The organism is Cellulophaga sp. 3_MG-2023 (genome assembly GCF_030546975.1).
Taxonomy (GTDB): Bacteria; Bacteroidota; Bacteroidia; order Flavobacteriales; family Flavobacteriaceae; genus Cellulophaga.
Map to the genome: position 1 here is coordinate 288,358 of NZ_JAUOPS010000003.1, position 57,671 is coordinate 346,028.

At 32.5% G+C, this 57,671-nt stretch carries 52 protein-coding genes (2 of these 52 only partly in view); 14 read left to right on the forward strand and 38 right to left on the reverse strand.

The window, feature by feature from the left end; translation table 11 throughout:
* The 5 genes from Q4487_RS10945 to Q4487_RS10965 form a co-directional block, all read right to left on the reverse strand.
* Positions 1-307 carry the start of an OmpA family protein gene (locus Q4487_RS10945; protein ID WP_303542024.1) on the reverse strand. Its footprint begins 611 nt before the window's first position, so the window shows 307 of its 918 coding nt (coding positions 1-307); its start codon is at positions 305-307; its stop codon lies beyond the left edge, outside the window.
* Between the two features lie 389 nt (positions 308-696).
* Positions 697-2,250 (reverse strand): aldehyde dehydrogenase family protein, encoded by a 1,554-nt coding sequence (locus tag Q4487_RS10950; RefSeq protein ID WP_303542022.1) that lies wholly within the window; start codon positions 2,248-2,250, stop codon positions 697-699.
* 115 nt (positions 2,251-2,365) lie between these two features.
* On the reverse strand, positions 2,366-2,908 hold the full coding sequence (locus Q4487_RS10955; protein WP_100894588.1) for a 3-hydroxyanthranilate 3,4-dioxygenase: 543 nt from the start codon (positions 2,906-2,908) through the stop codon (positions 2,366-2,368).
* Between the two features lie 65 nt (positions 2,909-2,973).
* Entirely contained in the window at positions 2,974-3,441 is a 468-nt protein-coding gene (locus Q4487_RS10960) for a CAP domain-containing protein (protein ID WP_303542020.1), read from the reverse strand.
* Between the two features lie 206 nt (positions 3,442-3,647).
* A complete protein-coding gene (locus Q4487_RS10965; protein WP_303542018.1) occupies positions 3,648-4,115 on the reverse strand; it encodes a CAP domain-containing protein in 468 nt (155 codons plus the stop codon).
* A 183-nt stretch (positions 4,116-4,298) separates the two neighbouring features.
* Here Q4487_RS10965 and Q4487_RS10970 point away from each other — a divergent pair, with 183 nt between their 5' ends.
* Together Q4487_RS10970 and Q4487_RS10975 are read left to right on the forward strand one after the other, a co-directional pair.
* Positions 4,299-9,800 carry an alpha-2-macroglobulin gene (locus Q4487_RS10970; RefSeq protein ID WP_303542017.1) on the forward strand — a complete coding sequence of 1,834 codons (5,502 nt, stop codon included), beginning with the start codon at positions 4,299-4,301 and terminating at the stop codon, positions 9,798-9,800.
* Between the two features lie 70 nt (positions 9,801-9,870).
* Positions 9,871-10,380: a DUF5004 domain-containing protein gene (locus Q4487_RS10975; protein ID WP_303542014.1), complete on the forward strand. Its 510-nt coding sequence runs from the start codon at positions 9,871-9,873 to the stop codon at positions 10,378-10,380.
* Between the two features lie 71 nt (positions 10,381-10,451).
* Here Q4487_RS10975 and Q4487_RS10980 read toward each other — a convergent pair whose 3' ends face one another.
* Entirely contained in the window at positions 10,452-10,967 is a 516-nt protein-coding gene (locus Q4487_RS10980; protein ID WP_303542012.1) for a CvpA family protein, read from the reverse strand.
* 93 nt (positions 10,968-11,060) lie between these two features.
* On the opposite strand from Q4487_RS10980, the gene Q4487_RS10985 reads away from it, so the two are divergent.
* The 3 genes from Q4487_RS10985 to pbpC are packed head-to-tail and all read left to right on the forward strand — an operon-like array spanning position 11,061 to position 14,120.
* On the forward strand, positions 11,061-11,417 hold the full coding sequence (locus tag Q4487_RS10985; protein WP_100894594.1) for a hypothetical protein: 357 nt from the start codon (positions 11,061-11,063) through the stop codon (positions 11,415-11,417).
* A gap of 38 nt (positions 11,418-11,455) precedes the next feature.
* Positions 11,456-11,764: an antibiotic biosynthesis monooxygenase gene (locus Q4487_RS10990; protein ID WP_100894595.1), complete on the forward strand. Its 309-nt coding sequence runs from the start codon at positions 11,456-11,458 to the stop codon at positions 11,762-11,764.
* A complete protein-coding gene (gene pbpC / locus Q4487_RS10995) occupies positions 11,748-14,120 on the forward strand; it encodes a penicillin-binding protein 1C (RefSeq protein WP_100894596.1) in 2,373 nt (790 codons plus the stop codon). Before Q4487_RS10990 ends, pbpC begins: the two co-directional genes overlap by 17 nt.
* A gap of 28 nt (positions 14,121-14,148) precedes the next feature.
* On the opposite strand, the gene Q4487_RS11000 is transcribed toward pbpC, so the two are convergent.
* From Q4487_RS11000 to Q4487_RS11065, 14 genes are all read right to left on the reverse strand, one after another.
* Positions 14,149-14,997: a hypothetical protein gene (locus Q4487_RS11000; RefSeq protein WP_303542010.1), complete on the reverse strand. Its 849-nt coding sequence runs from the start codon at positions 14,995-14,997 to the stop codon at positions 14,149-14,151.
* Positions 14,998-15,009: 12 nt separating this feature from the next.
* Entirely contained in the window at positions 15,010-15,678 is a 669-nt protein-coding gene (locus Q4487_RS11005) for a hypothetical protein (RefSeq protein WP_303542009.1), read from the reverse strand.
* A gap of 132 nt (positions 15,679-15,810) precedes the next feature.
* Positions 15,811-16,185, reverse strand: a complete 375-nt coding sequence (locus Q4487_RS11010; protein ID WP_100894599.1) for a nuclear transport factor 2 family protein — start codon at positions 16,183-16,185, stop codon at positions 15,811-15,813.
* Positions 16,186-16,291: 106 nt separating this feature from the next.
* Positions 16,292-16,948 carry a hypothetical protein gene (locus Q4487_RS11015; RefSeq protein WP_303542008.1) on the reverse strand — a complete coding sequence of 219 codons (657 nt, stop codon included), beginning with the start codon at positions 16,946-16,948 and terminating at the stop codon, positions 16,292-16,294.
* Between the two features lie 46 nt (positions 16,949-16,994).
* Positions 16,995-17,453 carry a hypothetical protein gene (locus tag Q4487_RS11020; protein WP_303542007.1) on the reverse strand — a complete coding sequence of 153 codons (459 nt, stop codon included), beginning with the start codon at positions 17,451-17,453 and terminating at the stop codon, positions 16,995-16,997.
* A 111-nt stretch (positions 17,454-17,564) separates the two neighbouring features.
* A complete protein-coding gene (locus tag Q4487_RS11025; protein WP_303542006.1) occupies positions 17,565-18,023 on the reverse strand; it encodes a hypothetical protein in 459 nt (152 codons plus the stop codon).
* Positions 18,024-18,066: 43 nt separating this feature from the next.
* Positions 18,067-18,663, reverse strand: a complete 597-nt coding sequence (locus Q4487_RS11030; RefSeq protein WP_303542004.1) for a hypothetical protein — start codon at positions 18,661-18,663, stop codon at positions 18,067-18,069.
* Positions 18,664-18,918: 255 nt separating this feature from the next.
* The gene (locus Q4487_RS11035; RefSeq protein WP_303542002.1) at positions 18,919-19,488 is read right to left on the reverse strand and encodes a hypothetical protein; all 570 of its coding nucleotides are present in this window, start codon (positions 19,486-19,488) and stop codon (positions 18,919-18,921) included.
* 27 nt (positions 19,489-19,515) lie between these two features.
* Positions 19,516-19,899, reverse strand: coding sequence for a DUF3037 domain-containing protein (locus Q4487_RS11040; protein WP_100894605.1), 384 nt, complete (start codon positions 19,897-19,899; stop codon positions 19,516-19,518).
* Positions 19,889-20,668, reverse strand: coding sequence for a HipA family kinase (locus tag Q4487_RS11045; protein ID WP_303542000.1), 780 nt, complete (start codon positions 20,666-20,668; stop codon positions 19,889-19,891). The genes Q4487_RS11040 and Q4487_RS11045 overlap by 11 nt, the downstream gene beginning before the upstream one ends.
* A 37-nt stretch (positions 20,669-20,705) precedes the next feature.
* Entirely contained in the window at positions 20,706-21,287 is a 582-nt protein-coding gene (locus Q4487_RS11050) for a hypothetical protein (protein WP_100894607.1), read from the reverse strand.
* A gap of 9 nt (positions 21,288-21,296) precedes the next feature.
* The gene (locus Q4487_RS11055) at positions 21,297-21,803 is read right to left on the reverse strand and encodes a DUF2314 domain-containing protein (RefSeq protein ID WP_100894608.1); all 507 of its coding nucleotides are present in this window, start codon (positions 21,801-21,803) and stop codon (positions 21,297-21,299) included.
* Positions 21,804-21,815: 12 nt separating this feature from the next.
* The gene (locus Q4487_RS11060; protein ID WP_100894609.1) at positions 21,816-22,232 is read right to left on the reverse strand and encodes an MFS transporter; all 417 of its coding nucleotides are present in this window, start codon (positions 22,230-22,232) and stop codon (positions 21,816-21,818) included.
* A gap of 174 nt (positions 22,233-22,406) precedes the next feature.
* The gene (locus tag Q4487_RS11065; RefSeq protein ID WP_303541998.1) at positions 22,407-23,408 is read right to left on the reverse strand and encodes an NAD(P)H-dependent glycerol-3-phosphate dehydrogenase; all 1,002 of its coding nucleotides are present in this window, start codon (positions 23,406-23,408) and stop codon (positions 22,407-22,409) included.
* A gap of 262 nt (positions 23,409-23,670) precedes the next feature.
* Between Q4487_RS11065 and Q4487_RS11070 the strand changes: the two genes are divergently transcribed.
* Complete coding sequence (locus tag Q4487_RS11070) at positions 23,671-24,591, forward strand: nicotinic acid mononucleotide adenyltransferase (RefSeq protein WP_303541997.1); 921 nt, start codon at positions 23,671-23,673, stop codon at positions 24,589-24,591.
* A 75-nt stretch (positions 24,592-24,666) separates the two neighbouring features.
* Here Q4487_RS11070 and mqo read toward each other — a convergent pair whose 3' ends face one another.
* Positions 24,667-26,148, reverse strand: coding sequence for a malate dehydrogenase (quinone) (gene mqo, locus Q4487_RS11075; RefSeq protein WP_303541996.1), 1,482 nt, complete (start codon positions 26,146-26,148; stop codon positions 24,667-24,669).
* A 154-nt stretch (positions 26,149-26,302) separates the two neighbouring features.
* On the opposite strand from mqo, the gene Q4487_RS11080 reads away from it, so the two are divergent.
* Complete coding sequence (locus Q4487_RS11080; RefSeq protein ID WP_303541995.1) at positions 26,303-27,871, forward strand: SulP family inorganic anion transporter; 1,569 nt, start codon at positions 26,303-26,305, stop codon at positions 27,869-27,871.
* Between the two features lie 4 nt (positions 27,872-27,875).
* Here Q4487_RS11080 and Q4487_RS11085 read toward each other — a convergent pair whose 3' ends face one another.
* Both Q4487_RS11085 and Q4487_RS11090 read right to left on the reverse strand, forming a co-directional pair.
* Entirely contained in the window at positions 27,876-28,934 is a 1,059-nt protein-coding gene (locus Q4487_RS11085) for an aldose epimerase family protein (protein ID WP_303541994.1), read from the reverse strand.
* Between the two features lie 21 nt (positions 28,935-28,955).
* Positions 28,956-29,720, reverse strand: coding sequence for an exodeoxyribonuclease III (locus tag Q4487_RS11090; RefSeq protein ID WP_303541993.1), 765 nt, complete (start codon positions 29,718-29,720; stop codon positions 28,956-28,958).
* 125 nt (positions 29,721-29,845) lie between these two features.
* Between Q4487_RS11090 and Q4487_RS11095 the strand changes: the two genes are divergently transcribed.
* On the forward strand, positions 29,846-30,364 hold the full coding sequence (locus Q4487_RS11095) for a hypothetical protein (protein ID WP_303541992.1): 519 nt from the start codon (positions 29,846-29,848) through the stop codon (positions 30,362-30,364).
* Positions 30,365-30,443: 79 nt separating this feature from the next.
* On the opposite strand, the gene Q4487_RS11100 is transcribed toward Q4487_RS11095, so the two are convergent.
* Complete coding sequence (locus Q4487_RS11100; RefSeq protein WP_303541991.1) at positions 30,444-31,985, reverse strand: glycine--tRNA ligase; 1,542 nt, start codon at positions 31,983-31,985, stop codon at positions 30,444-30,446.
* A gap of 36 nt (positions 31,986-32,021) precedes the next feature.
* The gene (locus tag Q4487_RS11105) at positions 32,022-32,918 is read right to left on the reverse strand and encodes a hypothetical protein (RefSeq protein WP_100894620.1); all 897 of its coding nucleotides are present in this window, start codon (positions 32,916-32,918) and stop codon (positions 32,022-32,024) included.
* A gap of 85 nt (positions 32,919-33,003) precedes the next feature.
* Between Q4487_RS11105 and Q4487_RS11110 the strand changes: the two genes are divergently transcribed.
* Positions 33,004-33,648, forward strand: coding sequence for a ComF family protein (locus tag Q4487_RS11110; RefSeq protein WP_100894621.1), 645 nt, complete (start codon positions 33,004-33,006; stop codon positions 33,646-33,648).
* A 47-nt stretch (positions 33,649-33,695) separates the two neighbouring features.
* Positions 33,696-35,306, forward strand: a complete 1,611-nt coding sequence (locus tag Q4487_RS11115) for an Ig-like domain-containing protein (protein ID WP_303541990.1) — start codon at positions 33,696-33,698, stop codon at positions 35,304-35,306.
* Here the strand turns inward: Q4487_RS11115 and Q4487_RS11120 are convergent.
* Positions 35,284-36,072 carry a nitrilase family protein gene (locus Q4487_RS11120; protein WP_303541989.1) on the reverse strand — a complete coding sequence of 263 codons (789 nt, stop codon included), beginning with the start codon at positions 36,070-36,072 and terminating at the stop codon, positions 35,284-35,286. The genes Q4487_RS11115 and Q4487_RS11120 overlap by 23 nt on opposite strands.
* Before the next feature lie 144 nt (positions 36,073-36,216).
* Between Q4487_RS11120 and Q4487_RS11125 the strand changes: the two genes are divergently transcribed.
* The 3 genes from Q4487_RS11125 (at position 36,217) to Q4487_RS11135 (ending at position 39,626) form a co-directional block, all read left to right on the forward strand.
* A complete protein-coding gene (locus Q4487_RS11125) occupies positions 36,217-36,822 on the forward strand; it encodes a DinB family protein (protein ID WP_303541988.1) in 606 nt (201 codons plus the stop codon).
* A 195-nt stretch (positions 36,823-37,017) separates the two neighbouring features.
* On the forward strand, positions 37,018-39,216 hold the full coding sequence (locus Q4487_RS11130) for a PAS domain S-box protein (protein ID WP_303541987.1): 2,199 nt from the start codon (positions 37,018-37,020) through the stop codon (positions 39,214-39,216).
* Positions 39,217-39,221: 5 nt separating this feature from the next.
* Complete coding sequence (locus Q4487_RS11135; RefSeq protein WP_303541986.1) at positions 39,222-39,626, forward strand: response regulator; 405 nt, start codon at positions 39,222-39,224, stop codon at positions 39,624-39,626.
* Here the strand turns inward: Q4487_RS11135 and Q4487_RS11140 are convergent.
* Both Q4487_RS11140 and Q4487_RS11145 read right to left on the reverse strand, forming a co-directional pair.
* Positions 39,623-40,975 carry a DUF5689 domain-containing protein gene (locus Q4487_RS11140; protein WP_303541985.1) on the reverse strand — a complete coding sequence of 451 codons (1,353 nt, stop codon included), beginning with the start codon at positions 40,973-40,975 and terminating at the stop codon, positions 39,623-39,625. The genes Q4487_RS11135 and Q4487_RS11140 overlap by 4 nt on opposite strands.
* Position 40,976: 1 nt before the next feature.
* Positions 40,977-43,709 carry a TonB-dependent receptor gene (locus Q4487_RS11145; protein ID WP_303541984.1) on the reverse strand — a complete coding sequence of 911 codons (2,733 nt, stop codon included), beginning with the start codon at positions 43,707-43,709 and terminating at the stop codon, positions 40,977-40,979.
* Between the two features lie 112 nt (positions 43,710-43,821).
* Between Q4487_RS11145 and Q4487_RS11150 the strand changes: the two genes are divergently transcribed.
* Entirely contained in the window at positions 43,822-44,847 is a 1,026-nt protein-coding gene (locus tag Q4487_RS11150; protein WP_100894628.1) for an endonuclease/exonuclease/phosphatase family protein, read from the forward strand.
* A gap of 166 nt (positions 44,848-45,013) precedes the next feature.
* Here the strand turns inward: Q4487_RS11150 and Q4487_RS11155 are convergent, their stop codons facing one another.
* From Q4487_RS11155 to Q4487_RS11200, 10 genes are all read right to left on the reverse strand, one after another.
* Complete coding sequence (locus Q4487_RS11155) at positions 45,014-45,451, reverse strand: hypothetical protein (protein ID WP_303541983.1); 438 nt, start codon at positions 45,449-45,451, stop codon at positions 45,014-45,016.
* Between the two features lie 59 nt (positions 45,452-45,510).
* Complete coding sequence (locus Q4487_RS11160) at positions 45,511-46,884, reverse strand: endonuclease (RefSeq protein WP_303571888.1); 1,374 nt, start codon at positions 46,882-46,884, stop codon at positions 45,511-45,513.
* A 147-nt stretch (positions 46,885-47,031) separates the two neighbouring features.
* Positions 47,032-48,165, reverse strand: a complete 1,134-nt coding sequence (locus Q4487_RS11165) for a hypothetical protein (RefSeq protein ID WP_303541981.1) — start codon at positions 48,163-48,165, stop codon at positions 47,032-47,034.
* A 19-nt stretch (positions 48,166-48,184) separates the two neighbouring features.
* Positions 48,185-50,719 (reverse strand): TonB-dependent receptor, encoded by a 2,535-nt coding sequence (locus Q4487_RS11170; RefSeq protein WP_303541980.1) that lies wholly within the window; start codon positions 50,717-50,719, stop codon positions 48,185-48,187.
* A 175-nt stretch (positions 50,720-50,894) separates the two neighbouring features.
* Complete coding sequence (pgi, locus tag Q4487_RS11175) at positions 50,895-52,541, reverse strand: glucose-6-phosphate isomerase (RefSeq protein ID WP_303541979.1); 1,647 nt, start codon at positions 52,539-52,541, stop codon at positions 50,895-50,897.
* A 2-nt stretch (positions 52,542-52,543) separates the two neighbouring features.
* Entirely contained in the window at positions 52,544-53,833 is a 1,290-nt protein-coding gene (locus Q4487_RS11180) for a peptidoglycan DD-metalloendopeptidase family protein (RefSeq protein ID WP_303541978.1), read from the reverse strand.
* Positions 53,833-54,798, reverse strand: a complete 966-nt coding sequence (locus Q4487_RS11185; RefSeq protein ID WP_100894635.1) for a tryptophan 2,3-dioxygenase family protein — start codon at positions 54,796-54,798, stop codon at positions 53,833-53,835. The genes Q4487_RS11180 and Q4487_RS11185 overlap by 1 nt, the downstream gene beginning before the upstream one ends.
* A 6-nt stretch (positions 54,799-54,804) precedes the next feature.
* Positions 54,805-55,584 carry a DUF3108 domain-containing protein gene (locus Q4487_RS11190; RefSeq protein WP_303541977.1) on the reverse strand — a complete coding sequence of 260 codons (780 nt, stop codon included), beginning with the start codon at positions 55,582-55,584 and terminating at the stop codon, positions 54,805-54,807.
* Between the two features lie 314 nt (positions 55,585-55,898).
* The gene (gene hppD, locus Q4487_RS11195; RefSeq protein ID WP_303541976.1) at positions 55,899-57,041 is read right to left on the reverse strand and encodes a 4-hydroxyphenylpyruvate dioxygenase; all 1,143 of its coding nucleotides are present in this window, start codon (positions 57,039-57,041) and stop codon (positions 55,899-55,901) included.
* A gap of 212 nt (positions 57,042-57,253) precedes the next feature.
* On the reverse strand, positions 57,254-57,671 hold the end of the coding sequence (locus tag Q4487_RS11200; protein ID WP_303541974.1) for a patatin-like phospholipase family protein. The gene runs 1,844 nt beyond the window's last position; 418 of the gene's 2,262 nt are visible here — the last part of the coding sequence; its start codon lies off the right edge, out of view — the gene reads right to left on this strand; the stop codon is at positions 57,254-57,256.

A 57,671-nucleotide genomic window follows, 5' to 3' on the forward strand; every position in this document is an offset into this window, starting at 1 on the left:
CTAAATACTGTTGTAGCGCTGCAACACCTTTATTTACATTTTCTGATAAAGGTTCTTGGTACTTAAATTCTGAAGTTTTAAAATTAAAATTGTCATTGTTAGAGAATTCAAAGCCATTACCTTTTAAAGAGAAGGGATATGAGGTGGCTTCTGGTTCAACTGGAGTTTTTGTTTCTTCATTTGTGCTGCTTACAGAATTTGTGTCTGAGGTTGGTAATCCGCAACATGAACAACATTTCATAAAAAAGTATGATCCTACCAGAATAGTGATAATAATTCCGAGGAGATACATTAGTTTTTTTGTCATAATGGTCTGGTTTTTTTGTGTTTACGCTACAATTTAGAAAAAAAATATGTAAAATGTTAAAAATGTTAAAGAAATACACATTCTTAAGTTTTTTTTAATGATTTTTTTACTTTTTGTAATGCTCATATACCGTTTATGTACTAAAACCTACCAGATATACATTCTTTACTGGTAAATATATAATTGTATGAAAATCACAACCAGAATAGTTTTACTTTTATGGTATCATAGTAGGAAAAAAACCCTGTTCTCCCGCAAAAGGCGGCATTGAATTTGGGTTTTTTTTATTACGATTATTAGTTAGTTAGCTAAAGTTATTTAGTAGGTACAATAAAGCCGCTGTATACATAATGTATGCAGCGGCTTTTTATAAGGGGTAGTACACTTCCTTATAAGTTAAACTTTATTCCTTGTGCTAACGGTAATTCTGTTGTGTAGTTAATAGTGTTAGTTTGTCTTCTCATATATACCTTCCAAGCATCAGAGCCAGACTCACGACCACCACCTGTTTCTTTTTCACCACCAAAGGCGCCTCCAATTTCTGCACCAGAAGTTCCTATGTTCACATTTGCAATTCCGCAGTCAGATCCTTGTACAGATAAAAAGTGTTCGGCTTCACGTAAGTTGTTGGTCATAATAGCAGAAGATAAACCTTGGGCAACGCCATTTTGTATATCTAATGCATTTTCTACATCACCAGAATATTTAAGTAAATATAAAATTGGAGCAAAGGTTTCATGTTGTACAATTTCAAAAGAATTTTTGGCTTCTGCAATTGCAGGTTTTACATAGCAACCGCTTTCGTAACCTTCGCCTTCTAAAACACCACCTTCAACAACAATGTTACCTCCTTCTTTAACTACTTTTTCTAAAGCATCTTGATACATTTTTACTGCATCTTTATCTATAATTGGTCCTACGTGGTTATTTTCATCAAGTGGGTTACCAATACGTAATTGTTTGTATGCACTAACAACTGCATCTTTAACCTTATCATACATAGATTCGTGTATAATTAATCTACGAGTAGAAGTACAACGTTGACCAGCAGTACCAACAGCACCAAATACAGCGCCAATAACCGTCATTTTTACATCTGCATCTGGAGTAACAATAATTGCGTTGTTACCACCTAATTCTAGTAAAGATTTACCTAAACGACCAGCAACCTCTTTAGCAACAATTTTTCCCATTCTTGTAGATCCTGTAGCAGAAACTAAAGGTACACGGGTATCTTTTGTCATCATTTCACCAACATTATAATCGCCATTTATTAGGTTGCAAATTCCTTCAGGTAAATTATTAGCAGCAAAAACCTCTGCCGCTATATTTTGACAAGCAACACCGCACATAGGTGTTTTTTCGCTAGGTTTCCAAACACATACGTCTCCGCAAATCCAAGCCAAGGCAGTATTCCAAGCCCAAACAGCAACAGGAAAATTAAAAGCAGATATAATGCCAACTACGCCAAGTGGGTGGTATTGCTCATACATTCTGTGTCCAGGACGTTCAGAGTGCATAGTTAAACCGTGTAATTGCCTAGATAGTCCAACTGCAAAATCACAGATATCTATCATCTCTTGTACTTCTCCTAAACCTTCTTGGTAACTTTTACCCATTTCATAAGAAACAAGTTTTCCAAGAGCTTCTTTTTTTTCTCTTAATTTTTCTCCAAACTGGCGTACAATTTCTCCACGTTGTGGAGCTGGCATTGTTCTCCATGTTTTAAATGCAGATGTTGCAGCTTGCATAACTTTGCTGTAATCTTCTTTTGTTGTAGCTTTTACTTTACCAATAAGTTTACCGTCTACAGGGGAGTAACTTTCTATAATATCTCCACTAGAGAAATTGGTAGAACCAGTAGAAGTTCCTTCATTAATATCCTTAAGGCCTAATTCTTTCAAGGCGCTTTCTATTCCAAAAGATGCTGCTATTTTTGACATTTTTATAACTTTTATATTAAAAATTGTTATGTTTCTCACAAAGTTACAAATAAATGCTCTTTGTTTAACAAAATTAAAGTAATGGTTTGTGCTGTCTATTTATTAATGAAAATGACTAATCTTCATCTGCTGTAAACCTACTGTCTACAGGCATTACTGTACCACAATTATTGCAAGTACGGTGGTCTTTAGATCCATAAAATGTTTTAAAATGACCTAAAAAGTCTTTTTCTATATCATTTAATGTAAAATAGGCTTCATATAACTTATGGTTGCAATTGTCACAAAACCATAGAAGGCCATCATCTACACCAAGGTTGTTTCTTTTGCGTTCTATTACCAAGCCAATAGAGTCTTTGTGGCGTACTGGTGAATGAGGAACTTTTGCAGGGTGCAAATACATGTCTCCAGGTCCAAGTTGCATTGTTCTCTTTTTTCCGTCTTCTTGTATGTGTACTTCTATTGTGCCTTCTAATTGGTAAAAAAGCTCTTCGGTTTCGTTATAATGGTAATCTTTTCTGGCATTTGGGCCAGCAACAATCATAACTATATAATCGCCTGCATCTTTATATAAATTTTTATTACCAACAGGTGGTTTAAGTGAGTCTCTATTTTCAGAGATCCATTTGTTTAAATTAAAGGGTGCTTTTATAGACATAATTCTTTTCTTTTTTACGTAAAATGCTTATCAAATTTAAGAAAAGAAAACAGTTTAACCGCGTCTTATTTGTATAACATTTGAGTTACATAGTACTCACCTTGTGTATTACTTAATATAGATATGCCAGTATATTTAAAGTCGGTTTCTATATTATTCTTATGATTTTCACTTTTTAACCATGCATCTAAAATTTGTGATGCTGTATGGTACTTATTTGCTACATTTTCTGCAACAAGAGTTGCACTAGTTTCAGAAGATAAACCCTCTGCTCTTTTTATAAAATTATCATGGTTTATATCATTAACTTGTATCATATACACATTATGCTCTTTGGCATACCTATAGGCATTGTTACTTGTTTGTAATTTTTTTAAACCAATTGTAGTTCTGTGGTTGTTAATTAATGTAACTAATTCGGCTTCCATTTCTGTTACCGCAACTTCTTTATATAATTCGTCTACACTGTCTGTGGTACAGCTTAAAAATAAAATTATAACAAAGTAAATTAAGGGGGATTTTATCTTTTTCATACTAATCAATCGTCATTTAAAAATTTGGGTTATAACAAATGTAAGTGTATAAACGTCTGTATTAGTGTTAAATACTACGTAAGACAAAATAAAATCGGTAATATGTTTCTTTCTAGATAAACTACATAGTTATGCAGATTTAGCAAAAAGAAATAAGAAATAACTTGTTTTAAAACTTAAAAACGGACTATTATTTAAAGTAATATTTATTTGTAAAAAAGTTGTGTGTAGTAGTAATCGCCATCTTGTTCATACATAACACTTATGCCAGTATGTGTATAATCACCTTCTAGGTTTGCTTTATGGCCATCACTTTGTAACCAGCTAGTTATGGTTTCTTGAGCAGATTTATAACTATTTGCTATGTTTTCTGAAATGTAGTTTGCGCCAGTTTTTTCAGAAATTGCTTTTGCTCTTTCTTCAAAATTAGCGTGACTCAAATCTTTAGTAGTTGCCATATATATACAATGCTTTTCTGCATACTGTTTAGCTATGGTACTTTTTAATAATGGTTGCTTACCAATAGATTCTCTGTGTTTGTTTACTTGTGCAAACAATTCGTTTTCTAGTTCTGCACTACTTTTAGTGCTAAGCTCACTATCTAAGTTGTCTTTAGAACAACTTGTTAAAGCAAAAGAAAAAATTAAAACTAAGTAAGGTATTTTTTTTAACATGGTTAGTGTAAAAGTGGTTATTTATTGGTTGGTTTAATTTATGGTTAAGATATGCAAAATGTTGCAACAAAAGGATAAATAATTACGTTCTATTACAATAAAATGCTTTTAACAGGATATTACCCAGTTTTCAGGGAGTATTCTACGTATTATAATCTGTACTTTTACCAAAACTAATTTTTTATGAAAACCAAGTCAATCTTTTTTGTTTTAATACTAGCCCTGTTTTTTGGGTGTAAAAAAAAGGCAACCGTTGTAGATGCTGAGTCTGCAGCTAAGTATGTAGAATATGTAGCCGGATATACAGATGGTATTATATCTACAAAAGCACCTGTGCAAATTATTTTAGCTCAACCTGTAGAGGCTTGGGAAAACGGTAAGGATTTAGATTCTGGTATACTAAAAGTGTCTCCTAATGTAGCAGGTACCTTAAAAGCTGTAAATAGTAAAACTATTGTTTTTACTCCTAAAGATGCTTTTAAACAAGATACTCAGTATACGTTTGAATTAAATATAAAAGAAATTTTTAAAGATGTTCCAGAGGATCTTGAAGAATTTGCGTTTTCTGTAAATACAATTAAACAAGAGTTTAGTGTAACGCTAAGTCCAATGCAGGCATACTCTAAAGAGTATCAATATATAGATATACAACTTAGGTCTGCAGATGATTTATCTTTAGAAACGGTAAAAAAATTAACAAAAGCCACTTATAAAGGTAAAGAGTTAGCTTTTAAATATAACAACCAACCAAAAAGCGGAACTCAGTTTCAGTTTAAGTTAGATAGTATTAGAAGGTATGCAGAGGATGAAAATTTAGTATTAACATACAACGGTAAATCTTTTGATATAGATACAGAAGGTAAAATTGATATTGTAATACCAGGTAAAAATAATTTTTCAGTATTAAACGTAGACGTAAGACAAACAGGAAGTCCTGTTGTAAGAATCAATTTTTCTGATCCATTAAAAAAAGGTCAAAATTTAAAAGGTTTAGTGGTTATAGAGAATGATGCTAATCCTAAGTTTTCTATTAAGGGTAATACTTTATATGTATACCCGTCTACATCGCATTCTGGTTCTGTTTTATTAGAGATTTTTGATGGAATACAAAGAAATGATGGTCAGAAATTAAAAAAGAAGTTTACAGAGCGTATTGCTTTTGAGGAGATTAAGCCACAAGTTAGAGTATTGTCTAACGGATCTATTTTACCAACATCTACAAACTTAAAAGTAAATTTTGAAGCTGTAAACTTAAGCGCTGTAGATGTAAAAGTTTTTCGTATTTATGAAAACAATGTCCTACAGTTTTTACAAGTATCAGAATTAAATGGAAACAACCAGTTAAGAAGAGTTGCAAGACCAATTGCAGGTAAAAAATTAGAGTTAATAAATGAGCTTACCGTGAATAATGGTAAGTGGCAAGCGCACGCGTTAGATTTAACAAGCTTAATTACGCCAGAGAAAGGCGCTATTTATAGAGTAGAGTTTTCATTTAAACCACAATATAGTTTATACTCTTGTGATGATACTAATTTTTCTGATGAAGAAGAAAAAGAGGAGTCTTTTGATGAGGAAACAGAAAGTAGTTATTGGGATAATGCAGAAAGCTATTACGACAATAGTTATAGTTGGAGCGAGAGAGAAAATCCTTGTCATACATCATACTACGTAAATAAAAAAGTAGGTGTAAATATATTAGCAACAGATATTGGTGTTACCGTTAAAAAAGGATTAAACAAAAATTATTTTGTAGCTGTAGCAGATTTAATTACAACCAAACCAATCTCTGGAGCAAAAGTTACATTTTACAATTACCAACAACAAGAGTTAGGCTCTGTAACTACTAATGCAGAAGGAGTTTCTTTTTATGATGCAGATCATCTTGCATTTTTTGCAGTAGCAGATTTTAAAGGTCAAAAAACATACGTAAAACTTAATGATGGTAATGCACTATCTGTAAGTAAGTTTAAAGTAAACGGAGTAAAATTACAAAAAGGAATAAAAGGATATATTTTTGGAGAACGTGGTGTTTGGCGTCCAGGAGATATGTTGCACTTGTCATTTGTTTTAAATGATAATGCTAATAAGTTACCTGCTAATCATCCTGTAAAATTAGAATTGTTAGATCCTTACGGTAAAATAGTACACAGAGAAATTAAAACATCTGGTGTAAATAACTTTTATAATTTTCCAATACAAACAGATGAAGAAGCACCAACAGGAGACTGGTTGGCAAGAGTGTCTGTAGGTGGGGCTCAGTTTACAAAAACTATAAAAATTGAAACAATAAAACCAAATCGTTTAAAAATTAAGAACGATTTTGGAGCTGGTATTCTTAAAGGAGGCAATCCTATAAGCGGAACAATGGAAGTTAAATGGTTGCACGGTGCAGTTGCAAAAAATTTAAATACAGATATTGCAGCTAAGTTTAATACCAAAGTAACTACTTTTAAAAACTACCCAGGGTTTATTTTTGATGACCCAAGTAGAGCATTTTCTGCAGAAGAACAAGTTGTTTACAATGGTAAAATAAATGAAGAGGGTAAAGCAAAATTCTCTATAAATCCGCAGTTAGAAAGTAACCCTCCAGGAATGTTACAGGCAGCTTTTGTAACTAAGGTATATGAAAACGGGGGAGATTTTAGTACCGATGTTTTCACAAAAGAATATTCTCCTTACCAAACATATATTGGTCTTAATGTACCAAAAGGTGATAAGTCTAAGGGGATGTTACTAACAGATGTAAAACATAATTTTGAGGTTGTTTCTGTAGACCAAGATGGTAAACCAAAAGCAGCTAAAAACTTAAAAGTAGCCATATACAAAATACAATGGCGTTGGTGGTGGGAGACTTCAGAGGACAACCTTACACACTACGGAAATAGTGGTTATAGGAATAAAGTATATGAAACTACAATTAGCACAAACTCTAAAGGAAAAGGTAATTTTGAGTTTGAATTAAAATACCCAGACTGGGGTAGATATTTAGTAAGAGTTGAAGATGAAAATGGCGGGCACGCAACAGGTAAAGCTGTTTATATAGATTGGCCAGGTTGGGCAGGTAAGTCTAAAAAGAACGATCCGTCTGCGGCTACAATGTTATTATTTTCATCAGATAAAGAAAAATACAACGTTGGCGAAACAGCAACCTTTACTTTTCCTAGTTCAGAAAATGGTAGAGCGTTAGTAACAGTAGAAAATGGTAGCGAGGTGTTAGAATCTCTTTGGGTAGAAACTCAAAAAGGAGAAACTAAATTTACTATACCTATGACCAAAGAGTACACGCCAAACGTGTTTATTCATATTTCATTATTGCAACCACACGCATCTACACAAAATGATTTACCTATACGTATGTATGGTGTAATTCCAATTTCTGTAGAAAATAAAGAAACAAAGCTAGAGCCAGAAATTGATATGCCAGATGTGCTTAGGCCAGAGGAAACAATTAGTGTTGAGGTAAGCGAAAAAGAAGGCAAGGCAATGACGTATACTATTGCTATTGTAGATGAAGGTTTATTAGATTTAACTAGGTTTAAAACACCAAACCCTTGGGGAACTTTTTATGCCAATGAAGCATTGGGAGTAAAAACTTGGGATATTTATGATGATGTTATTGGTGCTTTTGGTGGTAGAATAAATCAGGTATTTGCAATTGGTGGTGATGATGAATTAGCAGGTGCTAAAAATAAAAAAGCAAATAGGTTTGAGCCTATGGTTGTGCATTTAGGTCCGTTTAAATTAGAAAAAGGAGAAACTAAAGCGCATAAAATTAAAATACCTAAATATGTAGGTTCTGTTAGGACTATGGTTGTTGCAGCAGATGCAGAGAAAGAAGCATACGGTAGCCAAGAGAAAACTACGCCTGTACGTAAACCATTAATGATTTTAGCATCATTACCACGCAAAATGACACCTGGTGAATCTGTAATATTACCAGTTACTGTTTTTGCTATGGAGAAAAAGGTTAAAAACGTAAAAATAAAAATTAAAGAAAATAAGGCATTTACTATTGAGGCCGGTAATAGCAAATCGTTAAGGTTTGATACTCCGGATGAGAAAATGGCATACTTTGTCCTAAAAGTATCAGACTTTAAGGGCATAGGTAAGGTGGTTGTAGAGGCTTCAGGTAATGGAGAAAAAGCATCTTTTGAGATTCCAATAGATGTTGTAAATCCTAATCCTGTTACGGCAGACGCATCAAACTATATAATAGACCCTAACAGTAGAAAAACTATTAATTTAGAGACATTTGGTGTTGCTGGTACAAATACAGCGTCAATAGAACTATCTACATTGCCACCAATGAATTTTAATGGTAGAATGCAATACTTAATTCGTTACCCACACGGTTGCGTAGAGCAAACTACATCTGGTGCTTTCCCTCAGTTATTTTTAGCAGATATTTTTGATATGCCTAAAGCTAAAAAACAACAAGTACAGAAAAATGTAGAAATGGCTATAAACCGTTTAGCAGGTTTTCAAACGTCTAACGGAGGCTTGTCTTATTGGCCAGGTCAGTCTAGAGCTAATGATTGGGGAACAACCTACGCTGGTCACTTTATGTTAGAGGCTGAAAAAAGAGGTTTTGTATTACCAATAGGTTTTAAATCTAAATGGATTACATACCAGAAAAACGTAGCTAAGCAGTACAGAAGTAGTGGTAGGTATACATTGTTGCCACAAGCATACCGTTTGTATACACTAGCTTTAGCTGGTAGTGCAGATGTTGCGTCTATGAACAGGTTACAAGAAACAAAAGACTTGTCTAACCAATCTAAATTAAGACTAGCAGCAGCGTACGCACTTATTGGTCAGAAAGCAGTAGCTGTAAAATTAATGAACAGTGCAACATTAGACTTTAATAATAGCAAGCATAATTATAATACGTATGGTTCTGCCGAGCGTAACAAAGCAATGGCGTTAGAAACTATGGTTGTTATGCAAAATAAGCAAACGTCTCAGCAGTTGGCTAAAGAAGTTGCAGAAGCTTTAAATAGTGATGCATATATGAGCACACAGAGTACAGCGTACAGCTTACTTGCAATAGCTAAATTTGCAGATTTAGTTGGCGGTAAAGGCATAAAAGCAACTATAAAAGTAAATGGTAAAAGCGATAAAGTTAGCACAAGCAAAACGTTAGCAAATAGAGCGCTTTCTATTAAAAACGGAAGCAATACTATAGATATTAAAAATAATGAAGGTAATACGCTTTATGTAACTTTAGTTAATAGCGGTAAGTTGCCAGTAGGCGAAGAAAAAACGGTACAAAATAACTTAAATGTAACTGTAGTTTACAAGTCTAGAAACGGTAGTGTTATAGATGCATCACAAATACAACAAGGAACAGATTTTGTAGCTGAGGTTGTACTTAAAAATACAACAAATACTAAAATTGAAGATGTAGCATTAACAGAAATTTTTCCTAGTGGATGGGAAATTGTAAATACTCGTTTTACAGACTTTGGGAACTTTGCAGAAAATAATGTTACTTATACAGATTTGCGTGATGATAGAGCTAATTTCTATTTTGATTTAAAAGATAATCAAACAAAAAGCTTTAGAATATTATTAAACGCATCTTACTTAGGAACGTATTATTTACCAGGAGTACAGGCAGAGGCAATGTATGATAGTGATTATGTAGTACGCACAAAAGGACGTTGGGTAGAGGTTGTAAAATAAGTACAACTTCTACGCAACCTTTTTAAGATTTTAGGTTCTAATTAGTATATAATAATTTAAAATTAGAACTATGAAATTAAAATTAGCTTGTGTTAGTTTGCTTGGTATTTTATTCTTGAATTGCTCGTCTGATGATAATGGAGCAACTTGTGCTAGTGATTATACAGGAGAGTTAAATGAAGATGAAACTGTTTTGCAAGGTGCTTGGGTGTTAACAGCAGTAGAGTCTAGCGAAGCGGTAGACTTAACAGATGATGAAGAGGACAACCCTTTACAAGATATTTTTGTGCAAAGTTCTGACTGTTTAAATGATGCTAAATATAATTTTAATACAGATAGAAGTTTTACTTTTAAGCAAGGGTTAACCGAAACAGATTGTGAGCAGCAAAGTGATATATCAGGTACGTGGCAGTTGCTAGGTAATGTGTTGAGTTTCTCTAGTGTGTGCACTATTTTTAGTTCACAAATAGAACTAGATGATGATGCTACAAATTTTACAATAACAAGTAGGGCAAACCTTAGAGATGTAAACAATAAAATTGTAGAAGCAGAGGTGACTTATATGTACACTAAAAATTAATAAAAGTCAATAAAACTTAGAGCGTCTAAGTACAACTTAGGCGCTTTTTTTATGTCTAAAAAGTAAATTATTTAAAGTGTTTCTGTAGTAGATTCCTCGGTTTGGGTTTCTTCTAAAACAAAAGCAAATACCAGTTCACCAATAGTTTTTATAGGTGTATACAGCGTAGAGCTCTCTATAGTTTCTTCTTTTACAATTTGTAAATTTTGGTTGGCCTTATCTAAAAAAAGAAGTAGACCACCAATAATAACAGCAACTTTTAAAGCCCCAAATAGTCCGCCTGCTATACTGTTTAAAGATCCAAGCATAACGGCATTTGCTACTTTGGTAAGTAATTTGCCCACTAAATTAATAATAAGTACAACAACAATAAACGTTAAAATAGAAGAAGAAATATGAATAGTACTTTGGTTCCATTCCCATTTTTCAGTAAGGTAGTTGCCAATAATATAAGAGAAATGAATAGCAGCATAAATACCAGCAATTAAAGCAATAAGGGAAGCTAACTCTACTAAAAGTCCGTTTTTAACGCCTTTGTAAAGTCCCCAAATTAGTAGTATTCCTAGTATAATGTCTAAAAAATTCATTTTCAAGTGTTTTTACAAATATAGGATATTGATTTGTACCTTTACATCTTTATAAAAAACAGAAGAAAATAGAATCAATTTGTAACTATAACAATGTCAAGAGATACAGAACTAAAAGAGAGATGGACAGTTTTAGTAGAAAAACTATCTGCGCAATTTGCAGACGGTGATGTTCTAGAGCTAGATGCAATTATATACTTGGTTGGCATACAAGAATTAGGAAAACCACACGCTAAATATAAAAAGGACGAGAAAATAAATTTAATGCATATTGCCATCTGTAGGTTGTTAGAACCTTATGGGTATTATGAATTTGAAATGTTTGATGAAGACGGATGGCCACACTATACAATAAAAGAAGAGCTACCAACATTAAAAGCAGGTGAGCAAAGTGTTTTAATGAAAGAAGCACTAGTAAACTACTTTATAGAAAAACAATATATAGAATAAGTTTTTAGGTTGATGTTGCTAAAGTAATTTTAATAATAATGATGAATACTACACCCTATTACGCAGTAATTTTTACATCAACCAAAATAGAAGAAGATAGCGGCTATAACCAAATGGCGACTCAAATGGAAGAACTGGCTAAAGAGCAAGCTGGTTTTATAGGTATAGAAAGCGCTAGAGAATCTGTAGGTATTACCGTAAGTTATTGGAGCAGTTTAGAAGCTATTGCCAACTGGAAAAAACAAACAGACCATAAATTAGCACAAGAGAAGGGGCGTAAAGAATGGTATACTTGGTTTAAAGTACGAATTTGTAAAGTAGAGCGCGAGTATGAGTTTTTTAAATAAACTAAAACATACGCGTGTTGGTAGGTTTTTAGCTAAGCATCCTAAAAAAAGTATAGTTGTAACAGTACTGCTTATTGCCTATTATTTTTGCTTGCCCAAGCAACTTTTTAAAGCGCCAACAGCAACCGTTGTAGAAAGTGCAGAAGGGGTGCTTTTAGGGGCGCAAATAGCTAGTGATGGTCAATGGCGTTTTCCGGAGGTAGATAGTATTCCAAAAAAGTTTGAGCATTGTTTACTACAGTTTGAAGATGCACATTTTTACAACCACATTGGGTTTAATCCGGTTTCTATAGTAAAAGCTGTTGGGCAAAATATAAAAGCTGGTAAAACAGTACGTGGCGGTAGTACCATTACACAGCAAGTTATACGTTTAGCACGTAAAGGAAAGAGCAGGTCTTATGCAGAAAAACTGGTAGAACTTATTTGGGCTACTCGGTTGGAGTTTAGAGAAAGCAAAGAAGAAATATTAAAAATGTATGCTAGCAACGCACCTTACGGAGGTAATGTGGTTGGGTTAGAAGTAGCTTCATGGCGTTATTTTGGATTAAAATCTCATCAATTATCATGGGCAGAAACGGCAACTTTAGCTGTTTTACCCAATGCACCTAGTTTAATATACCCTGGTAAAAATCAGCAACGTTTATTAGTAAAAAGAAACAAATTACTACGTAAACTTTTAGATAAGGATATAATTGATGAAACAACATACAATTTAGCCTTATTAGAAGAGTTGCCTCAAAAACCATATGCTTTGCCACAAACTGCTCAGCATTTGGTAACACACATATCAAAAAAACATAAAGGAGAACGTATAGTAAGTAGTATTAATGCGCCTTTGCAAACAAGTGTAAATGCTGTAGTTCAAAAACATTATTCGCACTTAAAACAGAATCAGGTTTTTAATGCAGCGGTTTTAGTTTTAGACGTGCATACGCGTAAAGTTATGGCATATGTAGGCAATACTAAAACAGATAAAAATCACCAAAAAGATGTAGATATGGTACAAGCTACACGTAGTACAGGTAGTACCATAAAACCATTATTATATACTGCAATGTTAGATGCCGGTGAGTTGTTACCAGATATGTTAGTTGCAGATGTGCCTACACAAATAGCAGGGTATTCGCCGCAAAATTTTAATGAAGATTTTAGTGGTGCTGTAGAGGCTAAAAAAGCATTGGCAAGGTCTTTAAATATACCTGCGGTTAGGTTGTTACAATCTTACGGATTACAGAAATTTAGAGACCAGTTAGATCTGTTTAATTTAAAAGGAATAAACAAATCTGCAGATCATTATGGGTTAACATTAATTTTAGGAGGCGCAGAAAGTAGCTTGTGGGATTTATGTAAAACCTATGCATCTATGGCATCTACGGTAAATCATTTTAATGCAACCTCTAGTGAGTATTTTACAAAAGAATTTGCAGAACCTATTTTAAAGGCTAATGCAAAAGTAGATTTTGGAGAAAAATCTAACCAAAAAACAATTTTTGATGCAGCAAGTATGTACCTCACTTTTGAAGCAATGAAAGAGGTAAACAGACCAGAAGGACAAGAATCCTGGGAGTTTTATGACTCATCTAAGCAAATAGCTTGGAAAACCGGTACTAGTTTTGGAAACAAAGATGCTTGGGCAATTGGCGTTACAAAAGACCAAGTAGTTGGTGTTTGGGTTGGTAATGCAGATGGTGAGGGAAGACCAAATATAACAGGAGTTTCTAGTGCAGCACCTATTTTGTTTGATGTTTTTAACGTGTTACCCAAAACAAATTGGTTTTTGCAGCCTTTAGATGAGTTTACAGAGGTAGATGTTTGTGCTAATAGTGGTTATTTAGCAACACCCAATTGTCCGGCTAAAAAAATAAACATACCTGCTAAGCAAAACTATGTAAAAGCTTGTCCGTACCATAAGCTAGTACATTTAGATGCTAAGCAACAGTTTCAGGTAAATACGTCTTGTGAGTTAGTAGAAAATATGGTTACAAAGCCTTGGTTTGTTTTGCCTCCGTTGCAAGAGTTTTATTATAAAAAAACCAATGTAACCTATAAAACGTTACCAGATTTTAGAGTAGATTGTAAAACGGAAAACGCCAAGGTAATGGAGTTTATTTATCCTAAAAGTGGCGCAAAAATAACCTTGCCTAAAAATTTTGAAGGAGAAACTAATGAGCTTGTTTTAAAATTAGCACATGCAAAATCTAAGACTAAAGTTTTTTGGTATTTAGATGATAGGTTTGTAAAGCAAACGACAACATTTCATGAAATAGCTATTTTGCCAAAACCAGGAGTACACAAAATTACTGTTGTAGATGAGGTTGGTAATGATGCTGTTATTTGGGTAACAATACTAGAGTAGTTGTAATTACTCTAGTATTGTAGTGAGTTTATGGTAACAAAACACTTGTAATTTTAAATTTTAGTTCTTTTAAAGCCTGTTCGCTTTCTACTAAAATTTCTATAGTCCAATTAGGCTGTGCTTCTTCTTTTAAGCTAATACTAAGCTTATGTGAGCCATACTTACTACTGCCGTAATTCATTTTTTCACCATCAGCATTGTAAATTAAAATTTCAACAATTTTCTCGTCAGGATCTTCTACATAGAAAGACAATGCGTTTTCATTTCCAAAGCTTCCAAAACCATCAAAAAACTGTTTAAAAGCATCAACAGTTTCTGCCATACCTTCTGCTATTACTCCAGACTCTTTTAACTCTTCAAGCTTTTTTTGGTACTCTTTTTCATCTTTTTCTTTAAGTTTTTCTAAAGCAGCTTTGTCTACTAAGGTAACTTTAACGTCTTTGTATTTTTTACTAAGTAAATTTTTATTGTAGTAGTTAAGCGGATTTTTAACTACTACTTTCCCTCCATTAGCTTCTGTAGGACTAAAATATTTTAAAACACCTTCTATATTAACCAAATTAGTGGCTTTACGCGTTGGTGCTTCAAGCTTAAAATCTAGTTCGTTATTATTGCTATAGTCATCTCCAAAAAAGCTTTCCTTTTTTTGTAACGTGCTACCATCATCTGCAGATGCGCTAGTGATAGATTTTATTTTTACTTGGTTAAACTCATCAACCTTAATACCTTTAATTAAAGCGGTAAGTTCTACAAAACTTTTATCAGACTCTAAATGTCTTTCCTCTTTAATATCATTTACAAACAAATTTACATCTTGTGCTAATGTTAGCTTAGAGCATAATCCTAGGGCAATACAGATAAGAACTTTTTTTGTCATTTGTTGTTGTTTTTAAAATTGAATGGTAGAAAAATAAATGGTCTTTTTGTAACCCGCTGTATATAGTTTATTTCGTATTTTTTTATACTGCTGTACGTGTGTTGGTGTGTAAATAAAGTATGTAGGAATCTCTTGGCTATCTACTGTTAAAAACAAAGGTATTAATGCTTCAGTTTTGTTTTCTAATGGTAATTTATGCATTACCTTATATTCGCATTTTATACCTTTGGCTTCGTACTCCTTTGTTATTTCACTAATGGCAATAATAGCATCAACTCTAAGTTTACCAGACACATTAACTGCTGGCATATTTATATTTAGTTCATGGTTAATGTTGGTTTTAAAGGTAAGGTTTTCTTGTACTTGGTAAGCTTCTTGATACTGAAAAAATAAACCTTCGTCTAATAAATTATTTACTTTTTTGGTTCCTATTGCGCTTCTAATTAAAATAATTGGAGTAATAATTATAAAAATGATGATTGCTAAAATAAGACCTATTAAAGACGATATAATTGCTCGTCCGCTAAAGCAGCTTTTAAAAATTAGATCCCAATAATTGGCAATGGAGTTTGTTTGAAAACAGTATTTAACTATTTTAATAATGTTTCCAGAATTGATAAAAAAATTAATAAGTAAAATAATGACACCTGCTACTAATAAGAGTACTCTTAGTCCGTCCATAAGGTTATAAATTTGGTTAAGGTTATTTGTTTTAAGCCTATACTTAAAACTGGTTAAAATTTATAACGGAGCTATTTTTGTAAAAGTACTTTTGTGTAGTTTTTTTAGCTAATACGCATAAAATTAGGAGTATTAGTACATTGTATTTGGGTTTTTAGATGCTTTGGGTATTTGCTGTATAGCATCCCAGTGCTCTACAATTTTGCCGTTCTGGTCAAATCTAAAAAAATCCATAGTAACGTATTGGTCGTTACCGGGCCACGTTTGGTGCGTGTGTAAAGCTACAAGGTTACCCTCTGTAATGGCTCTAACAAACTCAATGCTTTTGTCTGGGTATTCTGTCTGCATACGCTCAAAATACGCTATAAAACCAGCGGTACCATTTTCTACGTCTGGGTTGTGTTGTATATACTGGTCACCAACATATAATTCTACCGCTTTTTTAGGGTTGCCCAAATATGCAGTTTTGTAAAATGCAATTGCTTTTTCTTTTAAGTTAAGGCTCATAGTTGCTTTTTATTTTAAAGGTACTAATTTTTAGTAGTAGTGCCTTTAACAATTATATGAGTGTTGCTTAAGAGTGATGTTTTACCGTGTGCTATACTAAAATATTCTAGTTATTTATTTCTTGTGGCTTGCTAGAGTTTAGTATTAATTTTAGCGCATTTTTATATTTACTTTCTATACCAATTAAACCGTATGTTGTTTCTCCTTTTTTAAGTACAGTTCCGTTTATGCTGTAAGTTAACAGATCTTGTTTAAATTTTTTGTTAGCAGAACTTGCGGCAATCATATTGCCACCTGCAAGACCAGGCCCTATAGCTAAACCAATAGGAATAGAATTAGTGTTTTCTCGGGTATAGCCATTTCTAGTTGTTTCTGTACTAGTGGTGTACAAATTTAATGGGGTTAAAAATAAATACCACAAATAAGAAGCCGGACTCTGTTTTAGAGATTCGTAAACATACTCGTTGTCCATAACATAAATCTCAGTGCCATTTGCCTGGGTTAATTTAACGTCTTCTCCAAAGACTAAATCTTTACTTGAATTGTTGGTAATTTTTACTGCTATAACTTTAATCCCTTTTTTTATTTCTTTTTTAGCATATTTCTTACTTAGTAAATTATATCTGTAATCAAATTTTATACTATCAGTTACATTTGTACCTAAGTATCTCATAGAATTTAGCTCCAATGTTTTATAGCCAGAAGCACAACTTTCTAATAAAATAATTGATAATATTATTAGGAGTGTTTTAAAGAAATTCATTTTTTTTTGGTTGTAATTTTGGTTAGTTTTTTTTAAGGGTAAGGTCTTATTTTACTCTGGTATATTTTATAGTGTAATTTTCTATTTGGTCATTACCGTTGGAATCTTGGTATGTTTCAGAAAATGAAGCAGTGTGTATGTTGTTTTCCATAGAAAAAACAATGGTTCTTACTTCGTTAATATCTCCGTCATCAGATATAACTCTATATTCAGAATCTTTAATTTTTTCCCAACTTCCAGAGTTGTCTTCAAACTGTTTACAGCCACTAGTGCTTTGTTGGTCTGGCTCCGAGTATAATTTTATTAGGTTTCCGTCTTGTAAGTACTCATCTGTATCTAAAGACTCACAAGAAGATAGTGTTACTTTAGTACCGTTTACAGACTTCTCTGTAATTTGCCATTTTCCTATTAAAAGCTCTATGTCTTTTTCGCTGTTAGTATCGTCGTCATTAGAACAGCCTATTATTGTAACTAAAGCAAATAGGTAAACAAAATTTTTTATCATAAGTCTTTACTACAAATACCTGTTTTAAGGTTTGTTATTTTGCAGGCGAATATAAGAAAAGACTTACTATTAATAAAAATATAATTGCAAGTATAATTAAGGTGATTTTTATTACTTACTACGCATTGCCATATTTCTAAGATCTATAAGAGTTTGCTCTGCATCTTTACTCTCAAAAGAAAGTAGCGACCTATTATTCATTATTAGGTATTTCTCTTGACTTTTGTCTTCGTTTTGCATTTCTACCGTAGTGTATTTAGATCTTTTTAAATGAAAAGACTTTGGGTATCCTATTTTATCAAACGAATAATGTTTAGCAGCTCTAAATTTCTTTTTTAACACTAGTTTATCTCCAATAACACGTGCATCACAGATATACATAAATTGGTATACAATAAAACCAATAAGCGCTATAAAAACAGCAGCAGCTATAATCATCCCCATATGAAACTCTTGCTCTTGGGTAACATTTGCTAATACCGGAATCATTATTAGTACTACAATTGTGCCTAAGTACAAGCCAAGGTTGGTCCAGTTAGATGATAATTTAATTTCTGTGTTACTCGCCATTTTTTTCTTTTAAAGATAAGAAAATTTGGGATGGGTGCAATTTCTAGTGCTGGTAGCAGTGCCCTCCTCCTTTTACTTTTCTTTTACAATAACCACCAGATTTAGTGAGAGCGCCACAAGTAGATATTACACTACTTCTAGATGAATTGAATCCTTTATTGTATGAAGACTTACTTTGTGAAGAAGGAGTACTCGGGTTCGTTGAGGGCTTTTTTTTTAGCGCTTTAATTGCTTTGCTATGTATAATGTCTGATTCTTTTATATAGCCAATTTTATTATTGTAAATTACTTTGTAATACTCACCATACTCATAATATTCAATTAGATAAAGTTGTTCTTTTTGGTTTATAGGTTCCAGTATCTTTGTTTTTACACTTGGAAGTTCGTAAAGATTAGAATTTCTTTTTAATGAGGTTTTTATTGCGTTAGTTTTTAGTTCTTGAATCGCAATTTTGTCTTCAATGATAAGTATGTTGTTAGTAATTGAATCTATTTGATATTCAATAGTTCTTTTTTTAATAAGTAAAGCATCTTTTTCTTCAATTAAACCTTCTTTCTCTTTTGATAATTCTTCTATATCTTGAGAATTGGAAAGAGTAGATATTAAGATGAATATAATAAATGTAATTATCTTTTTCATATTGCTAACTTTGGTATATTGTATTTGCTTAATCTTCCTCAGCGATATATGAATTTACTCCCTTCTTTTTTACCAAAAAAACGGATTTCCGTAATTGGTGTTGAATATTGTATAGTTTGTAGTTTTTTAAGGGTAATTGGTAAGTGTGTATTTATGTATGGCAATGTAACTAGCTCTATTGCAAACAAAAACCTTTACTTTTTAGAGGTTTGTCTAAATAGTAAAGGCTTAATTTTTATGGTAAATTGGTAAAAGTTATTCTGTTTCTTCTACTTCTTTTAAAGAATAAATAATTTTAGACATATTATCCTTGTGTCTATCTTTTCTGTCTGCTAGTGTCCAAGAGAATATTTGGTAATAATCTTCTTTGCCTTGGTACAAACCTATGGCGTATACAATATCTAAACCGTCTATTTGCCCATTTATAAAAGCTGTTTTAGCAGGCATATTGTTTACTATAGTATCTGTTACTTTAGAGACTTGGGGGTTTACTATGGCCTCCTTAAAATTATCTGAAATTAGTTTGTAGTACCCGTTAATATCATTTTTGTACTCGCCTGTTACGTCTTCGTCAATTACCGGTTGTACGTCTATTATTGGCTCATGAATAGCTATAACATAAAACTCTCTTATTGCGTTTTGGTATTGTAAAGATGCATCATCATTTAAGTCTCTAGTTTTAGATAAAAAAGAAGGCAGTGTAAGCTCAAACTTATTTTCTACGGTTACTGTTTCATAACTGTCTTTTGCGCCACAAGAATATAGTAATAACGCTGTTACTGCTAGTACTAACGTCTGTTTTAGGCTGTTTTTTGTGTAAATCATAATATATGGTTTTGTTATTTAATGGTGTTATAAAACATAGGTGGCAAATAGTTTTTCTAAGGTTTCTTCTGGGTTATTGCATAAACCAGGGTGTGTTTTAGAGCTTTGTATAACGGTGCTCCTAGAGGCGGCTAACCACCTAAACCTGTCAGATAGCTCTAACTTACCAATTGGTCCGCCAGCGGGTTCACCTTTACAAACCAGTTCCCAGGCTTTAAGGTAATCTTGTAGCAGATTATAGTCTAGATCCTTACAAAAAGCCTCTAGTTTGTTGCGGTCTATATGGTATTTTACACCTAAAAACTTTTTTCGTTTGCTAAATAAAATAACACCAATATTAAAAAACTCTTCGCGTTCTACTTTGGGTACAATGCGTATAACGGCATATTCAAACGTAACTTTATCTTGCATCTTTAGCTTCTTTTATAAGCGCGTCTACCATACCAAGTTTTGCATTTAAATACTTGGTGTAAGCAGCTCTCATTTGCGCAGGAGTTAAAGAATCGGTTTGGTTTATAAGCCAGTCTTCTGGTATATTATTGGTAATATCTTCTATAATTTGTGGTGTAATTTTGCTTGTAATTTCTTGTTTTGCGTAGTCTAGCTCTGTAGCTTGTGGCAATAATACGTGGTCTTTTATTAACGGAAAAGTCCTAGTTAGGTGGTTCTCCCACAAAGGCCAGTTGTGATGAAAATAAAAACTTGCACCATTGTCTATTACCCAAAGCTCTTGGTTCCAAATAAGTAAATTGGTGTTTTTTGCCGTACGGTCTATATTGCTAATAATACTGTCTAGTAGCACCACTTTAGAAGCGGTTTTTGCATCTACGGTAGTTACTAACGGATCAAAAGTTATAGCGCTAGATAAATAGTGTAATCCTAGGTTTAAACCAACGCTAAATTTTAGTAAATCCTGAATTTCTTCGTCTGGTTCTGTTTTGCTAAAAGAGTCGTCTAGGTTAGCAAATACCAATTCTGGTACTTTTAATCCAATAGCACGTGCAAGCTCGCCGCCAATAAACTCGGCAATAAGTGCTTTTGTGCCTTGGCCTGCGCCTCTAAATTTTAAAACATAAAGGAAATCGTCATCTGCCTTAACAATAGCAGGTAAAGAGCCACCTTCTCGTAAAGGTTGTACATATTGCACAACGTTTACGGTTCTAATGTCTAATTTGTTCATACATCTAAGGTACTAAAATTTACAAGTTGTACAGTTGTTATTTGCTTAGCAAACGTACTAATTGCGGTCTGTATAGATTGTCTTTTTCGTTTAAACCAATGGTGTTTAGTAAAAAATTAAAGTTTACAAAAAGCTCTGCATTTTCTTCATTATCCTCTAAAAATATTTTAAATCTGCTACTACCACTTTTGTAATCTACATCATCTTGATTAAGGTTAGCGCAAGTAAAAATTTGTTCTTGTTTTAAAGCATATTCTTTAGCGGGTAAATTGTATTTTTTACGCATAAAGTTTAATAATCTGTTGCTTTGCTCTCCAATAGAAGTAAATTTAATGCCATTATCTATAAACATATTTTTTGGCTCGCCATTTACAAAACCTGCTTTAATCTCTTTTTTTAAAGACACAAGCATACCAATGGTATCATTATCTACGGTAGCCTTAATGGTGTATTGGTAATAGTCTTTATCTTCTTTAGTGTTTGTAATAGTAAACGGAAAATCTATAAAACCATCTACCGCGTATAGGTTAGATAAATTGCTTACTTTTTGCTTTTCGTCTGTTTTACAACTTGCAATGGTTAGTAAAATAAGGGTTGTAATGGCTAGTATTTTTTTCATATTTTTTATTTATTCAAATTGCATTCCACTTTGTATGTCAAACTCTTTTTGTTCTTCAGTAGACATTTGGTCACGTAGCACCCTAATAGTGTATGCGCCTTTGGTAATATTTTGGTCAAAGTACATCCAGTCACTAATGTTAGACTCGTCTACATTAATAGTATCTCCTAATTTTACATTAATTTCATATAATGGTGTGTTACCAACAATACCTTTAAATTTTGAGCCGTCATAAGTTACATCTTGTATCCAAATATGTTCTGCACTACCATCTGAATCACTAAATTTTTGCTTTAGTGTAAAGCCATAGTAGTTTTTATTATTGCTTTGAATAGCTGTTTTAAAGATAGATAGAGTTTTGTTTGCTTTGGCAATAGCTTGGTTCATTGCAATGTTTTCATCTGCTATGTTAATTACGTCTGGCTCACCTTCACGTTCTATTTTAGAGGTTGAAGTTTCTTTGCAAGAACTAATTAAAAGTGTAAGAACAGCTGTAATAGTTAATATTTTTTTCATATTTAGTTTAAATTATTTTATACGTACGCTTTCAAAATCGTTTTTTATTTTGTCTAAAGTAGGACTTAAAAATACCATATACAGTATAATTAAAAGTCCAAAAAGCATAAAGTCTGGTTTAAGAAATAGGATGATAAAAGCAGCCCCCTCTAAAATTGCCCATCTTATAATTGATGCAGTTTGGTACACACCAAATTTGTCTTTAAGCTCTTTAATGTCCTTGGCTTGTTTTAGTGTGTTTTTAAACACAAAATTACTAGCAAAAACGGCAATTAGCGGTAGTGCTAAAAATACGACTGAATAGGCATCTAAAGCAGGAACTTTAAAACTTTTTAAAGCGGTAATATCTCCTAAAGTAAAATAAATAAGAACTACCCCAAAGGTAATAGCTAAGTGAATAATTTTTAATGTTTTTATTTTCTGATCCATAATTTTTAGTTGGTCTTTGGTTATTTGTTTTGGTCTTTTCTCTTTAAAAAAAACCGAAATAATTTCTTACAATTTATATAGTTTTTAGAAACGGACAAATAAAAAAGCTTGTTTTTGTAGTAATTACAAAGAATTACTATAAAAACAAGCTTTGTAGAATTTAGCTAATGTTAACTAGTCTAGCTTATCTGTTAAGCCACTAAAAACTTTTTTAGGGTTTTTGCCATCGTATAAAATAGCATAAACCGCATCTATAATAGGAGTCTTAGATTTTTTGCTGTGTTTTTCATTAATCAGGTGTGCACTTTTAGTAGCGTAGTAACCTTCGGCAACCATACTCATTTCCATCATAGCACTTTTAACCGTGTACCCTTTGCCAATCATATTACCAAACATTCTGTTTCTACTAAAAACAGAATAGCCAGTAACTAGTAAATCACCAAGGTAGGCAGAGTTGTTAATGTTGCGTTTCATATGGTGTACACGTTTAATAAAACGTTTCATTTCTCTAATAGCATTACTCATAAGTACACTCTGAAAATTGTCTCCGTAACCCAAACCGTGAGCCATACCGGCAGCAATAGCATAAATATTTTTAAGAACGGCTGCATACTCGGTTCCAATAATATCGTCAGATGTTTTTGTTTTTATGTAATAGCTACTTAGGTTTTTAGCAACCAATTTAGCTTTTTTCTCATCTGCGCATGCAATTGTTAGGTAAGACAAACGCTCTAAGGCAACTTCCTCTGCATGGCAAGGACCAGCAATAACACCAATATTTTCTAGTGGTACATTATACGTTTGGTTAAAATGCTCACCAACAATTAAACCTGTTTCTGGCACAATACCTTTTATTGCAGAAAATACAATTTTCTCATCTAAGGAAACCGTTAGTTTTTCTAATTCTGTTACTAAAAAAGCAGAAGGTATTGCAAAAATTACAACATCTGCATTAGTAATAGCGGTATTAATATCTGCGGTTAGTGCTAATTGTTGTGGGTTAAATTCAACGGCACTTATATAATTAGGGTTGTGATTGTGTTCTTTTATATGCGCTATAGCATCTGTATTGCGCATATACCAATTTACTGTGCTAACATTTTCAGTAAGCATTTTTACAATTGCAGTAGCCCAGCTACCACCACCCAAAACAGCAAACTTTGTAGTATTCTTCATAAAATAAATTTAGTAGATCAAAAGTAGATAAAATTTAATTGAAAGCAGAAATTTTAAAGCCAGTATAGCATCAATTTAATAAAAAAATATAGCCCTGTTATTGTTGTAATTAAGGTAGGTGTACTACTTTTTTTTGCCATATTATTTATTTCATTAATCTAAAAGCACAAAAAATTAAATTCATTAACTGTTGTATGTCAGTTATTTAAAAATTTTGGCACGCCCTTTGTTTTAAGCTAAACAGAACCAATACATTTTTATTATGAAAACGAAATTATTATTAGGACTACTGCTATTGGGAACCTTAGTTTCTTCATGTTATTCAGAAATTATAATTGAAGATGAGTTTTTAGAACCAGGATTTTCTGTAGAACACGCAATTCATAAATACGATTTGTGGTATGTAGATATTAATGCTACACAAGGAAACGGAGAAGTGCCTTTTTTGCAACGTGCATTTACTATTACATTTAATAATGGCCGTTTGTATGCAAATAATAACATTGTCGGTATTGGTAAAACTGGTGGTGGTTACGGTATAGATGTTGGTAATTACGATGTTTTTAACGATGGTATACGTGTAAACCATAGTGTAGATGGTAGGTGGCCTTTAGAGGTGTATGTAGTAAATAACAATACTTTAGAGTTGTTAGATGTTAGTACAAACACATCATACTACTTAAGGGGATATAGACAAAGTACGTTTGATTATGATTATGTTTTTTATGATAATTTAAAATACTTTTTACAAGAGTACAACGCTTGGGAAAAAACATATACAAGTAAAGAAGGGGCTATAAATGATTTTGATGCAGAGAATTTTTTACAATTTTTTGCAGATGGAAATGCCGATGTTTTTAGGTCTTCTATAGACAATAATGGTACTAGACCAAGAAACTTACAGTGGGATTATGAAGGGGTGTATACAGTGTTTGATGTTGATGGTGATGAAACCTTAAAGTTACTAGAGTTAGACTATGATTTTATGGGTGATGATTATTTTGAGTTTTATGTGATTAACGATAGTACAATAGAGTTATATCATCCAGATTCTGGCACGGTTTATGAGTTTACAGGAGTAGGTTATACAGAGTATTTAAAAGGAGATGCATCTGTAACAGATAAAAAAAGAACGAAGTCTACAAACAGTGTAAAAACAGTGAAGAGACAACGCAAAAGATAGAAGAATTTTTAGGTTGGTTATTAGTTGTAAAACCGTCTTAAACAGTGGTATGTTTAAGGCGGTTTTTTTGTGTTTTTAATTGTCTTCTAATTTTAAAATTGAAGTAGTATAATTTCTTGTACTAATACACAGTTTTTCATCTGTAATTAAGGAGTGCCCTAAAGACGGAATCATTTCTGTTAATTTTTGTTGCCAAGCTTTGGATTTTACCTGCATAGGAAAACATTGGTTTAATACAGATAACATAATAGACACAGAGGTAGATGCACCAGGTGAGGCTCCAAGCAAAGCAGCTAATGTGTTGTTTTTGTTGGTTACAATCTCGGTTCCAAATTTAAGTACGCCACCTTCTTTAGCATCCTTTTTTATAATTTGTACACGTTGCCCAGCTGTAATAAGTTCCCAGTCTTCAATTTTAGCATTTGGATAGTATTTTTCTAATGCTTTAAAACGTTCTTCTGGCGACTGTACAACTTGTTCTATTAAGTATTTAGTAAGCGATATATTGTGTAAGCCTGCCCTAAGCATAGGAAAAATATTGTGTGCGTCTATAGACAGTGGCAAATCAAAATAAGAACCATTTTTTAAAAATTTAGTAGAAAAACCAGCATACGGACCAAAAAGTAACGAGCGCTCCCCGTTTAACATTCTAGTATCTAAATGCGGAACAGACATTGGTGGCGCACCAACTTCTGCCATACCATAAACTTTGGCTTCGTGTTGTAAAATAACTTCAGGGTTGTTACACTTTAAAAACTGTCCGCTTACAGGAAAACCACCATAACCATCTGCTTCTGGAATATCAGATTTCTCTAGTAATTTTAAAGCGCCACCACCAGCACCTATAAACACAAAATTACTCTCTATAGTTTTTTCTTTATCTGTATGTAAATCTTTAACCTCTATTTCCCAAGTGCCATCTTTTTTATCATCTATATCTTCTACTTGGTGACCTAAAAACACTTCTACACCATCGCAAGACTGCAAATAGGCAATCATACCTCTAGTAATAGTTCCAAAATTTACATCTGTACCAATAGGCATTCTTGTGGCACCAATAGTTTGGTCTTTATTGCGCCCTGTCATCATTAACGGAACCCATTCTTTAATTTGGTCGTAATTTTCAGAATGTAACATATCTTTAAAAATAGGATATGCTGTAAGTGCTTTGTGTCTTTTTCTTAAGAAGTTTAAATTTTCATCACCCCAAACAAAACTCATATGGTCAATGTCATTAATAAAAGGATCTTCTGCAGGTAGTAAATTGTTTTTTACTAAATATGCCCAAAGTTGTTTAGATACTTCAAAGGATTCACTAATTTTTAATGCTTTAGAAATATCTATATCGCCTTGCTCATTTTCTGGTGTGTAGTTTAACTCGCAAAAAGCAGAGTGTCCTGTGCCTGCATTGTTCCAAGCATCAGAGCTTTCTGCGCCTACTTTATCTAAACGTTCATAAATAGCTATTTTTGCATCTGGTATTAGTTGTTTTAATAAAACGCCAAGCGTAGCGCTCATTATACCAGCTCCTATAAGTGTAAAGTCTTGTTTTGCCATTATATAGATGTGTTTACTACAAAGCTAAGAAACGTTTTGTTAGCGTGTAGTGTTAGATTTTTATAATTTTAAGATGTGTTTTTTAGTTTTATATAGTTTATTTCTCTAAAAGCTCAATAAAGACTATTTTTGCGCCCTTAATTTATAAGCTAAAATGAAAAAGTATTTAAATTTATTCGATTTCCAGCAGAAGGTAGATTATAAAAATGAAATTTTAGCAGGATTAACGGTGGCAATGACAATGATTCCAGAATCATTAATGTTTGCTATTCTTGCAGGATTTTCACCTTTAGTAGGTTTGTATGGTGCTTTTATTATGGGACTGGTTACAGCAATATTTGGCGGTAGACCAGGATTAATTTCTGGAGGAGCTGGTGCAACAGTAGTAGTTCTTATGGCATTAATGAACTCGCACGGTTTAGAATATGTTTTTGCGGCAGTTGCTATGGCAGGTGTTTTTCAGCTAATAGTTGGTCTTTTAAAACTTGGTAAATTTATACGTTTGGTGCCTCAACCCGTAATGTTTGGGTTTGTAAACGGTTTGGCTATTATTATTTTTATGGCACAAATGGACCAATTTAAAATTGGTGTTGGTGATGCTGCAGTTTGGTTAACAGGCGAAACATTGTATACTATGGTAGGCTTGGTACTGTTTACAATTGCAATAATTGTTTTTGTTCCTAAACTTACTAAAGCAGTTCCGGCTTCTTTAATAGGAATTATTGTTGTTTTTTTAGTTGTGTATTTTTTAAATATAGAAACAAAGCAAGTCGTAGATATTATTAATCAAGATACTTTACCGGGAGAACCATTAAAGTCGCTTAGTGGTACATTACCTTCTTTTCATATACCAACTATTCCGTTTACATTAGAAGCCTTTAAAATTATTTTACCATACGGATTAATAATGGCTGCTGTAGGTTTAACAGAAGGCTTACTTACGTTAAACTTAGTAGATGAAATTACAGGTACAAAAGGAAATAGTAATAGAGAGTGCGTAGCACAAGGAGGCGCAAATATTTTAAATGGCTTTTTTGGTGGTATGGGTGGTTGTCCAATGATTGCTCAAACCTTGGTTAACCTATCTGCAGGTTCAAGAGCAAGATTATCTGGTATAATTGCCGCGTTAACTATATTGGTAATTATATTGTTTGGAGCACCAGTAATAGAACTTGTACCTATAGCTGCATTGGTAGGTGTTATGGTAATGGTTGCAGTTGGTACTTTTGAGTGGGCAAGTTTTAGAGCCTTAAAAAGAATGCCTAAACCAGATATTTTTGTAATGATACTGGTTACTTTAATTACTGTGGTTTTACACAACTTAGCATTAGCCGTATTAATAGGTGTTATTATTTCTGCATTGGTATTTGCTTGGGAAAGTGCTAAAAGAATTAGGGCTAGAAAATATGTAGATGAAGCAGGGGTAAAACACTATGAGATTTACGGACCTTTATTTTTTGGCTCTGTAACTGCTTTTAATGAAAAGTTTGATGTAGCAAACGATCCAGAAGAAGTAATTATTGACTTTAAAGAAAGTAAAGTTTCAGATATGTCTGCAATTGAAGCTTTAAACAAAATTACCGAACGCTATGCCAAAGTAGGTAAAAAGGTGCACTTAAAACACCTTAGTAAGGATTGTAGAGTGTTGTTAAATAATGCAGATAAAATAATTGAAGTTAACGTATTAGAAGATCCTACATACAAAGTAGTAGGAAACAAATAAGTTTTTATTCTGTAGTAAATTTATACAAAGTTACACTGTGGTATTCTTCTTTTGGATGTAGTATCACAGTTGGAAACTGTGGTTTATTAGGGCTATCTGGATAATGTTGTGTCTCTAAACAAAAAGCAGCTCGTGGATGGTATTTTTTCCCGGATTTGCCTACTAAATCATCACCAATAAAGTTGCCTGTATACAATTGCACTCCTGGTTCTGTAGTGTACACATCCATAGTAATACCAGTTGTAGCTTCTTTTGCCGTTGCAGCCAAATTTAAAGTTGTGTTTTGGTCTATAACATAATTGTGATCATAACCATTGCCAATAATTAGTTGCTCATGATCTTCATTAATATCTTTGCCAATAGCTTTTTCTTTTCTAAAATCTAAAGGAGTATCATAAACAGATGTTAGCTCGCCAGTAGGTATACAAGTCTTGTCTATACTTGTAAAAGAAGATGCATTAATTTGTAGTGTATGGTCTAAAATATCACCATTACCTTCACCTTTTAAATTAAAATAAGAGTGGTTTGTTAAGTTAACTACAGTGGTTTTATCTGTAATAGCCCAATATTTGATTTTTAAAGCATTTTTATCTGTTAAGTGATATTGCACTTTTACGGCTAAAGTACCAGGGAAACCTTCTTCCATGTCTGCAGAAACATAGGTTAGTTCTAGTGTATCTTCAGTAGGTTGTTTTGCATCCCAAACAACAGCGTCAAAACCGGTTGTGCCACCGTGTAAATGATTTTCGCCGTTATTAACAGCTAAATTGTATATTTTGTTATCTAAAGTAAAGCTCCCTTTAGCAATTCTGTTTGCATACCTGCCAACAATACTACCAAAGTAGGCATTTGGATTGGTTTGGTACTCGTGCAAAGATTTATATCCTAAAACAACATCTTTAAAATTACTGTTTTTGTCTTTTACCCATAACGAGACTAAAGTGCCACCATAATTTGTTATTTGAGCAATAGAACCTTGTGTGTTTTTTAGCGTAAAAAGCGATACTCTTTTTCCGTTAATTAAAGATTCAAAATCTTTTGGGTTTAGGAGTTGTGGTGTCATTAGTAAATTGGTTTTTAGTGTTTATTTATTTAGCTCTACTAAAATTGGACAATGGTCACTGTGTTTAGCTTCCTTTAAAATAACAGCTCTTTTTAAGCGATTTTCAAGGGTTTTACTCACCATAGCATAATCTAGTCGCCAACCTTTGTTATTATTTCTTGCGTTAGCTCTATAGCTCCACCAAGAGTAGTTGTGTGGCTCTTTATTAAAATGCCTAAAACTATCTATAAATCCGCTCTCCATAAAATTCCCAATCCACTCGCGTTCTACAGGTAAAAATCCAGATACGTTTTTGTTGCGCACAGGATCGTGTATGTCTATTGCCTCATGGCATATATTATAATCTCCTAATACAATAATATTAGGTTTGTCTTTTTTTAAGTCATTAATATAGGTCTGAAAATCGTCCATATATTTTAACTTAAAATCTAAGCGAGCTAAGTTAGTACCAGATGGTAAATACATACTCATTATAGAAACGTCTCCAAAATCTGCTCTAATATTACGTCCTTCAAAATCCATATAATCTATTCCTGTACCGTACTCTATATGGTTTGGCTCTGTTTTAGATAATATTGCAACACCGCTATAGCCTTTTTTTTGAGCACTATACCAGTAATTGTAGCTATAACCAGCTTCTTCAAATAAAGACAAATCTAACTGTTCTTTTAAGGCTTTTATTTCCTGAAGGCATATAACGTCTGGGTCTGTAGTGGTAAGCCAATCTATAAAACCTTTATTAATTGCTGCGCGAATACCATTAACGTTATAGGATACTATTTTCATTATATAGAATTAAAAAGTTAAAAATAGAAAAAACAAAGGGTTCTATGAAAAATGAATGAGAGAGATTCTTACAAAAAGTTCTATTTTTGCAAATTGAAAAATGAGAATTAGAAAACACTAACATTATGAAAAAAGGATTATTAGTAGTATTATTTTTATTGGGAGCCAAAATGGTATCTGCCCAAGCTTACTCTAATTTTGATAAAAACCAAGAAGTTAAATTTAATATAGGAATGTTTTTAGCAACAACTTCTGCAGAGTTTGGATACGAGTATTTTTTAGGAGATGATACAAGTGTTGGTGCAATTCTTCATTTTGATGGTGACGGTGAAGATTATAACGGTAGCTTTGGATTTGGACCTAATTTTAGGGCTTACTTTGGAGATATGCCAAGAAGTGGTGCATTTGCAGAAGCTTTTGGATTATATATAAAGGGAGAAAAAAAGTATAATGAAATGGGATCTAGAATTATTGGCGATTATAGTAATGTTGCCCTAGGTCTTGGTGGAGGTTATAAATGGGTTACGCGTAGTGAGCGTTTTACACTAGAACTTAATGGTGGTTTTGGTAGAAACATTAACCCTAAAGATTTTCAGGACGATTTTATTTTTAGAGCAGGGTTATCTGTAGGTTTTAGATTTTAGCAATTACAATTTATTATAAAAAAAAGAGCTCACTACTGGCAAATGCTATAGTGAGCTCTTTTTATTATCAACTTAAAAATTATATTTTTTTAAGCCATCCTTTCATAGATACCTCTGCGTCTATAATAGATTTTAAGTCTGTAATGGCAACACGTTTTTGCTCCATAGTATCTCTATGGCGTATAGTTACAGTTTTGTCTTCTAAAGTTTGGTGATCTACAGTAATACAAAAAGGAGTACCATTAGCATCTTGTCTTCTGTAACGACGACCAACAGCATCTTTTTCATCATAAATTACTTTAAAATCCCATTTTAAGTCTTCTATAATTTCTTTAGCTACATCTGGTAAGCCATCTTTTTTAACAAGTGGTAAAATAGCAGCTTTGGTAGGTGCTAACACTGCAGGTAATTTAAGAACAGTTCTAGTAGATCCGTTTTCTAATTCTTCCTCTACTAAAGAGTTAGAGAAAACTGCTAAAAACATACGATCTAAGCCAATAGAGGTTTCTACAACATATGGTACGTAACTTTCGTTAATTTCGTGATCAAAATATTGTAATTTTTTACCAGAATGCTTCTCGTGACTACTTAAATCAAAATCTGTTCTAGAGTGTATACCTTCTAGCTCTTTAAATCCAAAAGGGAATTTAAACTCTATATCTGCTGCTGCATCTGCATAATGAGCTAGTTTGTCATGATCATGAAAACGGTAGTTTTCTTCACCTAAGCCTAAAGATAAATGCCATTTAATACGGTTTTGTTTCCAAGCCTCGTACCATTCTTTTTGTGTGCCAGGGCGTACAAAAAATTGCATTTCCATTTGTTCAAACTCACGCTGACGAAAAATAAATTGTCTTGCAACAATCTCGTTTCTAAATGCTTTTCCTATTTGGGCAATACCAAAAGGAATCTTCATACGTCCAGTTTTTTGTACGTTTAAGAAGTTTACAAATATACCTTGTGCTGTTTCTGGTCTTAAGTAAAGGTCCATTGCACTGTCTGCAGAAGCCCCCAATTTTGTACCAAACATTAAGTTAAACTGCTTAACGTCTGTCCAGTTTTTAGATCCAGATACAGGGCAAACAATATCTAACTCTTCTATTAAACTTTTTACGTCTGCTAAATCTTCATTTTCTAAAGATTTACCCATTCTAGATAAAATAGTATCTATTTTTTCTTGGTAACCAACAACACGTGGGTTAGTAGTAATAAATTCTTGCTTGTTAAAAGCATCACCAAAACGTTTAGCAGCTTTGGTAACTTCTTTATTTATTTTGTTTTCTATTTTAGCGCAGTAGTCTTCAATTAAAACATCTGCTCTATATCTTTTTTTAGAATCTTTGTTGTCTATTAACGGGTCATTAAATGCATCTACGTGTCCAGATGCTTTCCAAACCGTTGGGTGCATAAAAATAGCAGAGTCTATACCAACAATGTTATCGTGCAATTGCACCATTGCTTTCCACCAGTATTGTTTAATGTTATTTTTTAATTCTGCTCCGTTTTGTGCGTAGTCATATACAGCACTTAAACCATCATATATTTCACTAGATTGAAACACGTAACCGTACTCCTTTGCGTGAGATATAACCTTTTTAAATTTGTCTTCTTGATTTGCCATATGGCAAAAATAGAACTTTAGTGTTAATAGATTGAATTATTTTAATTCAAATTCTATAGAAGAAAGTAATTTTTGTTCTTCAAAAACATTTAAAGTATATATACCTGGCTTTAAAGAACCAGACGGTAATTTAATATGCTCACAAATTTCTTCGTTTATACCAGTGTAAATAATATCTACAGCTTTACTATACTCGTTTCCGTCTACGTTTATAATATTTGCGTTATTAGAAATTACTTTTTTGTTAGGATCTAAAAACTGTAGGTATAGTCTTTTTTCTATATTAATGTCATTAGGGTTGCCACTAATAGTTGTACAGGCTCTAAGTTTAGATATTAGGTTTGCTTTGTTTGTATTAATATCTCTTCCATTACGCACTCTAAAAGCTAAAGACTCTGTGCTTCTTATTTTTAAATAGGTCTTATTTTTAAGCTCTTTATTTAATTTGTTGTTAGCATCTTTTAGGTCTTCTTCATTTTGTGATGCAGCAAGAGCTTGTGCTTTGTATTGGTCTGCTCTTTTTTTAGCATTCTGCACACTTTCGCTTAAAACAACGTTATTGTATTTTAAAGAATTATACTTAATATTTAAACTGTCATATTTAAGTTGCCATCTACGTAATTCTCTTTTGTTTTGATCGTACTTATTACTGTCAAAATTTAGCTGTCCAATAGAGTCTAATAATCTAGATACATCACTATTTGCAACATCTAAATCTATCTTGTTAACTTCTACTTCAGAAGATAAACTTTCTATATTAGCTTGCATATTGGCAAGCTTATCTGTAAGCATTTTTTTCTCTCGCTCTAAATAGCTTATGTTGCTGTTGGACTGTGCATTGCTATAGTAAAAAGCAATTAAGATACCCAGTATCACGGCCGCAAGCGCAGCTATAATCACTTTGTATTTTAAATTGTTATCTTGTGAGTCCATTGGAAGTTGGAGGTAATTTTAAGTAGGGTTAAATTTGGGGCATTACAAGTTGTCAAATATACTAAATCATATCAATAAAATACTAATGCCCTTAGGGTGTTTTGGATGTAATACACCTTTGCGTAAAGGTGAACGATTAATTTGTACCGTTTGTCGAAATCAGTTACCTCTTACCGAGTACAATTTCACTGATGAAAACCCAATTGACCGTATTTTCTATGGTAGAATTAATGTTAAAAAGGTTAATTCTTTCTTATTTTTCACAAAAAATGGGGTTGTAAAAAACATTATTCATCATTTAAAATATAAAAATCAGCAACAGATTGGAACTTTTTTTGGACGTTGGTACGCGCAATTAATAAAAGAACGCTTAGATATAGATATTGTTGTGCCAGTGCCTTTACATAAGAAAAAATTAACAAAAAGAGGCTACAACCAAGTAACCTTATTTGGGCAAGAATTAGCAGAGCATTTAAATGCAGACTACCAAGAAGATGTGCTTTTTAAAACAGCAAATACCAGAACGTTAACTAAAAGAAATAGATTTGCAAGATGGAAAGTAAATCAGGATTTATACAAGCTAACTAATGAAGAAAATATAGCCGGAAAAACCATTTTGTTGGTAGATGATGTAATTACTACAGGAGCTACAATAGAAGCTTGCGCTACAGCATTAAATAAAGCAAAAAATGTTACAATTTATGTGGCAACAATTGCTGTAGTGCCATAGTTTTATGTTTGTGTAATTTGTTGTTTCTTTGTGCTAATATTTAGGCTATGGCAAGACGTATTTTAAGCTTTCTTTTTTTAGGATTAGTTGTATTTGCATTTATGCAATGTGCAAGAAGAGGAACGCCGTCTGGTGGACCCAAAGATATTACACCTGCAGAGTTAATTAGTGCTACACCTGCAAATAGGAGCATCAATTTTAAATCTAAAACCATTAAGCTAGAGTTTAATGAGTATATAAAGCTAAAAGATATACAAAAGCAGCTTATAGTTTCTCCGCCTTTAAAATATCAGCCAGATATTACACCACAAGGGTCTGCAAGCAAATACATAGAGATTAAAATAAAAGATACTTTAAAAGAGAATACAACGTATACTTTTAATTTTGGACAAAGTATAGAAGATAATAATGAGGGAAACCCAAGTAGTTTTTTAAGTTATGTTTTTTCTACAGGAGATTACATAGATTCTTTAAGTATATCTGGAGTAGTAAATGATGCATTTAAGCAAAAGGTAGATGAGTTTGTGAGTGTAATGTTGTACAAGGTAGACAGTACTTATACAGACTCTATTGTGTATAAAGAGCCTCCATATTACATTACCAATACGCTAGATAGTACTAATATATTTTCTTTAAAAAACTTAAAAGAAGGTAGATATGCATTGTTTGCTTTAAAAGATGAAAGTAATAACAATATGTTTGATCAAGGTATTGATAAAATAGCATTTTTAGACCATTTTATTAACGTGCCAACAGATTCTATTTATGTGTTAGATTTGTTTAAAGAGGTGTCAGATTTTTCAGTTTCTGTGCCAAGTTATGCAGCAAAAAACAAAATATTATTTGGGTATAAGGGAGATGGTAGTGACATTAGGATAGAAAGACAAAGTTACTTGCCAGATAGTGTAAAAACTAAAGTAACCAAAGAGGTAGATAAAGACACATTAAATTATTGGATAAGTCCTTTTAAAGCAGATTCTCTAATTTTTAATGTAATTAGCGATCGCCAAAAAACTAGAGATACGTTTATTGTAAAATCTAGAAAACTGGCTGTAGATTCTTTAAAGTTTAATGCAGTTGCTAATAAAAAAATAAGTTTAGAAAATCAGTTTTGGGTGTCAGCAAATATTCCAATTAAGGCCATAGATACATCAAAAATTAAGATAGTAGATAAAGATACTATTCCGGTTTCTGTGCCAATTAGTTTAGATACTGTAAAAAACAGGTTAAATTTTGATATGGTTGTACCATTAGAAAACCAATACAGTATTACATTATTACCAGAAGCAGTTACAGATTTTTTTAATGCAGTAAACGACACTATACAATACAGAGTATCTTTTGTAGACCCTACTGAAAATAGTTTGCTAACAGTTACATTATCTGGCGAGGTAACTTACCCAGTAATTGTACAATTGGTAGATGAGTCTGGTAAATTAATAAGAGAGCAATTTGCCACAGAGCCAAAGTCATTGGTGTACAAAAACGTTAAACCAGGAAAATGCCAAATTAGAGTTATAGAAGATACTAATGGGAACCAAAAATGGGATACAGGTAGTTATCTAAACAAGCGTTTTGCAGAAAGAGTTAGTTATTCTCCGTCTATAGAGCTAAGAGCCAATTGGGAGGAAACGTTTAATTTTCAAATTGTAAGGTAAACGCATCTCTATCTTCTAAAAATTTTAATTTAGTACGTGTTTCTGCAATGTGTTGCTTGTGTAAAACGGTATGTATTATTTCTTCTGTTGTAGAAAAACAAAGCTCTTTGCCTAATGTATCATAAACAGCAGAATGTCCTGTGTATTCATAATTAAAATTGTCTGTGCCAACTCTATTTACGCCAATACAATAGCTCATATTTTCTATAGCTCTTGCCTTTAGTAATGTATCCCAGGCAGCAATACGTTGTTTAGGCCAATTGGCTACATATAGCAATATGTCATAATCTTTGGTGTTACGAGCCCATACAGGAAACCTGAGATCATAACAAACTAACGGGCAAATTTTAAACCCTTTGTAATCTACTATTAGTTTTTTACTTCCAGCTTTGTATACTTTGTCTTCACCAGCTAATGTAAATGTGTGTTTTTTGTTATAGGTTTGGAAAGTGCCATTTGGAAAAACAAAAAATAAGCGGTTGTAAAAGTTATCATCTTCAAAAAAGGGAATACTACCTGTAATGGCAGTTTGTTTTTCTTTAGCAATGTCTTGCATCCAATTTAAGGTTTTTGGTCCCTCATTTTTTTTAATGTTACTAGGAGTCATAGTAAAACCTGTAGTAAACATCTCAGGCAAAATAATAAGGTCCGTAGCATTTGTTATTGCTTTAATTTTGTTTGATAACAAACTTCTGTTTTCTTCGGGATTTTCCCATACAATAGGTGTTTGTACTAGTGTAATGTGCAAAGAGTTATAAGAGCTCATTTATATTATTTTTTTTAACTGATGATGTACTAGTATAAAAGTACTACTTTTAATATGAAAAAGTGTGTTGGTTTTTATGCCTACAACGGTAATTTAATCAGATTAAGAACGACAAACAACACGCAACTAAAAACAATCAAAAAAATGAAGAAAGCAGTTTACGTAGTGTTAGCATTGCTATTATTAAGTTTTATACCAGCAAAGCAAGGATTAAACAATGCAGACAAGGAATTAGTGGTTACAGAAATGACCAGAACTAGTAAAAAATTATTAAAAAAAATTAAGGGTTTAAGCGAGGCTCAGTTAAATTTTAAAGCAAGCCCGGAGTCTTGGTCTGTAGCGGAGTGTGTAGAGCATATTGCAATATCAGAAACTAATATTTTTGGAGCAGTAGAAAAAGCATTAAAAACACCTGTAGATACATCTAAAAAGTCTAAATCTACAATTACAGATGATGAGGTTATGAATGTAATGCTAAACAGAACTAATAAAATTAAAGCACCAGAAACTTTTAAACCAAGCGGTAAGTTTGGGAGTCATAAAGAAACCGTTAAAGCTTTTCTTTCTAAAAGAAAGGAGAACATTAAATATGCAAAAAAGACAAAAAATAATTTAAGAGGTCACTACGCACAAATGGCTTTTGGAACTTTAGACGGAGTGCAGTTAATGGTATTTATTGCAGCACACTCAGAAAGGCACACATTGCAAATTGAAGAAATAATGAGCAATAAAAACTTTCCTAATAAATAGTTAAATAGTACAAAAAGTTGACTATAAATAAGGCTGTGTTTTTCTTAAAAACACAGCCTTATTTTGTTTAAAAGCTTGATTTTTATGTTATCTGTGTTATTTTTCATCATTTTTGCATCAATTAGTAGATTTTAAAGAAAGTTATTTCTTACTTGTCTGGAAATAAGCTATATTTAAATTAAAGAGAGATAAATTTTGCAGAAAACACAGATAAACTTATTCATAGATGATGCACCCATAGAAATGGGTGTACTAGATGTTAATATGCATTTTGTTAAATGCTCTAAACTTTGGTTAAATAAAATAGCTAAAAGTGAGAAGGAGATTATTGGCAAATCTTATTATGAAGTTTTTCCAGACACTACTGAAGAAATAAAAAAGATACACGAGTATTGTTTAAAAGGTAGTTATATAAGTTTTGAGGGAGAAAAGATTTTAAGTAGTACGGGAAAGGTACAATGGTTTAATTATAAAATTAACTCTTGGAAGAATGAAAAAGGAAAAGTAGGAGGCCTAATAATTGTTAGAGAAGATATTTCTAATAGACGTAATGAAGAAGAGTATCGCCTAAAGGCTCAAGAAATAGCAAATATTGGTGGTTGGGAAGTAAATTTAGTGAATAATGAGGTGTACTGGACTAGTATTACCAAAGAAATACATGGCCTGGATGATAGTTACGTTCCTACCTTAGAAAGCGGAATTAACTTTTATAAAGAAGGGTACCATAGAGAAAAAATTGTACTACTAATTAGTGATGCCATTGGTAAAGGAATTCCTTGGGATGTAGAGCTTATAATAGTAACCTCTACAGGAATAGAAAAGTGGGTGCGGGCAATTGGTAAAGTAGAATATATAAATGGTAAAGCTGTTAAGTTAACAGGAACTTTTCAGGATGTTGACACTAAAAAAAGAGCAGAGTTAGCTCATTTTGAAACTCAAAAAAGATTAAATATAGCAACCAAAACAGCAAATATTGGTGTTTGGGACTATGACCTATTTAAGCAAGAATTAAGTTGTGACAACGCAACTCTTTTGTTGTATGAGAGTAAAAAAGAAAATACAAATAACTTGTATAAATCTTGGAAAAATAGATTGTTAGAAGAAGATAGGGAAAGGGTTGTTAATGAAATGTATTATGCAATACAAAATAAAGATGAATTTAATACAGAGTTTAGAATTAAGCTTAAAAGCGGAAAAATAAAATATATAAAATCTATAGCACAACTTCATAAAGACCCAAATACTGGAGCAATTAAAATGATAGGCGCCAATTGGGATATTACAGAGTATAAAAATACCGTGTTAAAGTTAGATAAAAGAAAAGAGTCTTTTGCAGGGGTTTTTAATAACTCATCTGTAGGTATGGCTTTAATTGGTTTAGATGGTAAGTGGTTAAAAATAAACAAAAGTTTATGCAGTAGTTTAGGGTACAAGCAAGAGGAGTTGTTGGAGTTAACTTTTCAAGATGTAACACATCCAGATGATTACTTAACAGACTTAAATTTGTTAGATGAACTTATAGCTGGGAAAATTGATAACTATCAAATTGAAAAAAGATATTTTCATAAAAAAGGCCATACAGTCTATGTAATTTTATCTGTTACAAAAGTTACTAAAATAGATGGTAGTATATCTCACTTTATATCTCAAGTAGTAGATATTACGTCTCGTATAGAGGCAGAAAATAAAGTAAAAGCAGTTTTAAAGATTACTGCAGATCAAAATGAAAGTCTAACCAATTTTGCACATATTGTCTCTCATAATTTAAGATCGCACTCTACAAATTTATCAATGCTTACAGGGTTTTTAATAAATGAAACAGATCCAGAAGAAAGAGCTAATTTAATAAATATGTTAAATGAATCTTCTGACAGTTTAGATGAAACTATTACGCATTTAAATGAAGTAGTTAGTGTTAAGCTTAATGTGCTTGGTAAGTTAGAAGGTGTAAGGTTGTTAGAAACTTTTGATTCTGTTAGAAAAAGTATTATTGCATTGTTAAATGAAAATGATGTAATACTAAACATACGCATTCCTAAAGAGTATTTGGTTAATGCAGTGCCTGCATATTTAGAAAGTATTTTGTTAAACTTACTTACAAATAGTATTAAATACAGTTCTCCAAAAAGAAGATTGGTTGTAGATATAAAAGCAAAAAGGGAAAGAGACAAAATAAAATTGACTTTTTCTGATAACGGCTTAGGTATAGATATGAAAAGGCATAAAGACAAAATTTTTGGAATGTATAAAACTTTTCACAAACACAAAAAATCTAAAGGTATTGGTCTTTTTATAACTAAAAGCCAAATAGAGGCAATGAACGGAAAAATAGAAGTAGAAAGTTCTGTAGATATTGGCACCACCTTTACACTATATTTTAATTGTTTTAAATAAATTATATGAATAAAATTTTTAGCGCTTGCATCATAGATGATGATCCAATATTTGTGTATGGAACAAAGCGTATAATGAAAGAAGTAGGCTTTACTGAAAAAATTGAAGTTTTTGAAAACGGATTAGATGCTATTGAAGAATTAACAAGGCAATCTACCATAGAAAAAACTCTTCCAAGATTAATATTTTTAGATCTTAATATGCCAATTATGAATGGCTGGGAGTTTTTAGATGATTTTGTAAAAATACCTGAAGCTATTAGGCAAAATGTGGTTATATACATTGTTAGTTCATCTATAGACCCTAGAGACATAGAAAGAGTAAAAACTTATGATATTGTTACAGATTATATTTTAAAGCCGGTTACTCCAAAGGATTTAAAAAACATGTTAGACGATATGGTAAACTAGCGTTCTCCAGGTGAAAAATCATCAGGAGCGTTTTGAGGCGTATTTATAGTGCCGTTATCACCGGTATCATTATATATGAGCCACTCTATAAAGTTGTAGCTACTAGAGCTTACGTTTATGTTTTGTTTGCGTTGTGCTTTACCATCTTCAAATTCATGATTTGTAGTAGAGCCATCTTCCCCCACAACGCCAAAAATATCTATAGTTGTTCCAAATGGATCTACTAATACTAGATTGTCATCTCCGTTAGAGTCGGCAACACTATTTTTACCAATACCTATATCTGGTAAAAAACCGTAAATATTAGTAAATTCATCTGCATTTGGTGAAATTACCAGTGTGCTCTTGGCGTCTATACTGTAACCAGTTAGGTCTAAGCTAGAGCTTATATCGGTGCTAGCATTGGTGTATCTGTTTATTTTCCAATTATTTAAATCTAATCTTTTGTCACTGGCGTTATATAGTTCTATAAACCTTGCTCCAATATTATTATCTGGGTCTGCAAGCTCTGAGAAGAAAATGGAGGTTGAAGTAAATTCTGTTACTATTGGAGGACAACGATCTTTGTCAAAATTTAAATCGGCTTTAGATCTAATTTTTAATTTTAGCTCATTATCATCTTCAATTAAAATAGCTGTGACATTACCATTTTTATGGGGCAGTATGTTAGTTGCAAAGTCTGCGTAGCCACTAGTAACAAGTTTTATTTGGTTTCCTTGGCAATCTTTAAGAGTGCGCTCTGTCTCCTCTTTGGATATTGCATAAGTTGTATTTAATTCCTCATCAATAAACTCTAAATTGTCTAATTTTATTAGTGTATTTGTAACACTAGAAGATAAGTTTTCTAAAGTAGTTTTTGTAGGTGTAATTTTTGTAGCACTGCAACTAGTGTATATATGTTCTTGCACTTGTAAGCTAGGTAGTCTGCCTACAGATTGGTTTCCAAATGATGTAAAAACACCACCAACCACAAATGCATTGCCTTTTTTTGCTAGGTATAAATTTTTTAATTTGATGATTACTTTACTGCCAAGTTTATATTGTAGATAATAATCTCGTAAGTCTACTAAAAACTGAATGCCAACTGTAGGGTTTTCTTCTTTGTTTTGAATATATATTGTTCCAAAAACGTTATTCTCTATGTCTGATGATATAATGTAGCCTTCAATAATTAAATCGTCTTGTATTTTAACAATAGCACCAGTGGTAATTGTTTCCAAATCTTTAAAAGAAATATTAGATACTAAATCTGTGCATTCTGGTTTAGGAGTATCAAAATCTTTGTCTTTTACACATCCTAAAATTAGGAGCGTGCAAATTATAATTATAATGTGTTTTTTCGACTTCATATTAAAAGCTAATTGCTAGGTTTAAAAAATATGTTCTTCCGTAACCATACCAATATTTTGTGCCAAATGAAGGAGTAGTACTTAAATTGTCTTGAGCCATCTGCCCGTAGTTGCCATTTCTGCTTTGTTCATATCCGCCTGTTTTAAAAACGGTATTAAAAACATTGTTTACACTGGCAAACACACTAACGTAATTGCCTTTTATAATCCAAGATTTACCACCAACTAGGTTAAGTAGGTAAAAATCGTCCATCTTTTTTTGGGCTAGTAATTTGGTTACATTTTCTTTGGTTGCATCCGGAAAAGGTTGTCCGGTATCTGGATCTAAGTAGAAGCTTTGTGTCCTAGTTATTGTAGATATATTGGCGTAATTATTTCCCATAAAATTTGCAGAGCCAGATATCCACCAATATTTTGGATCTCTATATTCTATTCCAAAAGCAAATGCTTTTTGTGGTCCTTGAGCTAATTTATAACCTTTAATGTTGCTTTCTCCTAAGTTGCTATATCCTTCTAAATTTATAGCGTCTTCAAAACTTTTAGTAGTGTCAAAATTAATACTAACATTTGGGTTGTTATTATAGGTGTAATTAGCTATTGCTGCAACACCAGTTACTTTAACAGCAGAGGATAGTTGGTACTCTAGTCCTATTTCTAAGCCAGTATGTTTTTTGTTAATGTTTGTGACTACTTCTTGCACAAAATCAGATCCTATGCCAGATTCTACAAAGAAAAAATTTACATCTGTTTCATTATTAAATAATGTGTAAAATGTAGAAATACGACCTGTTAGTTTTGGTAAGCGTATAAAATAATTTACATCAGCAGTTTTAATTTGTTGGTTGTCTATATTTGCTACAATATTATTATTTTCTCTAGGGTTAATAAAAGTATTTTGTATTGTTGGAGGCCTACTAATAAAAGCAAACTGACCATTAACCCAATGTCTGCCTGTTATTTTATAGGTAAAAGCACCTTTTATGTTTATGGCACTAAAATTAATTTTTTCACTTTTTCCAATAGATGTTTCAGGATAACGTTCGTTTTTAAATAAACCTTCTCTTTGGTAGTTTATAGTGTTAATGTTTGTGCTTAGTGAGGCATACCATTTTTTGTAGGTAGCTTTTATTTGTGTAAATGCGTTTAAATTATTTCCAGAGATACTGTAGTTGTAATTAAAAATATCGTTTTCTTTTTTATTTGTATTTCCATTTGCATCGTTATTAGTGTTAGAGAAAGTGTCAATATCTAAGTGGAATTCAGCTCCTAATAAATCTTCAATTTTGACATAATTATGAGAGTTGAGGTTTTTAAACATAATACCTGCGTCTAAACTAAAATGGCTATTAAGTTTAATATTTGCGGTAGTGTTAAATGTTACAGTTTTTTCTTCTGCAATATCATTATAAAAAACATAAGCAGCTTTTTTGTCTTCATAAGTTGTGTTTGCACTATAAATGTTTTTCCAATTAATTTGGGAATTTTGAATAAAAGATTCTCTAGCAGTTTGCGCACTTTCAAAATTAGCACCAATAGAACTATTTATATAAAAACTTGGTAAGTAACGGTAGTATGTAGCATCAGGATTAGGAGCGTTATAGTATCCTAGTCTACTTTTTTCATGAGGTCCAAATGTGTAGCTTATACCAGTATTTAATTTTATATTTCCTTTTTTGTATAAATGGTTAAACATAAAAATTGGTTGTGCTATTTTACGTTCTCTTGAGTTTCTAATGTTTCCGTTTTGAGTTCCCCAATACGGATTGTATTTTCTTCCTTTTAATAAAAAAACTTCTTCTGTAACAGCAGAAGACCTGCCTCTTCTGTTAGATGCTAGCATTGCGGTTGCGAGTAATGTATTATTTTTATTTAGTTTGTATTCTAAAGCTCCAAATAAAGAAAATGCATCGTATAAAGTTCCTTCTAAATATCCTTGTTTTGCCCATCGTCTAGAAGCAGATATGCTATAGGTTATTCCTTTTTTGTTAGTTGGTATGGTGTAGGAGGTCATTAATCGCCCAGCGTATGTTCTATTAGACGCAGAAAAAGAAACTCGTTTCCCAGGTCTCATTTTAGATGGTTGTGTATTTATATTGGTTGTGCCTAAAATACCTCCAAAGTTGTACTTTGCAGGTTGTAATCCGTAAGTAAACTGTTGGTTTCTTGTGGCGTCATTTAATCCACCCCAGTTATTCCATTGTGGTCTGCCATCGGTAAGGTTATTCATGACCATACCATTTATTAGCACATTGCTAAATTTGGAGTCATATCCTCTTACTCTAAAAAATGCTTGGCCAAAATCAAAAGCAGCTCTATTTAAAAATACATCTTTTGTAGCTTGTAATAGTCCAGAGGTAACAGTGCTATTCTCTTCTTCAGCCAGTGTAACTTCAGTTAAGGTAATTAAATTGTCTGTTTTTTCTAGTGTGATATCTTTTTGAAGGTAAATTGTTCCTAGATCAATATTTCTGTCAACAACAGAAATAGGCACTCTAATTTGAACGTATTCTTCTGCTGTAATTTTTATTGTATAATTTCCTTTCTCTATTAATAAGTTTAAGGTGTTTGAAGCTATGTTTACGAAGAGGTTTGTTTCTTCTATTTCTGCCTTACCATTTATATTTATTGTTTTATTTTGTTGGTCTAGAAGAGTTGCTTTTATAGTGTACTTTTCCTGGCCAATACAGACTTTTGATAATAGTAAAATAGATAAAATACTGAATAACAATCGCATAACTTTTGTGAAAATATGCTTTTTTAAGGAATTTTCCTTACTTTCATATTAAAATATGTTAATGTTTAGGTATATTATTTGTAAATTAAAATATTATTTATTGATATTATTAATGTTTACAATTGTTAATTGTTTTTCTCAGCAAGAAAGTAAATATAAGGTAAGGACTATTGCTTTTTATAATTTAGAGAACTTATTTGATACCATTAACGATCCTCATACTTTTGATGACGACCGTACACCGCTAGGAAAAGATAAATGGACAAGCGAAAGATATAGAGATAAGTTAATAAATATGTCTGGTGTGTTATCTGAAATAGGTAGTGAGCTCACAAAATCTTCCCCAGATGTAATTGGAGTTTGCGAAATAGAGAACGATTCTGTTTTAGTTGATTTAATTAATCAACCAGCTTTAAAAAATAAGGGATATGCAATTTTGCATTATAACTCACCAGATGAAAGAGGCATAGATGTAGCATTACTTTATAAAGAGCAAGTTTTTATGCCAACAACTTTTAAAAGTCATAGGTTGCTACTATTTAAAGAAAGCGGATATAGAGATTATACTAGAGATCAACTAATAGTTGGTGGTCTGTTAGATGATGAAGAGATTTATTTTATTGTAAACCATTGGCCATCCAGGAGTGGAGGGGAGGCACGTAGTAGACCAAACCGAATTGCAGCAGCAAAGCTAAATAAAAGAATTATAGACTCTGTACAGCGTTTAAATAAAGATGCAAAAATTATAAGTATGGGAGATTTTAATGATGACCCAATAAATAAAAGCTTTAAAAGAGTATTACGAGCAGAAGGTAAAATTAAGAAAGTTACAGATAGTGTTTTGTACAATCCTATGGAGGCTTTGTTTAAAAAAGGTGAGGGTTCTTTAGCGTACCGAGATAAGTGGAATGTTTTTGATCAAATTTACTTTACAGGTAATTTGGTAAATGAAAAAAGGGATACCTATTCTTTTTTTAAAGCTGCTATTTACTCGCCTTCTTATTTAACTACAACCTCGGGTAGGTATAAAGGATATCCTAAAAGAACATACTCTGGCGGTAGTTACACAGGTGGGTATAGTGATCATTTTCCTGTATATATTTATTTAATCAAAAAATACAGCAAAGAGACTAATTAGTTTGTTTTTCTTTTTTTTATTAAGTTGTTGATTTGCTATTATGTTGTTTGTATAGGGCTTTGCATCTTGTAAAAACATTTTTACAACAGTATTAACTACTATTTAAAAACAAAAAAACCAAGTGGTTTGTATCACTTGGTTTTTAATATAATGTTATGCTTCTATTTTAGAACCATTGTCCCCAAGGAATTCTACTTAGTAGGCATAATAAACCTAGTCCGTAAAAAATGGCTATTAGTTTAAATTTTTTAGCGCTCTCCATTACTTTTTTGTGCTTAGACCAACCAATTGTAATAAGTACTATTGCAATTATGTTTATAAATGGATGCTCTACAGCTAATAAGCGTGCAGTAGAACTCAACCCGCCCATTCCGTTAGTTTTAATAGCTCCAAAACCGTTAGGAGAAACAAAGAAAAGTATAACGCCAATTAGCAGTTGTATATGCGATAATATTAGCGCAAATAGGGAAACTCTTAAGTCTTTACTTAAGTTGAAATCTCTTTTAGCAAGCAAGCCAGAAACAGCATTTACAACAGCTAAAATTAAGATAGCTAATACTAAAAAGGCAAAGTAGGAGTGTAGGTTTAAAATTGTATCGTACATAGTAAATTGTTTAATTATAAAAGTAATAAAAATTAAGAATTTATAAGTGAGTTTTTAGTTTATTCCCACTTATTTTCCGCATTATCTCCTCCCCAAATTATTGTTGCCAAATACGGGTTGTCTATAAAAGGATTTCTATTTCCTTGTGCTTCTTCAATTACGTTGTTACGCTGAATTTCAAAGTTAGATACCGGATCTGCTATGTTCCAAGCTAAAAATAAATCTAAAGTTCCTACTTGTGTATAGTCTTCGTTGTATCTAATATTTAAATATAAAACCATACGTGCAACATCACCTCTCCAATCATCACCAGGATACCATTTGTTACCATCTACTAATTTGTAGTTACCAGATCCATCTGTATAAGCAAAATTACTTCTATCTTCATTTACAATAGCGTCACAAGAGCGTAAATGGTGCAAATCAGAAACTGCAATATTAGATCCTAATTTAGATTGAGGGAAAATATGTTCTGTATTAAAAGTTTGTGGCGAATGACTGTTAGAGCCAGACTGATATTCTCTGTGGTCTCTACTTTCACCAGAATACATTAAAATTACGTTGTCAGTTATAGTTTCATCTTCGTCTGCGTTATACAAATAATTGTGTCTTTGCCCATAAGATAAAATAGTTGTGTGTTTATTGGTGGTGTGCTCTTTTAAGGCGTTTAGTGTAACATCTGCATTGTTAGAAAAAGCAACGTTAGAGTAATATTCTTGTAATTCTGAAGGAATATTAAAACCTAGTTTTTCGGCAATTGTAATAGTAATTGTTGCTGTTGAGCACGTAGCATCAGGTTTGTCGTTATCACAAATGGTATATGTAAAAGAGTCACTACCAGTAAAGTTACTTTGTGGTGTGTAAACAATTTCTCCGTCACTATTAATTTCTACACTTCCACTAGCACTACTGCCGTCTACAGATGTTAATGTGGCATCATCAATAATACTGTCATTATCTAAAGCAGTTGTAATTGTGGTAGCTGTATTCTCTACAGTTGCGTAGGCATCATCTATGGCTACAGGGTCTCCTTCGTCTGTAATGGAAACTGTAACTGTTGCAGTAGAACAGTTTTGAGTTTCAGTTATATCGCAAATAGTATATGTGAATGTATCTACGCCTATAAAATCTGTTTTAGGAGTATATGTATATGTACCATTTTGGTTTTCTGTAATAGTGGCACCTCCGGTACTTGTAGCGTCAAAAGAAGTTATTTTGGCACCTACTCTAGAATCGTTTTCTAAAAGAGAACTTATAATTAACGCTTCATTTTCTATACCTGTTACTTCATCATCTACAGCAATTGGTTTGTTTACAGGAGTTGGGTCTGGGTCTGGTTGTTCTGTACCTCCGTCTGAGCTACTGCATCCTAACATAATAACTGATAATAGTATAGTGTATGCGTAGTTTTTAATATTTAAAATAGATTTCATCATCATCTCGTCTTAATAGTAAATTGATACTTTAAAATAATATTCTGCTAATTTAAGCTTTTTGTTTTTTTGATATTAAACTGTATTAATAAAAAAACCTCTATCTAAATACATAGATAGAGGTTAGTATATTAAAGTGGTAGTTTTCTATTGTAGAACGTATACACCACCTTCTAAAATAACATTCATAATCCAAACTTCGTTAGATCCAGAGTATATATTATATGATACTGAGAATTTTTGACCTTCTTCAGCGTTAGGGAAATTAGCTAGTAAAATAGTATTCATTTTAGCTAACCTAGCTTCAACTGTAGCATCATCGCTACCGTCTCTAACATCAAAGTTACCATATCTGTCATTGCCAACCAATGCATAATCTGCAGCAGTTAAAGTATACTTAATAGTGTTATCTGGAACCCAAGTAATACCATCGTGTGCAAACTGAATTGTTTCTGAGGTTACATCATTATACTTAGACCAAGTAGAACCATCATATATAAAGTTTGCTGTATAAGTAACAGTACCTCTAATGTCATTACCATCTGCATCTTCACCTACTTTTGTGTATAACTCGTAAGAGGCAACTGCAATATCACCAGCTTCTTTTGTTTCAAACTTAAAACGTTCTGGTAAAGTAACTGGTATTTTTAAAGCAGCTTCATCATCACTAGAAAAATTAGGGTAGCTTTCTCCCATTGCTTCGTATTCTGAAGGTGTAAAACCAGCAAATCTAGTCCACTCACCATTTTCAAATAAGAAACCATCTGTAAGTTCTGTAGAAGTACCTGCGTAGTACTCGTAACGTAATGATACAAAATCACCTTCTTCAGCAGCAGGGTATTCAGCAGCTAAGAAATCGAATATATGATCTTCATCAGAAAAATTACCGTAAGTTTCTCCTGTTATAACATTATGCTCTTCAGCTGTAAGCTCTCTAACTTCGGCTTCATAAGTTGGTATTTTATTATACCAATCAAAAGTCATTAAAGCAGTAGATGCTTGTTCAACTTCTATATCATTGTTATATGTAACTCCCCAAAATGGATAAGTTTCTGATAGGTAATTTGGTATTAATGCTTTTGCATCATCTACAGAACTAAAATTTGGATATTTAAATTCAAAAAAGTCAGTGTAATCATCAGCTGTAAAGGTGTACTCTAAATTTCCAATTTCTAAATCTTTAGCATTTAAAACATCTAACTCTTTGTTAATGTCTTCCATTGGATCGCAAGAGGTTAAAAATAACCCAATTGCGATTAGTGAATATATAATTTTTTTCATCTTGAATATGCTTTTTTAATTAAAATCTAATTTTTGTGCTTATGCTAAAAGTTCTTCCAAAACCATAGAAAACACTTGCTGTTAATGCATCGTGGTCACCACCATCTTGTGCATCTGCAATGTATCTTGTATCAAATACGTTATTCATTCTTAAAGTAATGGTAGTATCATATTCACCTAATTTAAAACCGTGTCTTAAACCAGCGTCAAATAAACCGTAATCTGGTACTTTCCAAGCTTCTGGTGTAGATGCATCTCCACGCTCACTAGGGTTGTAGCTAGCGTATAAGTTAGCGTAGTAGTTGTAATCTACAATAAAGTTGGTTTTTGGCATAACTTCATAGTTAAGTCCTAAAGCCATTGTAGTTTGTGCAGCATCACCAACACGTAAATCTTTAATGTAGATATCTACTGTATTAACTAAGTTTTGATCTTCATCAAAAATTTCTACATCTGTAACATTGTTTTGCCATCTCCAGTCTCCTAAAGAAGCCATACCTGTTATAGTTAACTCGTCTGTAGCTCTATATGTAAAGTCTAATTCTATACCTTGGTGTAATGCATTTACCCCTAAAATGTTAGCAGTACCTAACGTTCCGTCAGGATTGTTAAATGTAGCTGTTTCAGTTCTGTCATTCCAAGTAGTTCTGTAAATATTAAGGTTTGCAGCTAATTTTTCACTACGGTAACCGTATCCTATTTCAGCACTAAATATTTTTTGGTTTTCTGCATCTGGGTTTTGGTTTTCATTGTCAAATCCAACAAATACACCACCAAAGTTTGCAGCTTTTTCAAAGTAACCAATGTTAGCAAAAACATTATGGTTGTCATCTATATTGTAGTTAGCACCACCTTTTACACTATAACCTAAAAAGTTATATCTATCAGTTTTTTGATCAGGATCAGAATCTAAATAGTTAAAGTAATCTATTCTTTGGTATGATGTATTAGATATTGCAGTAGATAAAAATGCAGAAAGTTTGTCCTTAGAGTACTCTGCTTGTGCAAAGAAACCTTGCCAACCTACATTACCAACATTATGATACTGACGCTTGTCACCTACTTGTAGCCTAGCATTAGGGTTGTTTTCATTGTCATTATCTAAAGCATAGTTACCACCTAATAAATCTGTAACTTCAGAATAGTGATCACCAGTGTAATCTCTTAAATCAATACCTACTAATAAATCTAAGTTTTCAGTTAAAGAGTTTTTGTAAGTAGATAAAAACCCAAACCACTCGTGGTTGTTTATAGAAGCTCTTAAGTAGGCTTCAGAACCAAAACCTTGACGAGCATTATCACGGTTAATTTCTACAATATTATCAAGGTCTACTGGTTGATCAAAACCACCTAATCTAGTTTTAAATAAATCTGCGTTAGTACCAGCAGTACCACCACCGCCACCTTTACCCCAAGAGGCGTAAACAGCAGAAGATAAAATTGATTTATCATCTATATTCCAATAGTGGTTTAATGAAGTTTGAGATTTGTGGTAGAAGTTGTCTTCTATATGAGTAACTTGACCGTTTTTGTAACCCCAATCTGGGTTAAATCTAATACCACTTTCAGCATTTCTGTAAGTGTCAATAGAACTTCTATTTTGACGTTGACCGTGAGTTTGTGGTGCACCAAAAGAAGTTAAAGATAATTTGTGGTTATCATTAATCTGCTTAGAGATGTTTACAAAATAGTTAAAACCATTAAATTGTGTGCCGTCAACATAACCTTCACCAGTTGTTTTAGAAGCAGATACTGTAGCAGCAAATCCGTTATCCATTAAACCAGTAGATAAAGTAGCGCCATACTTTTGGTATCCGTCGTTACCAACACCACCAATAATGCTTCCACCTTTTTCTACGTCTGTAGTTTTAGATAAAATGTTTATAGTACCACCAATAGAAGGTACAGCTACTTTAGAAGCACCTAAACCTCTTTGTACCTGCATAGAAGAAGTAACGTCTGATAATCCAGCCCAGTTACTCCAGTATACTTTACCGTTTTCCATATCATTAACAGGAACACCGTTAATCATTACGGCAACATTCTCAGAGTCAAAACCTCTAAGGTTAATTCTACCGTCACCAAAGCCACCACCAGATTTAGTAGCGTATACACCAGGTGTAGATTTTAATACTTCAGGAAATTCTTGCGTTCCTAATTTTAGCTCAATGTCAGCAGCTTTAATTGTAGAAACAGCAACCGGAGTTTTTCTGTCTACAGCTACAGAAGCTACAATAACAACTTCTTCTAAAGCTTCTGCATCTGGCATCAACGTAATGTTACCTACATTTCCAACAGCGCTAAAGCTTACTTCTTTGGTAATGTATCCAATATAAGATACAACCAATACACCAGAGTTACTTGGGGCAGTAATAGTAAAGTTACCGTCAAAATCGGCAGCCATACCATTTGTAGTTCCTTTTACAACTACACTTGCTCCTGGTAGAGGTCCTCCTAAATCACCATCCAATATTTTACCAGTGATGGTTCCTTGAGAAAATGCGAATGCCGTACATAATAACATAACGACAAAAACGAAGTAATTTTTTTTCATTTTTCTTTTGTTCTTTAGTTTTTTTATTAACGGCACAAAAGTGTATAATTTATACTACTTGTACGTTAACAGAATGTTAAATCAGTTAACGCAAAAATAACATAAATTTATGTTAAAATGGCGTTGATAAACAATAAGTTATCAACGCCATTTTAATAATTTTAGTAAGATATTTCTATTGTTTAATCCCTTTTAGGATTTGCAATGTAGATGCATCGTGATTTTCGTTTTTGTCAGAATTTATGTCTTTTAGTATGGTGCTGGCTAATTGTTTTCCTAGTTCAACACCCCATTGATCATAGCTAAAAATATTCCAAATTATACCTTGAACAAATATTTTATGTTCGTAAAGAGCTATCAATTTTCCTAAACTTTTTGGAGTTAATTTGTCAATTAACAATGTAGTAGTTGGTTTATTTCCTTCAAAAACTTTAAAAGGGAGTAATTTTTCTATTTCTTCATTATTTAATCCTTTCTCTTTTAGTTCGGAAAGTACTTCTTCTTCAGTTTTTCCATTTAAAAGAGCTTCTGTTTGTGCTATAAAGTTAGCCATTAACTTGTTCTGGTGGTCTTTATCGCCAAATAATGATTCTTTAAAGCCTATGAACTCCGCAGGGATTATTTTAGTTCCTTGGTGAATTAGTTGAAAAAATGCGTGTTGAGAGTTTGTTCCTGGCTCTCCCCATATAATTGTTCCTGTTTGGTAAGTAACTTTGTCCCCGTTACGATCTACACTTTTTCCATTACTTTCCATTATACCTTGTTGCAAATAAGCAGAAAATCTACTTAGGTATTGAGAATAAGGAATTATAGCTTCGGTCTCTGCATTATAAAAATTGTTGTACCATATAGTTAGTAGAGCAGAAATAACTGGAATGTTCTCTGAAAACTCTGTGTTTTTAAAGTGCTCATCCATTTCATTAGCGCCCATTAGAAGACTATCAAAATTAGAGAACCCTACAGAAAGAGCTATACTTAAGCCAACTGCGCTCCATAAAGAAAAACGTCCTCCAACCCAATCCCACATAGGAAATACATTGTTGGCGTCTATGCCAAATTCTGCAATTTTTGCAGCGTTAGTAGATACTGCTGCAAAATGAAGTGCAATATCACTTTCTTTGGTTTTAAATTCTGGATTTAAAAACCATTTTTTTATAGTTGTAGCGTTGCTAAGTGTTTCTTGTGTAGTAAATGTTTTAGATACAACAACAAATAAAGTTGTTTCAGGATCTAGTTCTTTTAGTATTTGGTGTACGTGGTCACCATCTACATTGCTTACAAAGTGCATTTTTAAATGGTTTTTGTAAAACTTTAAAGATTCTACAACCATTGCAGGTCCAAGATCTGAGCCACCAATACCAATATTTACAACATCTGTAAATGCTTTACCTGTGTACCCTTTGCTATTACCAGATATAATACTCTCTGTATAGTTTTTAATTTTTTCTTTAACCTCGTAAATTTCTGGTATTACATTTTTACCGTCTACTAAAACAGAGTCAGATTCTTTTGCGCGTAATGCAGTGTGTAAAACGGCTCTTCCTTCTGTTTGGTTTATTGGCTCTCCTTTAAAGTAGCTTTTAATAGCGTCTTTTAAGTTCACTTGGTCTGCTAATTCTAATAAGTGTTTAACAGTCTCATCTGTAACTCTGTTTTTAGAATAATCAAACAAGAAATCCTTGTCTTTAATGGTTAATTTGTTAGCACGATTTTCATCGTTCTTAAACAAATCTTTAACCTTAAGATTTTTAGTGTTATTGTAGTTTTCTTGTAATTTTTGCCAAGCGGCAGTTGTAGTAGGGTTGGTGTTCTGTAATGCCATTATTATGGATTAATTATGTTTTCTTCTTTATCTTCTTCTTGGGTAATTATTTTTTTAGGAAAAACAATTTTGTCTAACTGAGTCATTTTTGGCTTTATATGCGTCAAGTATCCTGTTTTTAAACTATCTGCAATAGCTTCTGCTGTTGGTAGTTTTTCTTTTAAAGGATCCACTTGTCTCCCGTTTTTCCAAAACCTGTAACAAACGTGTGGGCCACCACTGTTACCTGTCATACCTACCCATCCAATTACATCACCTTGTAATACATAATCACCTTTTTTAACATTTTGGTTTTTCATATGTAGGTATTGAGTACTATAGGTTCCGTTATGCTTAATTTTTACAAATTTTCCATTACCACCTCGTCTTGTAGATTCTACAACAGTACCGTTGGCTGTGGCAATAATAGGAGTTCCAATTGCAGCTGCATAATCTGTTCCTTTGTGTGGTCTAACTTTGTAGCCATAGTATTTAATTCTTCTAGTTAAGTTGTATCTAGAAGAAATTCTGTAGTTAAACTTAATAGGGGCTTTTAAAAATGCTCTTCTTAAGTTGTTTGCTTCATGGTCATAATAATCTGCAATTTGCTTTAGAGAATCTGTTACATATTCAAAAGCGTAAAACGGTTTTCCGTTGTGCTCAAAATATGCAGCTTCTATAGGTTCTGCGCCAGCATAGATAGTGTCGTTTATATATCGTTCTTTATATATAACTTTAAATTTATCTCCCTTTTGTAGTCTAAAGAAATCTATAGACCAAGCATATATTTCTGATAAATTATTGGTTACATTATAATCTATACCTTGGGCTAAAATAGCCTCAGACAAAGAAGTACTAATTATGCCAGAGGCTTCACGCTCTACATAAGTAACTTTTTTCTTTTTTTTGTACACATTTACAGAATCTCGTAAATCTACTACGGTATAGTTTATACGATCGTTTTCATAAATAAAATATTGAGCAGTTTCTGTGGTGTCTTTAGATTTTAATATAACGTAAGGTTTACCAACTCTAATACGGCGTACATCAAAACTATCTTTATATTCTTCAGATATTTTAAAAATTTTAGGATAGTCTACCTTGTTATTGGTCATTAATTCACCAAAACTGTCTCCACTTCTAATTGTATCTTGTAAAACTGTAAAGTCATCTAAATTAAAACCATACTCCATAGCAACTACTGGTTTTTCTATGGTGATTACTTCCGGAAGATTATCATGGTCTTTAACCTTGCTGTCCTTGCAAGAAATAAATATAGATATTGTTAAAAGTGAAAGAAAGAATTTTTGCATTATTTAGATTTTTCGGGGTTAAAGATATGGTCTATCCACTCTTTTCCCCAATTATTTAACTCTTCTTTTGTATATAAATATGGAAAAAACACAACATTTTGAAAACTTGGTGGTAAATATTGTTTCCAATTAGTGCCTCCTGTAGCATCAATTGCTTCTTTATCTTTGGCTAAATACCTGTAAGCAGAACCCATATGCATTAACGGCCAATTAACGTTTGCATTTATATCTAATGCTTTTAAAGCTTTAATTAATTCTGGGTTTTCTTGACTTTCTTTAGGAAGTGCAAGGTATTTATGATAAATAGTATTGTCTTTAACTTGATTTGCAATACGTATTAAGCGTGGTGTGTACCTGTACTCAAACTGTTTAAGAGTTAATGTTTTTTCGCCTGTATCTTTATCTGTAGCTCCGTTTTTCCAGTAAATTTCTTCGTATAATTCTTCAATACTGTTTTCTGATGAAAAATTGGCTCTTTTAGTTTTATGAACTAGATTTTCTAAAGGGGCAGAGTACAGCTCTATCATTCTGTATTGTGCAGATTGAAAACCACTTGCTGGCAATAAGGCCATCCTGTATTTTAAAAACTGTTCTCTATCCATGCCATTTATCATAATGCTAAATGAAGATATAAGAACCTTGTAGTAACTGTTTATTCTGTTGGCTTTTTCTATGAAGAAATCTACATTTTGAGATTTATCGTCTACAATTTGTTTTTGTTCATGTAAAATAAGCTTAAAGTACAACTCTGTAATTTGGTGGTACATTATAAAAATTTCCTCATCAGGAAAATGTGTTCTTGGTATTTGTAAGCTTAATAGCGTGTCTAGATGAATGTAATCCCAATATGTTAAATACTTCTCATAAAGTAAACCATCTAGGTAAGAACTTAGATCTTGTCCTGATCCTTTGTATTTTTCTTCTAATTTTAATATTTGAGACGCTATCTTTTCTTTATTGTCCATTAAGTGTTAATCCATTATTATTTTAAACTGATGCTTTAGTCCTGCATACCCATCTAGGTCTGCTTTAAGAGAGCCAACAGCTAAGTCTGCTTTTATTCTAATAGGAATTTTATTTTCGTCATTAGAAACCCAAAGCGATAAACTTTCTTGTTCTTTAAAAACACGTCCGGACTCTACATAGGGTCTAAATTTATGACATTCTACTTTACCGTATTTAGTTTTTAAAGTTTCTTTTCCTAAATATTTAAGCTTAAACTTAAAAATGCCATCATCGTCGTATAATAAATTAAGTGTAATGGTTTCATTTTTTACTAATTCATCTGCGTTATAATTGTTTCTTACATAATAAAATGCAGATATTAAATCTTGTATGTTATCTTCTATTTTAAAGTCTAGCTTTCTGTTTTTTTTATGATCATTTAAAACAGCTTTTTTCTTTTTATGATCAAAATCTATATCTAAATTTAGTGTATAGCTTCCTTCGCTAACTTTTCTAACAAATTTATAGGGTTTGCCGTGATTTTTGTCAAAATAACTTTCGTAGGTGTCGTCTACTTTAAAAAAAACACGAGCCAAGCCAGTTGTTCTTCCTTTGCCTATTACGTGGTAAACTGGTATGCCGTTTACTTTATCGTTTTTTATTTGAAGTGTAGCGTAGCTAGCGTTAAAAATTCCATAATGAATTCTAAAGCGTAACCATTCTCCTGCTTTAAACGAGCTGTGCTTGTTTTGAGAATTAGCAGAAAATGTAGCTAGTAATAAGAATAATAAGTATACCTTTTTCATATCGTTGTTGTAAAATTACTAAAATTGAAAACACAATTAGATGTCTTTACAATTATTTAAACAACTTTTGTTCCAAAGTATTGTATAAAAAAAAGCCTAGTCTTAAAACTAGGCTTTTCCTAAATAACCAACCAAACTTTAAATTATGAAAAACCAATACTTAAAGTTAATAAGGGAACCACCCCTTATGCCGTCAAAAGTACTACATTAATTCAGAGTTATAATTGGTTTTAACTTACTTTAACTAAAGTGTTAACACTACTTTAGCTTTTAAATGCAAATATTACTGCATTCATAATAATATAGCGGTTTTGTTAAAGGGTTCCTCTAGATTCTTGCTCTCTTTCTATAGCTTCAAACAAGGCTTTAAAGTTTCCTTTGCCAAAAGATTTTGCTCCTTTTCTTTGTATAATTTCTATAAACATTGTTGGTCTGTCTAAAATAGGCTTTGTAAATATTTGTAATAGGTAGCCTTCTTCATCCTTATCTATTAAAATACCTAGTTCTTTTAATGGTGCTAAATCTTCATCAATTTCACCAACCCTGTCTAAAACATCTTCGTAATAAGAGCTAGGAACAGTTAAAAATTCTACTCCACGATCTCTTAACGCAGTTACAGTTTCTATAATGTTATCTGTTGCTAAAGCCATATGTTGTACACCGGCTCCATTATAAAAATCTATGTATTCTTCAATCTGAGATTTTTTTCTTCCTTCAGCAGGTTCGTTAATAGGAAATTTTATGCGCCCATTACCGTTACTCATCACTTTACTCATTAAAGCAGTGTACTCTGTAGAAATATCTTTATCATCAAAAGAAACTAATTGTGCAAAGCCCATTACCTTGGCATAAAACTCACACCACTTGTTCATCTCGTTCCAGCCAACATTACCTACCATATGGTCTATAAATTTTAAGCCTACATCTGTTGGTTTGTAATAAGGGTTCCAAGCTTTGTAACCTGGAAGAAAAACACCGTTATAATTACTTCTTTCTACAAATACATGAACTGTTTCTCCGTATGTATGAATTCCAGAGAAAACAACCTCTCCGTCTTTATCTTCTTCTTTCTTAGGTTCAAAATAACTTTCTGCACCTCGGCTAGTAGTTTCTTTGTAACTTTTAGTTGCATCATCAACCCAAAGAGCAACAGTTTTTACACCGTCTCCGTGTGCATCAATATGTTTGTTTATGTCTCCTCCAGAATTTAAAGGTGAAGTTAATACCAATCTAATTTTACCTTGTTCTATTACATAGGACACACGATCTTTTAGTCCGGTTTCTAAGCCAGCATATGCAAGTGGCTGAAAACCCCATGCAGACATATAATAATGAGCAGCTTGTTTTGCGTTACCTACATAAAGCTCCACATAATCAGTACCTAATAATGGTAAAAAATCTTCTGCTTCTAAGTTTTCTTTTGGTAATTTAAGTGATGTATTGTCTAATGTTGACATAATATTTTGTTTTAAAATTTATATAATTTTGATATGATAAAATTCTTATTTCTGTTGTAGAGATAAGTTATTAAGTGAAAAACACTTGTTTCACCACATAGCCCGGAGGTGGGCGGTAATATCAATTCTAAATAATAACATAAAACAGTTTTGTTTTTACAAATATCGTAAAAATAGGTAAAGTTTGTGCCTTGTGATTGTTAATTGATGATTTAAAACCAATATCCAATGCTAAAAAACAATCTTCCTTTGTTTTTCTCTGGAGACCAGGAGTAAACAGCTTGTATTGGGCCTAAAAAAGATTCAAGACCGTAGCCAATTCCGTATCCCGTGTGCTCTGGTAGTTGAAACCATTCTGCTTTTCTGTAAATGTCATCATTTATGTTGGCAAAGTTTGCTGATAAAAGTAAATGATTTTTTGGGCTAAATTCATAATCTAGCTTTGTAAGCCCCTTTATATAACTGTTTCCGGTTAGGCTAATAAAATCATAGCCTAAAAAAGAAATATAGCCATCTCCTAAGTCGTTACCGTAACCGCCCATTATAAAATCTAATGACCTTACGTTGGAGTTACCTAGTTTAAAGCCTGCGCCGGCTTCTAGGTTTAAAGACAAATTGTGAGTTAACTCA

What these genes read in the sequence shown, in the direction of transcription:
- Q4487_RS10950 (WP_303542022.1), bottom strand. Translation starts at nt 2,250, where the DNA reads ATGTCAAAAATAGCAGCATCTTTTGGAATAGAAAGCGCCTTGAAAGAA.
- Q4487_RS10955 (WP_100894588.1), bottom strand. Translation starts at nt 2,908, where the DNA reads ATGTCTATAAAAGCACCCTTTAATTTAAACAAATGGATCTCTGAAAAT.
- Q4487_RS10960 (WP_303542020.1), bottom strand. Translation starts at nt 3,441, where the DNA reads ATGAAAAAGATAAAATCCCCCTTAATTTACTTTGTTATAATTTTATTT.
- Q4487_RS10965 (WP_303542018.1), bottom strand. Translation starts at nt 4,115, where the DNA reads ATGTTAAAAAAAATACCTTACTTAGTTTTAATTTTTTCTTTTGCTTTA.
- Q4487_RS10970 (WP_303542017.1), top strand. Translation starts at nt 4,299, where the DNA reads ATGAAAACCAAGTCAATCTTTTTTGTTTTAATACTAGCCCTGTTTTTT.
- Q4487_RS10975 (WP_303542014.1), top strand. Translation starts at nt 9,871, where the DNA reads ATGAAATTAAAATTAGCTTGTGTTAGTTTGCTTGGTATTTTATTCTTG.
- Q4487_RS10980 (WP_303542012.1), bottom strand. Translation starts at nt 10,967, where the DNA reads ATGAATTTTTTAGACATTATACTAGGAATACTACTAATTTGGGGACTT.
- Q4487_RS10985 (WP_100894594.1), top strand. Translation starts at nt 11,061, where the DNA reads ATGTCAAGAGATACAGAACTAAAAGAGAGATGGACAGTTTTAGTAGAA.
- Q4487_RS10990 (WP_100894595.1), top strand. Translation starts at nt 11,456, where the DNA reads ATGATGAATACTACACCCTATTACGCAGTAATTTTTACATCAACCAAA.
- pbpC (WP_100894596.1), top strand. Translation starts at nt 11,748, where the DNA reads ATGAGTTTTTTAAATAAACTAAAACATACGCGTGTTGGTAGGTTTTTA.
- Q4487_RS11000 (WP_303542010.1), bottom strand. Translation starts at nt 14,997, where the DNA reads ATGACAAAAAAAGTTCTTATCTGTATTGCCCTAGGATTATGCTCTAAG.
- Q4487_RS11005 (WP_303542009.1), bottom strand. Translation starts at nt 15,678, where the DNA reads ATGGACGGACTAAGAGTACTCTTATTAGTAGCAGGTGTCATTATTTTA.
- Q4487_RS11010 (WP_100894599.1), bottom strand. Translation starts at nt 16,185, where the DNA reads ATGAGCCTTAACTTAAAAGAAAAAGCAATTGCATTTTACAAAACTGCA.
- Q4487_RS11015 (WP_303542008.1), bottom strand. Translation starts at nt 16,948, where the DNA reads ATGAATTTCTTTAAAACACTCCTAATAATATTATCAATTATTTTATTA.
- Q4487_RS11020 (WP_303542007.1), bottom strand. Translation starts at nt 17,453, where the DNA reads ATGATAAAAAATTTTGTTTACCTATTTGCTTTAGTTACAATAATAGGC.
- Q4487_RS11025 (WP_303542006.1), bottom strand. Translation starts at nt 18,023, where the DNA reads ATGGCGAGTAACACAGAAATTAAATTATCATCTAACTGGACCAACCTT.
- Q4487_RS11030 (WP_303542004.1), bottom strand. Translation starts at nt 18,663, where the DNA reads ATGAAAAAGATAATTACATTTATTATATTCATCTTAATATCTACTCTT.
- Q4487_RS11035 (WP_303542002.1), bottom strand. Translation starts at nt 19,488, where the DNA reads ATGATTTACACAAAAAACAGCCTAAAACAGACGTTAGTACTAGCAGTA.
- Q4487_RS11040 (WP_100894605.1), bottom strand. Translation starts at nt 19,899, where the DNA reads ATGCAAGATAAAGTTACGTTTGAATATGCCGTTATACGCATTGTACCC.
- Q4487_RS11045 (WP_303542000.1), bottom strand. Translation starts at nt 20,668, where the DNA reads ATGAACAAATTAGACATTAGAACCGTAAACGTTGTGCAATATGTACAA.
- Q4487_RS11050 (WP_100894607.1), bottom strand. Translation starts at nt 21,287, where the DNA reads ATGAAAAAAATACTAGCCATTACAACCCTTATTTTACTAACCATTGCA.
- Q4487_RS11055 (WP_100894608.1), bottom strand. Translation starts at nt 21,803, where the DNA reads ATGAAAAAAATATTAACTATTACAGCTGTTCTTACACTTTTAATTAGT.
- Q4487_RS11060 (WP_100894609.1), bottom strand. Translation starts at nt 22,232, where the DNA reads ATGGATCAGAAAATAAAAACATTAAAAATTATTCACTTAGCTATTACC.
- Q4487_RS11065 (WP_303541998.1), bottom strand. Translation starts at nt 23,408, where the DNA reads ATGAAGAATACTACAAAGTTTGCTGTTTTGGGTGGTGGTAGCTGGGCT.
- Q4487_RS11070 (WP_303541997.1), top strand. Translation starts at nt 23,671, where the DNA reads ATGAAAACGAAATTATTATTAGGACTACTGCTATTGGGAACCTTAGTT.
- mqo (WP_303541996.1), bottom strand. Translation starts at nt 26,148, where the DNA reads ATGGCAAAACAAGACTTTACACTTATAGGAGCTGGTATAATGAGCGCT.
- Q4487_RS11080 (WP_303541995.1), top strand. Translation starts at nt 26,303, where the DNA reads ATGAAAAAGTATTTAAATTTATTCGATTTCCAGCAGAAGGTAGATTAT.
- Q4487_RS11085 (WP_303541994.1), bottom strand. Translation starts at nt 28,934, where the DNA reads ATGACACCACAACTCCTAAACCCAAAAGATTTTGAATCTTTAATTAAC.
- Q4487_RS11090 (WP_303541993.1), bottom strand. Translation starts at nt 29,720, where the DNA reads ATGAAAATAGTATCCTATAACGTTAATGGTATTCGCGCAGCAATTAAT.
- Q4487_RS11095 (WP_303541992.1), top strand. Translation starts at nt 29,846, where the DNA reads ATGAAAAAAGGATTATTAGTAGTATTATTTTTATTGGGAGCCAAAATG.
- Q4487_RS11100 (WP_303541991.1), bottom strand. Translation starts at nt 31,985, where the DNA reads ATGGCAAATCAAGAAGACAAATTTAAAAAGGTTATATCTCACGCAAAG.
- Q4487_RS11105 (WP_100894620.1), bottom strand. Translation starts at nt 32,918, where the DNA reads ATGGACTCACAAGATAACAATTTAAAATACAAAGTGATTATAGCTGCG.
- Q4487_RS11110 (WP_100894621.1), top strand. Translation starts at nt 33,004, where the DNA reads ATGCCCTTAGGGTGTTTTGGATGTAATACACCTTTGCGTAAAGGTGAA.
- Q4487_RS11115 (WP_303541990.1), top strand. Translation starts at nt 33,696, where the DNA reads ATGGCAAGACGTATTTTAAGCTTTCTTTTTTTAGGATTAGTTGTATTT.
- Q4487_RS11120 (WP_303541989.1), bottom strand. Translation starts at nt 36,072, where the DNA reads ATGAGCTCTTATAACTCTTTGCACATTACACTAGTACAAACACCTATT.
- Q4487_RS11125 (WP_303541988.1), top strand. Translation starts at nt 36,217, where the DNA reads ATGAAGAAAGCAGTTTACGTAGTGTTAGCATTGCTATTATTAAGTTTT.
- Q4487_RS11135 (WP_303541986.1), top strand. Translation starts at nt 39,222, where the DNA reads ATGAATAAAATTTTTAGCGCTTGCATCATAGATGATGATCCAATATTT.
- Q4487_RS11140 (WP_303541985.1), bottom strand. Translation starts at nt 40,975, where the DNA reads ATGAAGTCGAAAAAACACATTATAATTATAATTTGCACGCTCCTAATT.
- Q4487_RS11145 (WP_303541984.1), bottom strand. Translation starts at nt 43,709, where the DNA reads ATGCGATTGTTATTCAGTATTTTATCTATTTTACTATTATCAAAAGTC.
- Q4487_RS11150 (WP_100894628.1), top strand. Translation starts at nt 43,822, where the DNA reads ATGTTTACAATTGTTAATTGTTTTTCTCAGCAAGAAAGTAAATATAAG.
- Q4487_RS11155 (WP_303541983.1), bottom strand. Translation starts at nt 45,451, where the DNA reads ATGTACGATACAATTTTAAACCTACACTCCTACTTTGCCTTTTTAGTA.
- Q4487_RS11160 (WP_303571888.1), bottom strand. Translation starts at nt 46,884, where the DNA reads ATGAAATCTATTTTAAATATTAAAAACTACGCATACACTATACTATTA.
- Q4487_RS11165 (WP_303541981.1), bottom strand. Translation starts at nt 48,165, where the DNA reads ATGAAAAAAATTATATATTCACTAATCGCAATTGGGTTATTTTTAACC.
- Q4487_RS11170 (WP_303541980.1), bottom strand. Translation starts at nt 50,719, where the DNA reads ATGAAAAAAAATTACTTCGTTTTTGTCGTTATGTTATTATGTACGGCA.
- pgi (WP_303541979.1), bottom strand. Translation starts at nt 52,541, where the DNA reads ATGGCATTACAGAACACCAACCCTACTACAACTGCCGCTTGGCAAAAA.
- Q4487_RS11180 (WP_303541978.1), bottom strand. Translation starts at nt 53,833, where the DNA reads ATGCAAAAATTCTTTCTTTCACTTTTAACAATATCTATATTTATTTCT.
- Q4487_RS11185 (WP_100894635.1), bottom strand. Translation starts at nt 54,798, where the DNA reads ATGGACAATAAAGAAAAGATAGCGTCTCAAATATTAAAATTAGAAGAA.
- Q4487_RS11190 (WP_303541977.1), bottom strand. Translation starts at nt 55,584, where the DNA reads ATGAAAAAGGTATACTTATTATTCTTATTACTAGCTACATTTTCTGCT.
- hppD (WP_303541976.1), bottom strand. Translation starts at nt 57,041, where the DNA reads ATGTCAACATTAGACAATACATCACTTAAATTACCAAAAGAAAACTTA.